Raw genomic sequence first — 57671 nt, 5'->3', positions numbered from 1 at the left:
CGCTGCACACGCGCTTTCACCACGCGCTGGGCGCTATGCACCTCATGTCGTTGGCGTTGCGCACACTTAAGGATAAAGGCGTAGCCATTACCGCCCGTGAGGGCGAAGCGGCGCAAGCGGCCATCCTCCTCCACGACATCGGCCACGGCCCCCTCTCCCACGCTTTGGAGCGCAGTATTTTCCACGGCGTCGACCACGAGCAAATCAGTTTGCACCTGATGCGGAAGCTGAACGCCGAGTTTGACGGGGCGCTGGATTTGGCCATCGAAATCTTCCAGGGCACCTACCACCGGCCGTTTTTCCACCAGCTCGTCAGCAGCCAGCTCGACATGGACCGGCTCGACTACCTCAACCGAGACTCGTTCTATACTGGCGTGCAGGAAGGCCGCCCCGGCGCCGACCGTCTCATCAAAATGCTGACCGTGGTAGATGAAAAGCTGGTGCTAGAAGAAAAAGCGGTATACAGCATCGAGAATTTCTTGGTGAGCCGGCGGCTGATGTACTGGCAGGTGTATCTGCACAAAACCGTAACCAGCGCCGAGCAGATGATTATCCGCATCATGCAACGCGCCCAAGAACTGACCCGCGCCGGCCATAAGGTACCGGCCTCCCCGGCCCTGCATTTCTTCCTGGCCAAAGCCGTAACCCAGGCTGAGTTTGAAGCCGACGACGCCATCCTGCGCCGTTTCGCCCGCCTCGACGACACCGACGTGTGGAGCGCCGTGAAGCTCTGGGCCGACCACCCCGACAAGGTGCTGAACTACCTCTCCCAAAGTATTCTGGACCGACACCTGTTCAAAATTAGCCTGCAAACCGAGCCTTTTGAGGAAGACTTCCAGATTGGCATTGTGGAGCTAATTGCCGAGCGGTTCGGCCTCACCCACGACGATGCCGCCCAACTCATGATTGCCGGCCGCATCAGCAACAACGCCTACGACGCCGATGGCCAAGACACCATCGACGTGCTAACCAAGCGCGGCCGGGTAGTGAACGTGGCCGAAGCCTCCGACCTGCCCAACATCAAAGCGCTGGGCCAGCGCGTTGAAAAGCACTACATCTGCTACCCCAAGGAAATTTTATGAGTTGTCGGTTATCAGTTGTGAGTTGCCAGAACAAACCAACAACTCACAACTGATAACCGACAACTGAATATTTCTCTACTTTTGCCCGATGGAATTTACGGTAGGTCAGATAGCCGAAGTGCTGCACGGCACAGTGGAAGGCGACGTAGCCCAGCCCATTAACCGGCTGGCAAAAATCGAAGAAGCCCAGGCTGGGGCCTTGTCTTTCCTGGCCAATCTTAAGTACGAAGCGCACCTCTACACGACGGGCGCTTCGGCCGTTATTGTGAGCCGTACGCTAGAGCTGCGGCACCCGGTAACTACGGCCCTTATCCGGGTTGACGACCCGTATTCCAGCTTTACCACCCTGCTTGAGTTCTACCAGCAGGCCACCCGCACCGGGCGCCGCGGCGTAGAGGAACCTAGCTTTTTAGGGCCCAACTCCACCATTGGTGGCAACCACTACCGCGGGGCGTTTTCCTACGTGGGCCAGAACTGTGAAATCGGTGACGACGTGGTGATATTCCCGCACGTTTTCATCGGTGACCGGTGCAAGATTGGCAGCGGCACTATTCTATATGCTGGCGCGAAAATCTACGCTGAAACCGTTATTGGCGAGCGGTGCACCGTGCACGCCGGAGCGGTAATTGGCTCCGACGGATTCGGCTTTGCGCCGCAGCCCGATGGCTCGTACCGCACCATTCCGCAGATTGGCAACGTGGTGCTGCAAGACAACGTCAGCATCGGGGCCAACGCCACCATCGACTGCGCCACCATGGGCTCGACCATCATCCGAGAAGGCGCCAAAATCGACAACCTCGTGCAGATTGCGCACAACGTGGAAATCGGGCGGCACACGGTAGTAGCTTCGCAGAGCGGCATTTCTGGCTCCACCAAAATCGGCGACTTCTGCGTGCTGGCAGGCCAGGTAGGCTTGGCTGGGCACCTTACGCTGGCCAACCGCACCACCGTTACGGCGCAGTCGGGCGTAGGCAAATCCATCAAGGAAGAGGGTATTCTGCTACAGGGCTCCCCCGCCTTCAACCTGCGCGACAGTTTGCGGGCCCAAGCTGTTTTCCGGCACCTGCCCGAGTTGGAGCGCCGCATCACCCAGCTGGAACGCCGCACAAACCCGCCGGAAAAGCCCTAGCTTTGCGACCCGGAAAACTGTTGGCTTGTAGCTTTTAGCTGTTAGCCTGTGGCGTTTTTCCGTATCCTTTCCGCTCGCATTTTCTACCAGTACGTCAGCTAATAGCCAACAGCTAGCAGCTAACAGCTAATAAATGAACGACAAGCAACACACCATCAAGGCCCCCGTTACGGTAAGCGGCATCGGGCTGCATACCGGCGTTCAAGCCACCATGACGTTCTGCCCGGCCCCCGTCGGCCACGGCTACCAGTTTCAGCGCATGGACCTGCCCGATCAGCCCATCGTTGTAGCCGACGTCGACAACGTAGTGGACCTTTCACGCGGCACGACCATCGAACAGAATGGCGCCCGCGTGAACACCGTGGAGCACACGCTGGCAGCTTTGGTAGGCTTGCAGATTGATAACGTGTTGATTAAGTTGGACGGCCCCGAGCCGCCCATCATGGATGGCTCCAGCTACCAGTTCATTCAGGCCTTGGAAGACGCCGGACTGGAAGAGCAGAACGCCCTGCGCAACTATTACGAGATTCCCTCGGAAATCCGCTTCGTTGACAACAGCCGCGCCGTAGAGCTAGCCGCCCTGCCCCTCAACGATTACCGCCTGACGGTAATGGTGGACTATAACTCGCCGGTCCTTGGTTCGCAGCACGCCTCACTCACCGATATCAGTCAGTTCAAGCACGATATTTCCAGCTCTCGCACCTTCTGCTTCCTGCACGAGTTGGAGGCGCTGTATAAGCAAAACCTCATCAAAGGTGGTGACTTGAGCAACGCCATTGTGGTAGTAGACCGAGTGGTGAGCGAAGACGAACTGGCCGAACTGGCTACCATGCTGGGCAAGCCCAAAGTGGCCGTGAAGAAGGAAGGCATCCTCAACAATGTAGACCTCCGCTACAAAAACGAGCCCGCCCGCCACAAGCTCCTCGACTTAGTAGGCGACCTAGCCCTAGTTGGTCGGCCGCTGAAAGGCCAGATTCTGGCGGCCCGCCCCGGCCACGCCGCCAACGTGGCGTTTGCCAAGAAGATCAAGAAGAAAATGATGGAGGCCAACTCCTCGCCCGTGCCGCACTACGACCCCACGCGGGAGCCGGTCATGGACATCAATCAAATCATGCAGGTGCTACCGCACCGCTACCCGTTCCTGCTGATCGACAAAGTGATACACCTTGACGACACGTCGGTGGCCAGCATCAAGAACGTAACTATCAACGAGCCTTTCTTCATGGGCCACTACCCCGGCAACCCTGTGTTTCCGGGCGTGTTGCAGGTGGAAGCCATGGCCCAGACGGGTGGTATTTTGGTGCTAAATACTGTACCGGATCCGGAGAATTATACGCCTTACTTTGTGGGCATCGAGAATTGCCGCTTCCGCCGCATGGTGAAGCCCGGCGACACGGTTATTTTCCGGTGCTGGCTGCTGGCTCCCGTTAAGCGTGGCATTGCCAAAATGCGCGGCCAGGCCTTTGTGAATGGCAAAGTGGTGATGGAAGCCGAAATGAGTGCCGCCATCGTACGTAAAGACGCCTAAAATCAATTAAAAATTAAAAATGAAGAATTAAAAATGCCCGTGACCGTTCAGACGGGGCCATCTGCTTCAATTTTTAATTTTTAGTTCTTCATTTTTAATTGATCCGAATGAACCAGCCGCTCGCCTATATTCACCCCGAAGCCAAGATTGCGCAAAACGTAGTAGTGGAACCTTTCACAACCATTGATAAGGATGTGGAAATAGGGGAAGGCACCTGGATTGGCCCGAACGTAACCATCATGGCGGGGGCCCGCATCGGCAAGAATTGTAAGATTTTCCCGGGCGCTGTTATTGCGGCCATGCCGCAGGATTTGAAGTTTGCCGGCGAGAAAACCACCGTTCACATCGGCGACTATACCGTAATCCGGGAGTGCGTGACGGTAAACCGCGGCACCGTTGACCGCATGAAAACCGTGGTGGGTGCCAACTGTCTGCTAATGGCCTACGTGCACGTCGCGCACGACTGCATCATCGGTAATCACTGCGTATTGGCTAACGGCGTGCAGCTGGCCGGTCACGTGGAAATTGGGGACCACGCCATTATTGGCGGTACTTCGGCGGTACACCAGTTTGTGAAGGTCGGGCAGCATGCTATGGTATCAGGGGGTTCGTTGGTGCGCAAGGATGTGCCGCCTTTCGTGAAGGCTGGGCGCGAGCCGCTGACCTATGCCGGCATCAACAGCATCGGACTGCGCCGCCGCGGCTACTCCGACCAGAAGATTTCCGAGATTCAGCAGCTGTACCGGTTGCTGTTCTTGGGCGGTATGAACAACAACGAAGCCCTCGACAAGATTGAGCTAGAGCTGGCCCCCTCGCCGGAGCGCGACGAAGTAGTGAATTTTGTGCGCAACTCGGGCCGGGGCGTTATCAAGGGCTATTCGCGCAACGGCAGCGGTGCAGATTGAGGTAGCTGAACTCGGCAAGCGGTATGCCCGCGAGTGGATTTTCCGAGGCCTGACGCATACCTTCCAGTCCGGTTCGGCTACGGCTATTTTGGGTCCTAACGGGGCGGGCAAAAGCACCTTGCTCAATACGCTTTCTGGGCAGCAACTGCCTACCAACGGCACCTTACGCTACCAGCACCAGGGCCGGGAAGTGCCGGTAGAAGAGGTGCCGCCATTGCTAGCTTACGCGGCGCCCTACCTAGAGCTGATTGAGGAACTGACGCTGACTGAACTACTGCACTTCCACTCCCGGTTCAAGCCGCTCCGGCCTGGCCTGACCTCGCAACGCCTCATCGAGCTAATGTACCTTGAAAAGTCCCGCCACAAGCTGGTGCGTGATTTTTCTTCGGGTATGAAGCAGCGCCTCAAGCTGGCCCTGGCTCTTTACGCTGACACGCCTTTACTTCTGCTCGACGAGCCGACCACCAACCTCGACCGCGCCGGTGTAGCCTGGTATCAGGAGCATGTGCAGGTTACACTAGCGGGCCGCACGGTATTAGTTTCCAGCAACGTACCTGAGGAATACGCCTTCTGCACTGCGCAGCTCAATATCACGGATTTTGGGGCGCAGGCAGCCCGATAACTGTGGTTCTGAACTGGTAATAGCTCTACCGTAAAGTGTTGCTGCCCGCCTGAAACGCACTTTTTGACAGCAAAACTTCGGGGTGTTCCTAACTTGAAACCTTCCGTCACGTATCTTCGCAACGGTAACCTTGCCCTTACGCGCCAAATCTTTTATCAACTTCCCTAGCCCCTGACAAGGCCATGAGACAATACGACGACCTCGACGACGACGACCTTCTCGGTGATGATGACGAGCTAGATAGCTTCGCCAAAACTGGCGGCAGCAAAACCCGCGGCTCTTCCGAAGACCAACTTTCCGCTAAGTACGCCGACTATCTAATGTGGCGCGATACCGGCTCTTCGCACGACGAAGCCTTGGATTTGGCGAGCATGACCGAAGAAGAATACACCACGGCCGAAGCCGCCGAAGACCCTGACGGCAGCCGCGGCTTCAGCAGCCTCGACGATGACGACGACTTTGATGATGACGACGATGACGACCTAGGCGGTTCGTCGCGCGGCGGCCGTCGGAGCAGCTTCGATGATGATGATTTTTAAAGTATTGATTATAGATGAGTTGAAGTGATGAGAAGACTTCGCGCTTAGCTCATTAAAAAGGCCCCGTTCTGAATTAGAACAGGGCCTTTTGTATTTCAATTTTTGTACCTGCAACCCATCAACAAACAGCAATCAGCAATCAGCTCTTGCGACCAAAAACACGCTTGAGCAAGTCGGTGGTGCGGGCCACGGGGTTTTCGCGGATGTTGGCTTCTTCTTGGGCAATAAGGGTGAATAAACCGTCGATGGCTTTGCCGGTAGCGTATTGGTTGAGGTCGGTTTGCACGGGCGTTACCAACGGAATCTTGTTGTAGCGCATGCTCAGATCGGTGTAGTAGCGGGTGGCGCCCACTTTGTCGAGGCTTTGCTGGATGATGGGCTTGAAGGCGGTGGTAAGCTGCGTGGTAGTGGTCCGCTGCAAGTACTGCGTGGCGGCATTTTTCTCGCCGGTCAAGATGTTCCACACGTCGGTGAAGGTGAGGCTCTTGATAGCCGACAGGAAGATAGGCTTGGCGCTTTTGGCGGCATCCTCCGCGCCCCGGTTCAACGACAGTTCAAACCGATCCACTTGGCCGCCTAGGCCTATGCTGCGCAGGGTGTTGGCTACGCGCTGGGCGTCGGGCGGAAACGGGATACGAATCAGCTTGTTGAGGTTGAAGCCGTCGGTTTGGGAAGCTTGGTCGGCACCTTTTCTGATGCCCTGGATTAGCGCTTCTTTGAGGCCGTTGGCGGCTTCGGTATTGGTCAGGCTGCCTTGGCTGGTGCTGGTGGTTTTGCCTTTGGTGGTCGGCAGCCTGATGTTGCCGATTTTGGGCAAACTGAACGTCTGGGCAGAAGCACTGAGCTGGAGCCCTAGCAGCGCGAGTGGCATGAATAAAAAACGGCGGTAGTTCATGGCAGAAAGAAACGAGGTACTTGGTTGTACGACCCTTTTGCAGAAACCGGACCAACTCCAAAGAACTGTAGCGCCCAGCCGAAGCCAGGCGCTACAATTCTTTGATTCAGAAACTCCCTTGTTGGGAAAGAATTACTTTCCAAATACCCGCTTCAGCAGCTCACTGCCACGGGCGGCGGGGTTGGCCCTAATTTTAGCCTCTTCGGCCGCTACCAGCGTGAACAGGCCATCCACGGTTTTTTGGGAAGCGTAGGGCGTCAGCTGGGGTTCCAGCTTGGTAACCAGCGGAATCTTGTTGTAGCGGCTCACCATTTCGGCGTAGAGCTTGGTGGCGCCAGTTTGCTCCAACGACTGCTGAATAATGGGCTGAAACGCCGTTTTGAGTTGGTCGGCGGTTTTACCGTACAGAAAGGTAGTGGCGGCGTCATCCTCTTTGCTGGTGGCTAAACCTAACGCATCCTGAAAGCTGATGTTCTGCACCGCGCCCAGAAAGATAGGGGCCGCCTCCTTGGCCGCCGACTCGGCGCTGCGGTTCAGTGCCACCTCAAAATTATCAACCAAAGCGCCCAGTCGCAGCTTGCGCATGGTGGCCGCTACCAGCTCAGCCTCGGGCGGAAACGGGATGCGGATATCGGTATTGGCATTGAACCCATCGGCGGCGGAGGCTTGCTCGATGCTGCGGTTAATGCTCTGCGTGAGGGCTTCCTTCAGGCCGTTGTTGGCTTCGTTGTCGGTGAGCGGGGTTTTAACTACGGCCGCAGCGGCAGCAGCTACAGCGGTTTTAGCCGTGGTGGTTTTGGTGGTCGTAGTGGTTTTAGCGGCTGGTTTCTTGGCCGTGGTGGTTGTTTTCTCGGTGGTGGCGGTGGTCTTTTTGGCCGTGGTTTTGGTTTGGGCCTGGGCAGCCAGCGGGGCGGCTACACCTAGAGTTAATGCTAAGGTCAGGATTCGGAAAGTAGGCATAAATAGAAAAGACGAAAACCAGACGGCCCTTGTGGCGGTCTTACGCGTCGGGGGGCCAAATTGCGTGAATTCCCTCTCCCATCCTAACCTACTCCCCTATGTCTCTGCTTCCCGACGTTGAAATCATGACCATTGGCGACGAGCTGCTTTACGGGCAGGTCATCGATACCAATTCCACCTTTATGGGCCAGGAATTAGCCAAAATCGGGCTGCGCGTGCGGCAGATTTCCAGCGTATCCGACCGAGCCGACGAAATTGTAGCCGCCCTCGACCAAGCCCGCCAACGCGCCCGGGTGATACTCATCACCGGCGGCCTCGGCCCCACCAAAGACGACCTCACCAAGCACGTACTAGCCCGCTACTTCCACAGTGAGTTGGTGATGCACGAGCCCACCCTGGAGCACGTAGAAGGCATATTTAAGCGCTACAACCGCCCAATGCTCGACGTAAACCGTCAGCAGGCGCTGGTTCCCGCCAATTGTGAGGTGCTGTTCAACGCGGTGGGTACGGCCCCCGGCATGTGGTTCGACGACCAGGGCACTGTGTTTGTGAGCATGCCTGGCGTGCCCCACGAAATGAAATACCTGATGAGCGAGCAGGTGCTGCCACGGCTGCAAACCCGCTTCCAGGTGCCCCCCATCGAGCACGTAGTGGTGCAGACTGTAGGCCTGGGCGAGTCGTTTCTGGCTGAGAAAATTGCGGATTGGGAAACGGCACTGCCCTCGAATGTGAAGCTGGCCTATCTGCCTTACCTCGGGGGCGTCCGGCTGCGCCTGACCGGCTATTCCGATGGCCAGCCCGACCTGAGGCCCCGCATGGAGGCCTTGCTGCCGGAACTGCACGCGGCTATTGGCGAGTACATTTTTGCTGAAGGTGAAGTGAAGCTGGAAGCCGCAATCGGTCCGCTGCTGCTGGCCCGCAACTTGACGCTGGGCACCGCCGAAAGCTGCACGGGTGGCTTGCTGGCCCATAAGATAACCAGCGTACCGGGCAGCTCCGCCTACTTCCGGGGCAGCATCGTGGCCTACCACAACGATATCAAAGTACAGGAGCTAGGCGTAAGCCCCGCCACGCTGGCCGACCACGGCGCCGTGAGTGAAGCCACCGTGCGCGAAATGGCCGAAGGTGCCCGCCGCCGCCTGGGCGTAGATGTGGCCTTAGCCACCAGCGGCATTGCTGGCCCCGGCGGCGGCACCGAAGCCAAACCCGTTGGTACTATTTGCATAGCCTACGCCGACGCCCACCAAACCGTCAGCCGCCAGTTTTCGTTTGACCGAGGCCGCCAGCTCAACGTGGAATACACCGTAACTATGGCCCTGAATATGCTTCGCCAGAACCTACCAGCGGGGGAAGTGGTGAAATTGTGAGATGGTGAAATTGTGAGTTTGACGTTTTACTTGCGCCATTTGCGCGGTTATAACGTCAAACTCACAATTTCACCATCTCACAATTTCACCACTTCACTATTCCCTACCTTTGAGCCTGAAATTTCCCCACCCCAATAACCCAACCCCTACCCCTATACCGCATGGCACGAGTGGAAATGGTGATGCCCAAAATGGGCGAGAGCATTATGGAAGGCACCGTTCTGAAATGGCTCAAGCAAGTCGGTGACACGATTGAGCAAGACGAATCGGTGCTGGAAGTGGCAACCGACAAAGTAGATACCGAGGTGCCCGCCATCCATGCCGGTGTGTTGCAGGAGATATTGGTGCAGGAAGGCCAAGTAGTGGCCGTGGGTGCCCCCATTGCCGTGGTGGAAACCGATGTAGCCGCCGCCCAGGCCGGCACGCCGCCACCGGCCGCGCCCGCAGCGGCACCGGCACCGGAAGCACCAACTGCCCCGCACGGCGGTACGGCCGAAGTACCTTACGTACCGGAAGCTGCCGCTACGGCACCCGCGCCAGCCGCAACCCAGCCCCAGCAGCCCGGCCGCTTCTACTCGCCGCTGGTGCTCAGCATTGCCCGCGAAGAAGGTATTTCCATGGCCGACCTGGAATACCTGCCCGGCACTGGCAGCGAAAACCGCGTCACCAAGAAAGACATTCTCGACTACGTAGCCGCCGGTAAAAAGGCCCTGACGCCACAAGCCCAGCCAGCTGCCGCTGCTCCGGTAGCATCAGCCCCGGTTGCACCAGCCGTTGAAGCCCCCGCTACTGCTCCGGCTTCAACTCCCGAGCCAACGCCAGCTGCCCAACCAGCGGCACCAGTTGCTCCAAGTACGGCAGCTACCGAAAGCCAAGCTCCCAAGTCCCCAAGTCCCCAAGCCCCCACCAAAGCCGTGCCTTCCATCAGCGGCGGGCAGGAGCTGATTGAGATGGACCGGATGCGCAAGATGATTGCCCAGCGTATGGTGGACTCCAAGCGCATTGCGCCGCACGTTACCTCGTTTGTGGAGGCCGACGTGACGGACCTCGTGAATTGGCGCAACAAGCACAAGGATGCCTACAAGAAGCGCGAAGGCGAAAACCTCACCTTCACGCCCATTTTCATTCAGGCCATTGCCCGCGCCATTCAGGACTTCCCCAATATCAACGTATCGGTAGATGGGGACTACATCATCAAGAAGCGCGACATCAACATCGGCGTAGCCGTGGCCCTGCCCAGCGGCAACCTGATTGTGCCGGTGATTCACAACGCCGACCAACTCAACCTCAACGGCCTCAGCAAGAAGGTAAACGACCTGGCCAACCGGGCGCGCATCAACAAGCTCACCCCGGCTGATTTAGAAGGCGGCACCTACACCGTGAGCAACGTCGGCTCGTTCGGCAACGTGATGGGCACGCCCATCATCATGCAGCCGCAGGTGGCCATTATGGCCGTGGGCGCTATCAAGAAGAAGCCTGCCGTTATTGAAACCCCGCAGGGCGACTTGATTGGCGTGCGCCACTTCATGTTCTTGAGCCACAGCTACGACCACCGCGTGGTCGACGGTTCGCTCGGCGGCATGTTCGTGCGCAAGGTGGCCGACTACCTGGAGCAGTTCGACCCGAATACGACTATTTAATAGTTGCTTGCTGGTTGGTGGCCTGCCCCCACTTGTACTAGAAAGGCCCGCCGGATAGTCCGGCGGGCCTTTTTTGATGGCGTAATAAGAATAGTATGCCTTTAGGCCGGCAGCGTAGCTTGGTGTTTGGTTACCTGCGTTTGGGCATCGGTGAGCACATCTACCTGGGCTTGCACCTGTTGGGCATCTACGGCCGCCAGAAAGCGGCTGGTAGCACTTCGGGCGCTGCCTGTGTCGGTGAGGTTGTCGCGCCGGTCGTTGGCGCGGCGCAGCTTGGTTTCGTTTTGCTTGCGCATAGCGGCCGTAATATCGGGCGAGGCCAGAATGGCGGAGTAAGCGGCTATTTCGGCTTCCACGCCCGCCAGCTGCCCGGCTGCGTCGGCCTGAGAGCGGCTGGTCCGGCGGTCGGCAAATTCGAGGTTGCTGGTGCGCTGTTGGTAGCCATCCAGCTCGGCGGCCAGATCATCGAGCACTTCGTCGCACTCGGCGCGGGTAGTTAATACAGTTACATCAAGAGCCATAGAGGTAGAGGGGTTAGAAGGTGAGATATACCCCAAGGTAGCCGCGCTTGCCGCGCACTGCCGCACGATTTATCCCCTGTTTTGAGACCCGCTGCCCCTATTTTGGGACGCCTTCCGGTAGCGTAGCCTGCAACAATTCCACTAAAGCCGCCGCTTCGGTTTCCAGGGCTTCGGCCCGCAGCCGGAGCAGGTGGTAGCGGGCGGCCCAGGCGCTGTCGTTAAGCAGCGCCGTGGTTTGCTGCTGGCGGTGGAGCAGCCACTGCCGGGCCCGGTGAGCTTCGGCGGCGGGCAGCAGAGTTTCCGGTAAAGCGGGGGCTGCCAGCAGGCCGGGCAATACCGCCTGCCAGCGCCGGACCTTGACCGCCGCCGCCGCTAGCTGCTGTAGCTCCCGGCGCAGCCGGCGGGCGTGGTGCTGGCAGTAATCGAGGCGGGCCTCCAGGAGGCCCGGCGCGGGCGGGATAGTAGGCACATCAGTGGGCTCTGGCGCAGAGGATGTAGTTGGCGTAGCGGCCGGCAGCAGCCGGGCCAGCGGGTTCAGGCGCAGCAATACCGCCGCGGTAAGGGTGCGCCGTCCAGCTTCGATGTCGGCCACGTAGGGCCGGCTAATACCCAGATACCCGGCCAGTTCTTGCTGTTCGAGCCCGAAGTAGCGGCGCACCTGCGCCACCAGGGTGGTAGATGGAATGGATTTGCGCGGCATGAACGGTGGTTTTTTGCAGCTTATTTTTAGAAAACTAAAAAATAAGCTGCAAAAAACCATGTAAGGAAATCTGTTTTGCTATGGGAAACAGGGTGCATGGCTAGGCGCGTACCTTTACAGTTCTTCACTGCCTTACATCCCGCATGAATAAAGTACTGCCTCTTGTTGCCCTGCTGATTGCGCTGGGTCTGATTATCTTTCTGTACCTACGCCTCACCAAAACGGAGGAAGCCCTCAAGCAAGCCAACCTGCGGTTCTCGGACTGCGAGCAGGTGAACTTTCAGCTGCAAAACCAGCTCACCCAGGCCACCCGTGGCGCCGCCGTGCCCGATAGCCTGAAAGTGAGATAAAGCGGATTTGCACCAAAAAAGAACGTCATACAGAGCATGTGGCGCATCAAGCCAGGGACGAAGCATCTCGTGTGCTGACACAGGATTACTCTCCTAGCGTCAGCACGCGAGATGCTTCGGCTACGCCTCTGCATGACGTTCTTCTTTTTTTATTATCTACCTAGCCCAGTGGCCTAATGAAAATGGTGAGGTTGCTGTTCCGTCGGCACTATTTGCGCGGATAGAACAGCAACCTCACCATTTCACAAGTTCACAAACTCACCTTACGGCCGGCCGCCGCTGCTGCCGCTTTGTGGCGTGCCGCCTGCTCCGTTGCCACCGTCGCCATCTTCTTTCTGGTCGTCGTTGGTGACGGATTTTTTGCGGCGCGAGGGGGCCGTGGTCAGCTTACCGATGCGGTAGCTCATATTCACCCGGAAGCCGGTGCGGTAGAGCACGTTCTCGCTCTGCTGGGCCAGAATGTATGAATCGACTTGGGAGCGAATCTTGTTGGTGGGCGTGAAGAAGTTGTCGGCGCCAAAGCCGATGCTGCCTTTCTTCTCGTTGAAATCCTTCTTCAAGCTCAGGCTATAGATGCCAAAGCCGCCCTGGTAGCCTTGGAGCTGCACCTGACGCCCACGATAAAACGTGAAGAATTGCAGGCCCCAGCCTTTGCTCAGCGCATAGCCCGCCTGTGCCCGGCCGCTAATTACCCAACCTTCGTTTTTGGCCCGCAGAATCACGTCGTTGGACTTATTGTCGAGCATGGCGTAATACGCATCGAGGCCACCGCCCAGCGTGAACTTGTTGTTGAGGTTAACGTTGGCAAACAAGCTCCCTCCGTAGGCATTTTCCACCCCGATGTTGGCAAAGCGGGTGATAATCGTGTCGAGGTTGGTAGTACGCAGCGGCTGGATGGAACCGGTGGTGTTACGGGCAAAAACCGAGAAGTTAAGCGAGGTTTTCTGGATGAACGTGTTGTATCCCAGCTCGTAGTTGTTGGTGTATTCGGGCTCCAGATTGGGGTTACCAATCGTGACGTTGAGCGGGTTCGACGCCTGCCGGTTGGGGTTGAGGAACTGTAAGGAAGGCCGCTGAATCCGGTAGTTGTACGCCGCTTTCAGCGTATTACCGCTAGCCAGCTTGCGCGACAGGTTCACGCTCGGCACCAGCACCCCATACGACGGAATCGAAACCTTGGTATCAGAGTTCTGAAACTTGGCGTCGATGGTCGTGTACTCGTAGCGCGCACCGGCCTTGAGCGTGTAATTTTTCAGGAAGCCCAGCGTGTACGAGGCATACGCCGCGGCTATGTTTTGGTCGTAGGTGAACGTATTCGACAGGTTGCCGCCCACCGTTTGCGCGCCATCAATAAAGGTGCTGTATTGGCTGTTTACGGTGCGCATGATGTCCTTGGCCCCTAGCTCCAGCAGCTGGTTTTTACCCACTGGCGTCTGGTAGTCGAGCTGCGCGGTAACCTCTTGGTTATAGCTGTCGTTTTCGTTGCGAATCTGGCTGGCCGAATTCGGGTCGAGGCTTTCGAGGATGCTGTTGGTGAAGTTGTTGGTGCGGTCGTTGCGGCTGTACAGGCCCAGCACACTCAGCTCGCGTTGCGGCGTTTCAAACGTGTGCGTGTAGTTCAGGTTCACGTCCACGTTGTTGGAGTTGTCCTTGGTCAACACGTCGCGCAGGTCCCGCCGGGTGAGCGGGAAAATACCGGTAGCAGGGTTGAGGCGGTACGATTCGCTGAGCAGGTCGTTCTGCTGAACTCTGGAGTTGCCGACCCCAAACTGCACCGAAGCCGACAGGAAGTTGAACTTGTTGATATCGTAGTCCCAGCCCAGCGAGTAGCGCCCGTTCAGGCGGTTGTTGGTGGTTTTGGCCGACTGCGTGGTTTGCGCCAGAAAGGTGCGGGCCGCGTCGTCGTCGAAGGTGTTCTGAATGTTGGAGAAGCGCCCCGGTGTGTTGTATTGCGCCCGGCCGCCGCCACCCAGCGAGAAGCCCATCTTGCCGGTGCGGTAGCTGCCGTTCAGCCCGAAGTCGGAGCTACGCAAGCCGAAGCTGCCGCGCCCATCCACCGTGAAGCCTTGCAGGTTGTTTTGCTTGGTGACGATGTTGATGATACCGCCCGAGCCTTCGGCGTCGTACTTGGCCGAGGGCGAGGTAATCACCTCCACGCTCTTAATCTGGTCGGCCGGAATCTGGCGCAGGGCGTCGGCAATGCTGCTGGCGGCAATGGTAGACGGGCGGTTGTTGATGAGCACCCGAATGTTGGAACTGCCGCGCAAACTCACGTTGCCATCCAGGTCTACGCTCAGGGAAGGCACCCGCCGGAGCACATCGGTAGCGTCGCCGCCGCGGGTGGTTTCGTCTTTTTCGGCGTTGTACACGGTGCGGTCCACCTTCTCCTCAATCAAAGCGCGCTGGCCTTCCACCACCACTTCCTTGAGTGCCTGCGCCGATGAGGCCAGCGCTACCGTGCCCAGCGCAACGGTGTTACCGGCCTCAGTGATGGTGATGCCGGGCTTATCGATGGACTTATAGCCCAGAAAGCTGATTTGTACCGTGTAGGTACCGGCTGCCACTCTAGTCATCGAAAACTTACCGCTTTCGTCAGCAGCGGTACCATCAGCGGGCTTACCGGTGGCGGGGTTGAGCAACACTATTGTGGCATAAGGAACCGGCTTCTTGGTAACAGCGTCGGTCACGGTGCCAGTAATACGCCCACTACCCTGCTGGGGCTGCGGTGCTCCGGTGGCTAGCTGGCGTGGTGCGCCACCGGCAGGCGGCCCACCGGCAGGGCGGCCACCGGCGGGCGGACCGCCCTGATTCTGTGCAACAACCAACTGGCCAGCGCTGGTAAAAGCCAGAGCAAGTAAAATCTTTTTCATCAATCCGCTAGAAGAAAACCACCCGACAAACCGGTGTGGCATAGGCATGTATTAAAATTTCCTTGAAACTACTCGCTCGGCAAGCAGCCGCATCTATCAAAACGACCAATCCCCGCTTGCAACCGCCCAGAACACGAGAACAGCAGACAGGCCAAGGCATTGGACTAGCCCTACAGACACCGGTTTAATGGTAAGGTGGCATCAAGGGTCATTAATAGTTGAGAAGCCACTTACCCACCTGATACTTAGTGCCTACCCGAAAGGTTGGCTAACGCAAAAAAGAACGGTCATGCCGCGGAAGCACAGCATGACCGTTTGAAATTTCTGATTGGGCTTGCAGGAGCTTTGCTGGCCCATGCAGCAAGCGCAACACCGCCGTTCCTCGCATCATTTGGACCAAAGGCACTGCTTTCGAATCCGAATCAACTCCTTACATCGGCGGCAGTTAGCAGGTTACCGCTCGCCCAGCAATAGCAACATAAACGCAAACTGCCGGGCCGCGTCGTGGATGGATTTGAAGCGGCCGGAGGCGCCGCCGTGGCCGGCTTCCATATCGGTGTGGAGCAGCAGCAGGTTGTCGTCGGTTTTGAGAGTACGCAGCTTGGCAACCCATTTGGCCGGCTCGAAATATTGCACTTGCGAATCATGCAGGCCGGTAGTGACCAGCAAGTTGGGATAGGCCTGAGCTTGTACGTTGTCGTAGGGTGAGTAGGACAGCATGTACTCGTAGTACGGCTGCTCGTTGGGGTTGCCCCACTCGTCGTACTCGCCGGTGGTCAGCGGAATGGTGTCATCGAGCATGGTCGTTACCACATCCACGAAGGGCACGGCCGCCACTATGCCTTTGTAGTATTCGGGGTGCTGATTGATGACGGCGCCCATCAGCAGCCCGCCCGCCGAGCCGCCCGCCGCAAACAGCTTGTCGGCGGCAGTGTACTGCTCCTGAATCAGGAACGCCGAGCAGTCGGTAAAGTCGGTGAAGGTGTTGCGCTTATAAAGCAACTTGCCGGCCTCGTACCACTGCCGACCCAGCTCCTGCCCACCCCGAATGTGGCAGATAACGTAGGCGAAGCCCCGGTCCAGCAAACTAAGCCGGGCCGAACTGAATGTGGGGTCGATGGAAATACCGTAAGAGCCGTAGGCATATTGCAGCAGCGGCGCGCTGCCGTCTTTCTTGAACCCCTGCTTGTACACAATCGACATGGGGATGCGCGTACCGTCCTGGGCCGTGGCATACAGCCGCTCGGTCACGTAGTTTTCCTTGCGGAAATCACCCAGCACCGCCTGCTCTTTCAGCAGGGTTTTGGTGCGAGCGGTCATATCGTAATCGTAGGTGCTGGTGGGCGTGGTGAGTGAGGAGTAGCCGTAGCGCAGCACAGTGGTATCAAACTCGGGGTTGATGCTGATGGCGGCGGTGTAGGTGGGCTCCCCGAAGTTGAGGTAGTGCTCCTCGTTATCCTGCCACCGAATTACGCGCAGCTGCAATAGGCCCTCCTGCCGCTCGCCTAGTACCAGATACTCCCGGAACAGCTCCATATTCTCCAGAAACACATCGTCCCGGTGGGCAATAATTTCCTGCCAGCGGGCTTTGCTGGTGTCGGAAACGGGCGTTTTCAACAGCCGGAAGTTAGGCGCCCCGTCGTTCGATAGCATGTAGAAGTAATCCTCGAAGTGCTCGACTTCATACAGATGGTCGTCCTCGCGGGGCAGAAATACCTGGAACGCCGCCGTAGGGTCGGTGGCCGCCACGTAGCGCGTTTCCGACGACATAGTGCTGCCCATCTGGATGAAAATGTAGTCGCGCGACTTCGAGCGGCCCACCCCGATGTGGAAGGTATTGTCGGCTTCCTCGTACACCAGCACATCCTGCGCGGGGTCGGTGCCTAGCTGGTGGCGATAAATTTGGTAGGTCAGAAGCGTGTTTACGTCCTGCTTGGAGTAGAACACCGTCTGGTTGTCGGCGGCCCACACGGCCTCACCACCCGTGTTTTCAATCTGCTCGGGGTACAGCTCGCCGGTAGTCAGGTTTTTGATGCGCAACGTGTACATGCGGCGCCCCACCGTGTCCACGCTGAAGGCCAGCAGGTTGTTATCGTCGCTGACCTGGAAGCCGCCAATTTGGAAATAGGCCTGCCCCTCCCCCATCTGGTTAGCGTCGAGCAACACCTCCTCGGGCGCGTCCAGACTTTCTTTCTTGCGGCAATAAATCGGGTATTCTGCGCCGGCCTCGTAGCGCACGTAGTAGAAGTAGCCATTGTCGCGGTACGGCACCGATTCGTCCTGCTCTTTGATGCGGCTCTTGATTTCTGTGAACAGTCGGTCCTGCAAGTCTTTCACCGGCGCCATTTCCTGCTCGAAGTAGGCATTTTCGGCGTTCAGGTAGTCGATTACCTCTTGGTTTTCACGCTCGTTGAGCCAGTAGTAATTATCGGTACGGGTGCCGTGGGGGGTGGTGAGTTGTTTGGGCTTAAGGGCGGCAACGGGTGGGGTGAGCATATATACGGTACAGTTGGGTTGAAAAACAAGCTCAAGAAGGAGCGTAAAACTGCGCTATTGGGCGCAGTGAAGCAGCAACAACATTACGCGTAACAACAATGTGCGCAATACTTCCTTGGCTATAGCTTTAGAGCGCTGGAAGCAAATGAGCGCAACTAGGGCATGAGGCAACAGAAGTTTCGCAATAAATCGAGGCATGTGGGCCGAAAGTAAACGGCTATGCTTCATTCTGCATAGTGCAGTTGGATGCTAGTCAAAAAAAAGCTCCACCTGATGAGGTGGAGCTTTTTATGGGTGACTTAGCATAAGCCGAAGCCTGCGTTATAAGTTGTTCAAACTCTGCTGCAACGTAGCAATTTTGGCTTCGGCGTCGGCCAGTTTCTGCCGCTCCCGCTCCAGCACGTCGGGCTTGGCGTTCTGCACGAACTTCTCATTGGAGAGTTTTTTCAGCACCGAGTCGCGGAAGCCGATGGCGTATTCCAGCTCCTTTTCCAGGCGGGCCTTTTCCGCGACCAGATCAATCTGCCCTTCCAGCGGCACAAAGAACTCGGATCCACCCGTCACGAAGCTAACCGAAGCCGCCGGCGCGGCCTCCACCACGCTGATTTCGGTGAGAGCGGCCAGCTTCCGGATTACGCCGTCGTAGTCGTGGAGCAGGGCGGCATCGTCGGTTTTGGTGGCCAGCGTGAGGGGCTTGTTAGGGCCGAGGCCTTTCTGATTGCGGATGTTGCGCACACCGGCTACAATTTCCAGCGCCTTGTCCATCCGGGCCAGCAAATCAGCACCGCCGGTTACGGGGGCGGGCTTGGGCCAGGCGGCCACGCACACGTAGTCCTTGGGGCCACGCTCAGCCAGCTCGTGCCAGATTTCTTCGGTGATGAACGGCATGAACGGGTGCATCAGCTTCAACAGCGTTTCGAGGAAGCTAGTGGTGTGGCGCAGCGTTTCGGGGTCGATGGGAGCCTGGTAAGCGGGCTTCACCATCTCCAGGTAGAACGAGCAGAAGTCGTCCCACACCAGCTTGTACACGGTCATCAGCGCATCCGACATCCGGAACTTCTCGAAGTGCTCATCCAACTCCAACTGCGCGACGTGCAGCTTGGCCGAAAACCACTCCACGGCTTTGGCATTCACGAACGGCAAGGTGGCATCCACCTCCCAGCCCTGTGTGAGGCGGAAGGCGTTCCAGAGCTTGTTGGTGAAGTTGCGGCCCTGCTCCACCAGCTTCACATCGTACAGCAAATCGTTGCCAGCCGGCGACGAAAACAACATGCCCGTCCGTACGCCGTCGGCGCCGTAGGTGGCAATCAGGTCAAGTGGATCAGGCGAGTTGCCGAGGCTCTTGCTCATCTTGCGGCCCTGCGCGTCGCGCACAATGCCGGTGAGGTACACGTTGCGGAATGGCACCTGCTTGCGGAATTCCAGCCCGGCCATAATCATGCGCGCCACCCAGAAAAACAGAATTTCCGGAGCCGTTACCAGGTCGTTGGTTGGGTAGAAGTAGTTAACGTCGGCGTTGTCGGGGTCCTTGAAGCCGTCGAACACCGAAATCGGCCATAGCCACGACGAAAACCAGGTATCGAGCACATCTTCGTCCTGGCGCAGATCAGTAGCCTGCAAGTTGGCGTTACCGCTTTTCTCGCGAGCCAGCTTTAGAGCTTCCTCTTCGTTGAGGGCCACTACAAACGAGCCATCGGGTAGATAGTAGGCCGGAATGCGCTGGCCCCACCACAGCTGGCGCGAAATGCACCAGTCGTGCACGTTCTCCATCCACGCCCGGTACATGTTCTTGAATTTGGGCGGGTGCAGCTTGATTTCGTCGTTTTCCACCACTTCCAGCGCCGGCTTGGCTAGGTGCTCCATTTTCAGGAACCACTGCAAGCTCAGGCGCGGCTCGATAACGGCCCCGGTGCGCTCCGAGGTTTGCAACACGCTGGCGTACTCCTCCACCTTATCGAGCAAGCCGGCAGCTTCTAGGTCCTTTACGATGTTGCGGCGCGCCGCAAACCGGTCCTGGCCCACGTACAGCTCGGCCTTCTCATTGAGCGAGCCGTCGTTGTTGAGGATGTCGATAACCGGCAGGTTATGCTTGAGGCCCAGCTCGTAGTCGTTCAAGTCGTGCGCGGGCGTCACTTTCAGCGCGCCCGTCCCGAAGTCAATGCTCACGTACTCGTCCAGAATCACCGGAATTTCGCGGCCCAGCAGCGGAATCCGCACTTTCGCGCCGTGCAGGTGCGTGTAACGCGGGTCGTTGGGGTTCAGCGCCACGGCTACGTCAGCCATAATGGTTTCGGGCCGCGAGGTAGCTACCGTTAAGAACTGCCCAGCCTGGCCAACTACTTCGTACCGCAAATGGTACATCTTGGCCATGGTGTCCTTGGCAATTACTTCCTCATCGGACACAGCGGTGCCGCCTTGGGGGTCCCAGTTTACCATGCGGATGCCGCGGTAAATCAGGCCTTTCTGGTGCAGGTCTACAAACACGCGCAACACGGCTTCCGTCAGTTCGGGCTCCATCGTGAAGCGGGTCCGGTCCCAGTCGCAGGAGGCGCCCAGCTTCTTGAGCTGCTCCAGAATGATACCGCCGTATTTTTCCTTCCACTCCCAGGCGTGCTTCAGAAATTCTTCCCGGGTGAGGTCTTTCTTATCAATGCCTTTCTCCTTGAGCAGCGCTACTACCTTGGCTTCGGTGGCAATGGACGCGTGGTCGGTGCCGGGCACCCAGCAGGCCTCTTTGCCCTGCATCCGGGCCCGGCGTACCAGCACATCCTGAATGGTATTGTTGAGCATATGGCCCATGTGCAGCACGCCCGTTACATTGGGCGGCGGAATTACCACCGAGTACGGCTGCTTACGCGGGTTGGCTTTGGCCTTGAAAAAGCCCTGCTCTTGCCACCGCTGATACCATTTGGCTTCAACGTCGGCGGGGGTATAGGTTTTGGCGATGGACATCGACAATTGGGAAGTCAGTGAATACGTATTGGCCGCAAAAGTAAGAATTTCATAACGGGCCTTTGTATAAGCAGTATAAGCTCGACTATTTGAGATTATATTTATCATCTATTTTCTTCCCAAAAAAAGAGAGCAAATCCCAGATATAACTTAAATTTGGCTTGCCTTTCTGACAATTAACTGACTATATGCTACATGCTTTCATCTTTATATAGATAGTTGAAATTCTCAGTTTTGGCCTTTCTCTCCTTCTGCCTCATGGCTTCCTTGTTTAAGTTCCGCAGAGCCGCGCCCTCTCCGCCTGCCCCTATGCAGGCACCTGTTGTTTCCCAACCAGCCACTCCAGCGGCTTCTTTTACCACCGATATTCTGCGGGTTGGCATGGGCCAGCTGCTAGTGGAAGGCGGCGAACCGGAACGCAACATGGTGCGGGCCGCCCAGATGATTGCCGAAGCCGCCGGCCGGGGCTGCAACGTAGTGCTACTACCCGAAACCCTCGACTTCGCCTGGACGCACCCCAGCGCCCTCACCGAAGCCCAGCCCATCCCCGGTATCTACTCCGACCAACTTTGCCAGGAAGCTATCCGGCACCAAATTTACATTTGCGCCGGCCTCACCGAGCGAGGCGCCGACGGCCGCGTGTACAACGCCGCGCTGCTTATCAATCCGCAAGGCGAAATCATCACCAAGTACCACAAAATCAACCTACTCACGGTAGAACAACCCTACTATGCCGTAGGGCAAACCCTAAACGTGGTGGATACGCCGCTCGGCAAAATCGGCGTTAATATCTGCGCCGACAACTTCATCGATGGCCTGAGCATTGGGCATACGCTGGCTCGTATGGGGGCCGAGTTCATTTTGTCGCCTTCCTCCTGGACCGTGGACTACTCCATTACCGAGGAGCACGACCCGTACCGCGAAAAGTGGGTGAAGCCGTATTCCATTCTGGCCCGGCTCTACAACGTAGCCGTGGTAGGCACTACGTCGGTAGGCTACATTGTAGGAGGCCCGTATGAGGGCAAAAAAAGCATTGGCTGCTCCCTGGCCGTAGATGCCTCGGGCATTCGGGCGCAGGGCAAATTCAACGAATTTGCCGGCGACTTAGTGGTAGTGGACATTCCCCGGCCCAACCGCGTTGAGAAGGGCACGCAAATTGGTGAGATGCTCGTCCGTAAGGGCTTCAAGTTCGACTCCTTGCCTTCCTAAAGAGGAAACCTCTTTCTTTTTCCATTCTCGTTTACTTACAGGGCTCGTGCTCTTGCCGATACCCTGTTGCGTTTCTGCATGACTAAAGCTTACCAACGCTGCACCCGTTGCATCATGGACACCACTGTTCCTGGCATTACGTTCGATACCAAGGGAGAGTGCAATTTTTGTGAAGTACACAACCACATGGATGATGCCTTCCCGCTGGGAGAGGCAGGTCGTCTGAAAGTTCAAGAAATTGCAGCCGATATCAAACGAATGGGCCGCGGCAAAAAGTACGACTGCGTGCTGGGCGTCAGCGGCGGCCGGGACTCGTCGTTTACGCTGTGGTACTGCGTGGTGAAACTGGGGCTGCGGCCCTTGGCGGTGCACTTCAACGACGGTTTTGGCAATCCCGTGGCCGGCGAGAACATGGTGAAAGCCTGCCAGAAACTGGGCGTGGAAATGCGCACCATTACCTCGGACTGGCGCGAATCCAAAGATCTGAAAATTGCCTTCCTGAAAGCCTCAACCCCAGATATGGAGGAAGGCACCGACGTGGGTATTGCCACGGCGCTGTATGGCGTAGCGGCTAAGGAAGGTATTCAGCGCATCATCATCGGGCAGTCGTTCCGGACGGAGGGCATTGCACCGCTCACTTGGAACTACCTGGATGGCAAGTATTTGAAGGCAGTGCACAAACGTTTTGGCACAGTACCGCTGCGCCCTTGGAAAGCCGACGACCCTGGCTTCCACCTCGACATCCCGCAGATGTTCTACTACGCTTTCGTGCGCCGCATCAAAACCGTTACGCTGCTCTACCACGTGGATTACGTGAGGGCCGATGTCGACCAGTTGCTGGAGCGGGAACTGGCCTGGGTGAACCCCGGCGCGCACTATTTCGACGACCTGTACCAGAGCGTTATTTACTACCTCAACCGCACCAAGTTCAACATCGACCGGCGGCTGTTCAACTACTCGGCCCTGGTGCGCTCCGGCCAAATGCCCCGCGAAGCGGCGCTGGAAAAGGTGAAGCACATCAATGGCATCGAAGACGAGAAAGTCATCAACCTGTGCATCAAGCGCCTAGGATTGACGCGCGAAGAGTTCGAGCAGATTGTGAAAGCCCCACCGAAAACCTTCCGCGACTACCCTAACAATTACGCTCTGATCCGGAAGCTGCGCTGGCCCATCAAAGTACTTAGCCAGCTCAATCTAATTCCGGAGTCGGCCTACGACAAGTACTTCAACTGCGGCACCTGATTCGGAATCACGGATTATGCAGATTAGTCGGATTACATGGATTTTGTAGACTATTAAAAACAGAAAGAGGCTTGCAAGTAGCAAGCCTCTTTCTGTTTTATGTGGTAACGCGGCCTAAGAACGGATAATGGGCTACAAAATCCGTGTAATCTGCATATTCTGTGATTCAGAACTAGACTCTTAAGCGTGGAGCCACTCTTTTTTCTCGGTCAGTTTCTCCTGCGACTCGCGGTAGTCGGGGTCGTCTACGCAGCAGTCAACGGGGCACACGGCGGCGCACTGTGGCTCTTCGTGGAAACCAACGCACTCGGTGCACTTATCTGATACAATGTAGTAGTACTCGTCGGAAATGGGGGTTTGGGGAGCTACACCGGGTACAGTCTTACCGCCGTCGATGGTTACTTCTTTCAGCGTAGTACCGTCGGCCCAGCGCCAGGCAGCGCCGCCTTCATAGATGGCCGTATTGGGGCATTCTGGTTCACAGGCACCACAGTTGATGCACTCGTCGGTTATCATGATGGCCATAGCCGTAGAATCAGGTAATGTGAGTAATAGAGAGGGTTGTACGCGAAATTTTTCCGCTTGGCGGATTCTTCGCTGTGCAAAAGTAGAAACTAACTTTAGGATGTGTGACTTATTACCAGATGATAAGTTGATTTTTGGCTAATTGTTGAGCGAGTATCGTGCTACTGACGGAAACCACAAAATCTTGCTGGCAGTACCCTAGCCGTTTTTTGCTTGACATGCTCGCTAGCAGCCCCCTCGTCTTCGTAATCATCCTCCCGTTGTCACCCCGCTAACCCGTTTTTGATGCTTCACTCCGACCGCCTGGCTGCTTTTGTAGCGTTGGGCAACCACTTGCGCCACCTTGTCCCTGATACTTTCACTGAGCTAACTTCCCACGCCCGCAACCGCAACGCTTGGTTCGACCTGCTTAACGTAACGACGGCCATCAAAAGCGTGGCCGATATGCTCACCGAGGACACCTTGACCCGCTGGGCCGCCCACTACCCTGCTGAACCAAGCGCCCCCAAACAGGTAGGGGTGGTAATGGCCGGCAACATTCCGCTGGTGGGCTTTCATGATGCGTTGTGCGTGCTAATCAGCGGCCACACCTTACTAGCCAAGCTCAGCAAAGACGATTCCATCCTCATGACATGGGTACTGAACGAGCTAACGAAAATTGAGCCCCGCTTTCAGGAGCGGATTCAAATTCAGGAGCGCCTCAATGCCGCCGATGCCTTCATTGCCACTGGTTCCGATAACACGGCCCGCTACTTCGACTACTACTTCGGCAAACGGCCCCACATCATCCGGCGCAACCGCACCAGCTTGGGCGTGCTCACTGGCCACGAAACCGACCATGAGCTGAGCTTATTGGGCGAGGATATTTTCCGGTACTATGGCCTGGGTTGCCGCAACGTGAGCAAGCTGTTTGTGCCCCAGAATTACAACTTTTCACCCCTACTCGACTCACTCCGCCCCTGGCACCACGTAGTCGACCACCACAAGTACAACAACAACTACGACTACAACAAGAGCATTCTGCTGGTCAACGGGGTGCCGCACCTCGATACTGGCTACCTGCTGCTCCTTGAAAGTCCGCTGCTCGTCTCCCCTATTTCGGTGCTGCATTATGGCACTTACGCCCACGAGGTAGATTTGGTAGATCAGCTGACCGACGTAGCCGCTCAAACCCAGTGCATTGTGTCGGGCAGCGGGCGGTGGGCCGGCAGCACCGCCTTCGGGCAGGCGCAGTATCCCAGCGTATCCGATTATGCCGATGGCGTGGATACGATGGCCTTTTTGGCGGAACTGGCGTAAAACTTGATTACGCAATGCCAACTGCTGGCCGTATTTTGGACTGGTCAGGTATTGCGCTTTGGCTTGCACTAGGTGCCAGCCTTATGTTTCTCTTCCGACTTTTAGTTTTCTATCATGGCTTTTGAATTGCCCACTGACACCGCCGAAGTAATTGAGAAAGATGCCATTGCCGCGTTGCAGTTTTCACCGCAAGACGTGCTGACCGACCCAGCCGACATTCAGCAGCGCCGCCATGATGCCGAGCGCGCCACCAGCCTCGGCAACAACTACCAGGGTAAGCTGGATATCTACTTCAAAACGGCCGACGGCGCCATCAAACGGGTATACACCACCGTTTGGGCTACCCACCACGAGTATCTGACGCTTAAATCCGGCATTTCGCTTCCCATCCGCGCCATTTTAGGCTTCGACTTTTACTAAGCCATTAGCTTAAGCCGCTAAAAAAACTCGGCCCTTGCCTTCCAATTGGAGAGCAAGGGCCGAGTTTTTTTAGCAGATGCAGGATTACACCCGATCCAGCGTCTTAGCAATCAGGTCGTTCATTACAGCGTCGGTGTTGGTGGCAAACTCGCCGGTGGCGCGGTTGGCCACAATGGCGTTCAACGATACCACTTCGTGGCCTAGCATCCGGCCCAGGGCGTAGTAGCCGGCCGTTTCCATCTCGAAATTGGTAAGGCGGAACTCGCCTTCGGCGCTTTGGTGGCGGAAGTTCTGGAATTGCTCAATCAGGTCGGGGCGGCGCAAATCCAAGCGTAGCACGCGGCCTTGCGGGCCATAGAAGCCGGGGCAGGTAAGCGTATTGCCTACTACCATGCCCTTGCCCAGCTGCTCACGCAGCAAATCGGTACCCCGCACGCAGTATGGGCGGTAGTCGAGGGCTAGGGCCTGCTGCACGCCGGTGCCTACTTCAATTTCCAGTCCGGTTTCCACGAGCGGGTAGAACTGCATCAAGGAATCGAGGCCGACGGCGTGCTCGGTAACCAGGTGCGAGCCTACCGGAATGTCAGCCTGTAGGGCGCCGCTGGTACCCACCCGCACAATACGCAAGGCAATGTGCTCCTCGTGCGGACGTGCTTCCCGGCTTACAAAGTCGATGTTGACCAGCGCATCTAGCTCATTGAGCAGAATATCAATGTTATCAGTACCCATGCCCGTACTGATGACCGTGAGCCGCTTGCCCTTGTAGTAGCCCACGTGGGTCACAAATTCGCGCTTATGAATCCGGGTTTCGATGGAATCAAAATGCTGACTCACGAGCGGTACCCGCTCCGGGTCTCCAACAGTGATGATGGTGTCAGAAATGTGGTCGGGCTGCAAGTTGAGATGGTAAATGCTGCCGTCTTTATTGAAAATCAGCTCGGAATCGGGAATGGCCATTTTTCGTTGTTCGTTTTTTATTGTTCGTTCTTCGGCGCCTAGCAGGCAGAAAACTGCCCCGTTTAACGATAAAAACCGAAAAACGAACGACGAAATTAATAACTACCGCGTCGGAGCCCGGTAAGAAATCAGGCCTTGCTCGGGGCGGTAGTGGTTGCTGATTTTGGGGTACGTGCCAGTGCCGTCGTAAGGGCGCTTGTCGGGGTGCTCCTGGCAGGCGGGCGAACAGGCACCTTGCAGTTGCTCGCCGCAGGTTTCGCAGAGCGGCACGTGGGCGTTGCAGTGCGGATTAGCGCAGTTCACCATCCTGTCGGAAAGCGTGTGGCAGTGATGGCACTCACTGATGATGGTGGGGTTGACGTGGTTAACGTCTACCGCCACCCGGCCATCAAACACGTAGCACTTGCCTTCGAAGTCCTCACCGCCGGCTTCCAGCCCATATTTAATGATGCCGCCGTGCAGTTGATACACGTTCTCGAAGCCCTGCTCCAGCAGGAACGCGCTGGCTTTTTCGCACTTGATGCCACCGGTGCAGTAGGTCAGAATTTTCTTGTCTTTGTACTGCTCCAGCCGCTCTACCCGGTCGGGGAATTCGCGGAAGTTTTCGATATCCAGCGTTACGGCGTTTTTGAAGCGGCCCAGGTCATACTCGTAGTCGGAGCGCACGTCCACAATCACTACGTCGTCCTGGTCTTTCATGGCGCGAAACTCCTCGGGCGAGAGGTGTACGCCGGTCCGCTCGTAGGGCTTGATATGCGGCAAACCTACGTGCACAATTTCCGGCTTCACGCGTACGTGCAGCTTCTGGAAGGTATGCGCTTCAGCTTCTTCCACCTTGAATTCCAAGGCCGCAAAGCGCGGGTCGGCCTTCACCAGCCGCATATATTCAGCACAGTTGGCCTCTAGGCCCGAAACAGTGCCATTCAGGCCCTCGGGCGCCACAATAATGCGCCCCCGCAGGTTGAGTTGCAGGCATAGCCGGTGATGCTCTTCCCGAAACAGCTCCACATCTTCGATGGGCGTGTAGCAGTAGTACAGTAAAACGCGGTAATCCATTTTTTTAACTGGAAACGAGAAATCAGAACTCAGAGCTTAGACAAACCAACGACCGCGCTAAGTTCTAAGCTCACAACTCTAAACTCTCAAACATTAAACCTTTACGGCAGGGTTGCCGAACACCGTTTGGTTGGCAGGCACGTCGGCCACGACCACCGAACCAGCGCCAATACGGGCTTTGTTGCCAATTTTCACGCCAGCTACTACTACCGCGCCAGCTCCAATAAACACTTGCTCGCCTACCACTACACCAGCGTTGAGGATTGCGCCAGCGCTGAGCTGCGAATAGTCGCCCATTTCGGCTTTGGCATCTACTACAGCGTTGGCCCCAATCAGGCAGCCGTTCCCAATTTTGGCAGTACCGGCTACCACAGCGTTGGCGCTCAGCAAGTTGCCGTGGCCCAGCCAAGCATGCGGCGACACGCTAGCCCGCTGGTGGATAGCGTTGACGGGGGCTACCTCGTATTCGTCGTGGAGCATGGCCGTGAGGCTGCGGCGGCTGGCCACGTCTTCGGTGGCCACGAATACTTCGCACTTTTTGCCCAGCAGCTTGAGCAGCTCTTTATCGTCGGTGTTACCCATTACGGGCACGTCGAAGAGCTCAGTGTTTTGCAGCTTGGTATCGTCGTCGAGAAGGCAATACACCACTACCTCGTTGGAAAGGAAAGAATCAAGGGCAGTAATACCCACGGTTTGAGCACCAAGAATTATAACGGGGTTTTCCATGCGTAGCGAAGAGAGACTGTAAAGTACAGCGCGAGTTAGACCGCAAAGATACGCCACGTTTGGGTTCGTTTTTCGGGGGTGGTTTTTCGCTTAGCTGACCTTTCACTTAACTCAAAAAACCATCCCCGAAAAACAACTTACATCCCTAGCCGCCGAAGCACCTGGGCCGCGTAGTCGTTTTGCAGGGCCAGCCACAGCACAAACGGAAGCAGCGCCGCCCGGTATCGGTTGAGGGTACCCAGGTTGGGCGTGCTCAGCCCCAGTAGCACGGCTAGTGCTACGCAGTAGAATAGCAAGGCCACCACCACCGCAAACGGTAATCGGCCGGGCCGGCCGCGCAACGTGGCCACTACCGCCACGGCCAGTACTGCCAGCAGGACCAGATTTTCGAGGCCCGCCACTTTATATAGTGCTCCGCCTTCCCAGAACCACGGGCGACTCAGAGCTTCCCAGGCCGCCTGCGGGGCGTTGCGCAACGCGCTTTCGGTAGTCGGCCGAAACTCGGCAAATACAATGCGCGGCTTTCCCTCTGATTCACGGGTCAGCTGGTTGTAGTTACGAAGCAGTTGTAGCGTAATCCGGTTGGTGCGGAATACCAACGATACCTCCCCCCCAATCCAGGCGCCTGCCCCGATGGTAGCTGCCAGCGCGCCCACCAGCACCCAGCGCCGCGTGACGCCCAATAGCTCCAGCAGCCGCATTAATACCAGCCCACCCAGTGCCGCAAACAGCAGGGCCGCGAAAAAATAGCGCATCTTGAATTGCAGCGCGGCCAGCAGCAACACCATCACTATGCCGAACACGGAAACCGGTTTGCTGCCGTAAAGCCACCGCAGCAGCATAGCCACCAAACCGGCCGCGCTGGCTACCACCAGGCTTTCTTTGGTGATACCCGCCGTCCAGTACACCACCATCGGCCAGGCCAGAAACCCAATCAGCGCGGCGCCGGGCGGGGTCTGCGGAAACACCTGCGCCACCGTCCGGACTAGCAGCCAGCCCGCCACAAAGCAGAATAGCGACAGGTATAAACCGTTGCCCCAGTTATTGCTGTAGCTAGCCAAGTTCAGCACCGACAGAATTTTGGCGGTGAAAAACGTATTGGAATAGCCGTGGTAAATGAGGTAGAGCTTCTTGCTGTAATGAAACTCGTTGCCTAACATAGCCTGTAGCCAAGCCCCCGGCCTCTCCCAGAGCTGGCGCGTCATGGTGGAGGAGAATTGCTGCATGTGGATAGCGTCGGAGCTGGGTTTCCAGCAGGCCGCCACCCAGGCCAGCAACTTGAGGCCCAACGCAGGCAGCACCCAGCGGCCCAGCCGGGGCACCCGCAGTTGCACCCGCAACCAACGCCAGAACAGAACCGCTAGCGCGGCATTGAGCAGAATGGCTAGCGCTACCTTCACCAGCCAACTGGGTTACGTTGCAAAATCCGGCTGCCTACGGCGCAATGCAGGCAGCGGCGCGGCTCACAATATGCGCGGTGCAAGGCCAGCAAACCCTGCGAGTCGGCGGAGTTGCGGTGCTGAAACCCCAAGGCGGCGTAATCGTCGGTGAAGTGGTTGTGCTCAGGAGGCAGCATGCTTAGCAACGCTACGGCGCTTTCTACTTGCTCTTGCTGGCCGGTGTGGTGGGCGTAAGCAACGCGCAGCGGCACTACCACGTTGGTAATCAGCAGATAGATACTGCTTTTACCCAGAGCTGGCACCTTCCCCGCCACGCCCGGCCTATAATGCTCGCGCCAGTAAGCCGAGGTGGGCACCTGGAAAAACCGCAGCAACGTAGGCAAATCGGTGGCCGTCAGCAGGGCATCGAACAGGGCCGGGCGGGCATGCAACACGGCCGCCAGCTGCGCCAACCGCACCGGCGGGAAATTGGCGGGCCGCAGCCGTAAGAAGTTCCACTCATGCACCGCCAGCCCAGTGCCATGCAGGCTGTACTTGTGGCGCAGAAACTCGAACTCATGCCGCAGCTTGCTCACGTATTCATCAGTGGCGGTAGCTTCATTTTCCGCCAAGAAGCCCGCCTGCCCAAATAATAAGGCCTCCACTTGCATAGCATCGTGACGGTGGCGCCTAATCACTGAAAGCGGTAGGGCTTTGGCTAGCCGCGCTAATGGCTCACTATTTTTCTGGAAGCCGAAGCCCGCCGCCAGCGTGTGATAAGCCGTAGCTTCCCAATCGTCGCCGAGGCGTTGATGCAAAGCGGATACTACAGCGGCTTTCTGCTCCACACGTTCCAGCAAAGCCCGTTCTACCATGCTGGTGCGGGTGATTTCGGGCACTTCCGGCAGGTGAGGTGCACACGGCAACAAGGAGGTAGGTTGCTCCAACAAGCGGTGGTAGGCCTGCAACAAATGGGGTGCAATCCGGGCAGCCAGCGCCAGCGCCGGTACGGTGCTACCATCCAGGCGCTGCACCGGCTGGTCGGCTTCGTACACTACGTGTAGCACAACCTGGTCATATTTAGGGTCAGTCTGGTGGTTGTGGCGGTGCCAATCGGAGGCTTTCAGGTGGATTTCCACGGCCCCGTTCCATTCCACGTCGTCGAGTTGCAAGCGGGCCGTCAGGAAGTCGGGACCGGCATCGGCGTTGCGGTAGCCGGGTTTGAGCACGGTTATCAGTTGGCCATCGGTGGTGCGCAAATCAGTCCGGTCGAAGTATTGGTGCTGCCAGACATAGTGAAGGAAATCTTCTTGCATAACGGATACATGAACAGGAAATATAGGGCATTGCCTGCATCCTTTCAGAAGTCACTACGCAGGATGCAACTCTTTCCTGCTCAAACCAAACCGGCCCGCCTCCGCGCGAGGCGGAAGCGGGCCGGATAAATCGGCAAATCAGATAGTTTAGCGTAGGTCGATGACCCGGACGCCTTTGTATTTGGTTTTATCGAAGTTGAACGTGGTAGCGTCTACGGGTACGTTCGGAGTGAACTTGTTGATTTTGACAGTGTAGCGGTTGCCGTTCTTCTTGAACATCTGCCAGCTTTTCACCGACTTATCGGCCTTGCTTACTTTCATACGCACCTTGAAAATCTGGTTGGTACGATCTTCCGGCGACAATTCAATAACGTCAACCAGTTCGCCATTTTCCTTGGCTTCCTGCACGTACGAGTATTTATACCCCTTTTTGTAGAGGGTGTAAATCTGCGAGGGGGATATTTCTTGCTCGTCAGGCTCGTTGTCGGAAACGGTTACTTCGTTTTCCGATTTGGCGTAGGCCCACACGGTTTTGCCGTCGTTGATAACCTCCTGACCACTCATTTTCAGCCGGAACTTCTGGCCGCTCACGGTGATGTCGCCGCTCAGGTTTTCCTTCACTTTGGCGGCGTCGTTTTCCAGGGTTTGCGTGAACGAGGCCTTGAATGCTTTCATGGCCTGATACTTGGCGCTCATCTGGTCGAGAATCTTGCCAGCTTTGGGGTCCTGCTGCGCCGAAGCGGCCGACACGAGCGACACGGAAAGGGCAAGCAAGGAGAGAAATTTTTTCATTACGAAAAGGTGATGCAGTAGAAGTCAGTACAGAGACGTACGAAGGCAAGCTTTGTTTAAGATTCAACAAAAAGAAGTTTGAAATAATGCTTCATTTCACTGAAAATCTTGCCTTACGTACTATTTAGGCAGGGTATTCAACAACTGTTCCAAACTGTATTCGTCGGGAATTAAAACCTCTCGGGCCTTGCTGCCCTCAAACGGCCCCACTACGCCTGCTTGCTCTAGTTGGTCGATGAGGCGGCCGGCGCGGTTGTAGCCGAGCTTGAGGCGACGCTGCAACAGGGAGGTACTGCCCTGCTGATGCGTGACAATCACGCGGGCCGCTTCCTCAAACATCGAGTCGCGTTGGGCGGGGTCCATGTCCTCCAGGTCGCCGTTGCCACCGCCCGATTCTCCTACTACTTCGGGTAGCATGTAGGCATCGGGGTAGCCCTGCTGCTCGCCTACAAAGTCGCAGAGGCGGTCCACTTCGGGCGTATCGATGAAGGCGCACTGCACCCGGATAATATCGGAGCCCTGCGAAATCAGCATGTCGCCTTGGCCCACCAGCTGGTCGGCGCCACCGGCATCGAGGATGGTGCGGGAGTCAATCTTGGAAGTCACCTTGAAGGAAATCCGGCACGGGAAGTTGGCCTTGATGATACCGGTAATAACGTTCACCGAGGGCCGCTGGGTGGCCACAATCAAGTGAATACCGATGGCACGGGCGAGCTGTGCGAGGCGTGCAATCGGGGTTTCCACTTCCTTGCCCGCCGTCATCATCAAGTCGGCCAACTCGTCGATTACCAGCACGATAAACGGCAGGTAGCGGTGACCTTTTTTGGGGTTCAAGCGCCGCTCGATGAACTTGCGGTTGTACTCCTTGAGGTTACGGCAGCCGGCGTCCTTTAGCAAATCATAGCGCCGGTCCATTTCCATGCACAGCGAGTTGAGCGTGTTCACCACCTTCTTGGTATCGGTGATGATGGCTTCCTCGGTGTCGGGCAGCTTGGCCAAGAAGTGGCGCTCAATCTTATTGAAGATACTGAGTTCCACCTTTTTGGGGTCAACTAGCACGAATTTCAGTTGGGCCGGATGGCGCTTGTAGAGCAACGAGGCCAAGATTACGTTTAGGCCCACCGATTTACCTTGGCCGGTGGCCCCCGCCATCAGCAAGTGCGGCATCTTCGCCAAATCCACTACAAACACTTCGTTGGTGATGGTGCGGCCGAAGGCAATCGGCAAATCCATTTCGGTGTTGGCGAATTTCTCAGTGGCAAATACCGACCGGATGCTCACCATTTCCTTCTTGGTGTTCGGCACCTCGATACCGATGGTGCCTTTGCCGGGAATTGGGGCGATGATCCGGATACCCAACGCCGCGAGACTCAGGGCAATATCATCTTCCAGGCTCTTGATTTTCGAGATGCGTACCCCGGCATCAGGCACGATTTCGTAGAGCGTGACGGTGGGGCCGATGGTGGCTTTGATGCTGGCAATGTTGATGCCGTAGTGGCCGAGCGTTTCGACAATCCGGTCCTTGTTGGCTTCCAGCTCTTCCTTGGATACCTGGGCTTTGGCCTGGCCGTAGTCGTTGAGCAGCTCCAGCGTGGGATACTGGTAGCGCGAAAGGTCCAGCGTGGGGTCGTAGTTGACGGCCGGCATGGCGTCGGCGTCCTCATCTTCGTCGGCAATAACAGCCATATCGGCACCAGCGGCGGGGTCCAACTCGTTGGGCTTCGTGATTTGCAGGGCTGGAGTTTCGTTGCTCGTTGCTGGTTTCTCGTTTTTCGCAACTGGCAGCGGCGCGTCGTTGTCGGCTAAGTCGGCCAGGGAAAGCGGCGTGGGCACCCGGCTGGGCAGCACGGCCACCGGCTCGGGATCAACGGCCGACTCGATAGAAAAGCTGGGGCCTTTGCTTGGCGCAGCAGCTCCGGCGGCTACCACCGTGGCCGCTGCACCGGCAGCGCTAACAACTGCCGCGGCCGGTGCTACGGTGAGCGGCAGCGCGGCACTTGCTACGGCCGCACCGGCTGCCATACCAGCGCCAGTACCTAGCGGCACAACAGTGGCCGGCGAAGCCACCGAGCCCGACATAACCACTGGGGCATCAGCATCCTCCTCGTCCTCGTAATCTTGGGCAGCAACGGGTGATGTAGTAGGAGCAGCTGCGGAGGTTGGCCGCAACGAGCGAACTGTCATGCCGAAGTCCTTTTCCTCTTCTTCCAAAGCAGCCGGCGCCGCGTAATTGCCCCGGACATTAGGCTGACCGAACTGACTGTGAGGTGCCGGAGCAGCTTCATCAGCTTCTTCCTGGTCCGTCCCGAAACGGGGCAGATTGAGGGTAGTAACGTTGAAGAAGAACACCACGAAGGAAATCAGCAGGAAGGCCAGCAGCAGCACAGTGCCCCAGCCAATCAGACTATCGAGCCAGAGGGCCGCTTCGTAGCCGATACCGCCGCTCAGAAAGTCGAGGCGGTGGCTCAGGGCGGGGTCGGCGTCGGGAGCCTGCATGGAGTGAACTACGTAGCCTAGCAGCACACTCAGCCAGCCCATGATGAAGATGCACAGCGCCAGCACGTAGCTCACCGACACGCCGGCCCGCCGGAACACAATCTTGTAGCCCAGGAAAAACACAATGGGAATGAGGGCAAACGCAGCCACACCAAAGCCCTTGTAGATGAAGGCTTGTGCTAACAGAGCGCCCACTAGCCCCAGCCAGTTGCCCGACTCCTGCCCAGCCTCTTTCACCGGGGTCCGGTCCAGGCCAGCCACCACGCTTTGGTCGGCGTGGCCCGTGAAAAGGAACGATAGGAAGGCAATGGTCAGGTACAAAGAGCCGAGCAGGAAGAAAAAGCCTAGGAACAGCTGAAACCGCCGGTCGCGCACAAACGCGAACATGCCACCCAGCTCGAAAGTCGGGAGCTTGAAAGGAGACCGGGCGGCTTTGGGAGCCGCCTTGGGCTCGGAGGCCCGGCGGTTTTCGCGGGGCGCGGCCGGTTCGGCCGGCGCGGGCCGGGCTGCCGTAGCACGCGGGGGCCGCGGCTCATTGCCCCGGCTTACCGGCGTGGGTTGATCTTGCTTGTAAGTATTCTTAGCCATTCTAAACGCACCAAAGAGCCAAATTTAGGCATTTCCGGCGGCGCAACGGTGAAACCCTAAAATAGTGAAACAAGGAGTTTGGGTTGCACATTACTTAGCGGCAACTCATTAGCATGAAAACTCTTTGTTTAATTATTGCAGAAATTCATTGTTGCAACGCTTCATATAAGTAAATCTGCCAGTACGCGTCGGGCCGCGTGAACACGCCAACCAAACGCAATCCGGTACGGCCCGGTTGGGCCAGATGAGCCGCTGACAGCACATAGCGCCCGCCTAACTTGCGGAAGTTAGGGGTATCGAACGTGAAATCCTGCACTACGCGGCGTTGAAACGCACCCACCCGAAAATCCTTGCCCAACTCGGCAGAAAACGCGTAGCATCGGTTGCCCCAGGCATCGAAGTACGTTTGCAGGGTGGGGCTTTTGGCCAGCTCTCCGGCAATGAGCGGCCGGAACTGGTACTTATACGGCAGCGGGTAGTTGTTCTGGTAGGAGTCCAGGGTGTAGAAGTTGTTGAGTTGAGCCACGGCCGGCGGAAACCCCAGACACACCACCCGGTACTGCGCGGGTTGCAGGCCGGTTTGGCGCTGCACGGCCTGTTGCACGGCTTGGAACAACGGTTCACTCACATATTCGGCGTACGTCGGCTCGTTGGGTTTGGGGTAGCCGGCTAGCTCGCGCAGGTTATTAAGCCACTCTGGGTTCATCCCCAGCCCAACCAGCAGCTGCAACCCCACCAGCCCCACCTGCCAGCGGCCCGACACTTCGCGCAGTGCCAACGCCAGTACCGCAAACCACAGCAGCGGCGTGAGGTAGTGAAACCGCCCAAAGTTGAACACCCCAACAGCAGGCAAGCGCGTTTGCGCCGCCGCTACCAGCTGCGGATAGAAGCCACTAAACAGTGCTAGCCCGCCCAAGGCCAGCAGCAATACCGCTAACCGCCGGCCCAGCACCGGCCGCCGCTCAGTTGGAGCAAGCACCACCGCCACTCCTACGGCCAGCAGCGCCGCCAACCGCAGAAAACGGCTGGCGTGGTATTGCCCAAACAAAAAGAACTGCGCGGAGCTACGCAGCCCGGCCACTAGCCCCATAGGAGTCAGGCGCCGCATGTCGAACTCCAGCCGGTGCGGCACGAACTGCTTGAACAGCAGCGAGTAGAACAAGGGCCACTCGACCACCACGTACATAACCAACAGCAAACCCAGCCCTACTACCAAGCGCCAGTTCAGGCGGCTGGTGGTTCGCCAGTCGCAGAGCGTTAGCAAGCCCAGCGCCGTGAGCACAAACGGACCCACAAACACAAATGTGCTCCACAGCGGAAACCCGGCAATAATAACCCAGTGCCACCACCGCGCCACACCGCGCCGCACTGCTAGAAAGGCCAGCAACAACCCCGCCTGCCCCAGCAACGATAGGCCATACATGGAATAGATGGGCAACAACGCCCAGCCCAGCGCTAGCGCCGCCGCCAAAGCCTGTTGCTGTGGCTGGCGCAGTCCTATTTGCCGTAGCAGCGCGTACATGCCCAGCAGCCCTAGCAGCCGAACCAGCGTCTGCTGTACTAGGTACACCGCCCAAGGCGGCAGCACCTCAAACAGCAGCATCGTCACGCTCAGGCCGGAGCGAACGGCATTGCGCGGCAGCCCGTTCATGATGGCCGGCAGTGTGGTGGTGGCTTGATAGTCGAATACTATGTCTTGCTGGACAAGCAGATACGGAATGGAAAATTCGGCGTCCAGATTATCATCAATCGTGATGTAACTGTGCTGCCGCAAAACCACGTATGGCAGTAGAAACAGCAATAAACCCACTAGTGCCAACAGCAAGGGCGAAAGCCGAGGAATTTTCAAAATCCTGGATGATAGCACAGTGAAATGATTAGATTTGTTGCAAAAGTACCACTGCGCTCCTACCACTCACACCTATTGCAATGCTTAATTAGGACCTCTCCTCCTTCCTCTGCATTGCTCCATGCCACAACTGTCTTTGACTTCAGCCGGGCAGCCGTACTGCCACGTTGATTATGACCCTTGCAACCATTGGGTACGCGCTACATGGCGTGGCTTCATCAACCCACAACACGCCCTGCAAAGCATCGTGTCGTCGTTGAACACCCTGAGTGCTCCGGCAGCCACCCTGTTTCTCAACGACAACAGCCAGGTGCTAAACCCGTGGTTTGACTCCCTGACGTGGCTGCGTTACGCCTGGGACAGCACCAATACCCCCCCGCCCGCCTGCGTTGCGCACGTTATGCAGCCCGGCGGCGACGCCAACGTCGGCGACCTGGACACCACCTGGACCCGTAGCGCCGGCACCGAACTGCAACTCTTCGAATCGGTGGATGAAGCAGAAGACTGGTTGCGAGGCTGCCACGGGGCTGCCACCGAAAAACCCACTCCTAAAGCACCTCCCACCGATAAGCCCGTTGGACTTACGTAAGTGCGCTAAGCCAGCAACAACTGCTTTTCAGCTGCGCGGGTGGAAGGCGGTGATGACCTGGCGCAGGTAGTCTCGGTCGAGGTGGGTATAGATTTCGGTTGTAGTGATGCTCTCGTGGCCCAACATTTCCTGCACCGCGCGTAAGTCGGCGCCGCCCTCGATGAGGTGGGTGGCGAAGGAGTGGCGGAAGGTATGCGGACTGATCGTTTTGCGCACCCCCGCCGTTTTCGCGGCGTCTTTGATGATGTTGAAAATCATGATGCGCGAGAGTTTGGCCCCGCGCCGGTTCAGGAATACAAAGTCCTCATTGCCGGGCTTGATATCAAGGTGGCAGCGGATGCCTTGCAGGTACAAACCCATATGTTTCAGTGCGTCACGCCCGATGGGCACGAGGCGCTCCTTGTTGCCTTTGCCAGTTACGCGCACGAAGCCTTGGTCCACATATACATTGGAAAGGCGCAGCTCAGTTAGCTCACTCACCCGCAACCCCGAGCTGTAGAGCACTTCTAGAATGGCGCGGTTACGGGTACCTTCGGCGGTACTTAGGTCCACGGCTTCGAGCAACTGCACAATGTCTTGGTAGCTGAGCGTATCGGGGAGTTTGCGGCCGGTTTTGGGGGCTTCCAGCGTGTCGGTGGGGTCCAAGGTGAGCAGGTCCTCCATAATCATGAAGCTGAAAAACGCCTTGATACCTGACAACGTGCGGGCTTGCGAGGTAGCCGTCATGCCCAGCTCGCCCAGCCAGTCCAGAAACTCGCGCAGCAGCACCGTAGTCACCTCCTTGGGGTTGTTGGGTAGGTGCCGGATTTCCAGGAAATACCGCAGCTTGCCCACGTCGCGCACGTAGGCCTCCACCGAATTAGCCGAGAGCGACTTTTCCAGCTGCAAGTACCCCTCGAACTGACGTAGCGTGATTGACCAAGTAGACATAGAGCCCAAAGGTAAGTACAGCTCCCAACCGGTCCCAGCCAGCTGCGCGCTTTCCTTCACCGCTTACTGAGAGGGCGACAAATCGAAGCGTCCGTCCGTAACGGTGATGGTTTTGCCGCTTGGACTACGGGCCGTGAACTGAAACGTTCCTGCCACAATGGTGCTGCGGGTGGTGATTCCGTTTACGGTTTTTGTGCGAGGCTCAACCTTAGTGATAGTCACGGCGCCGGTGCCGTTCACTGTGTCGTATAGTTCAAGCCCCCCCGATGCTGTAGTGCTGTTGTTGTTGTTGGCGGAAGCGCTAAAGCCTTGGCTCAGTGTATACACGCCCGGCGCAATGGCACTGGCCGAGCGTAAGGAAAGGCTCATACGGCCAATTCCCGCATTGTCGCCGTTGGCTCCGTGGTTTTGGATATCCACTGTCAACCCAGACGCTCCCACTGGAAAAGTATAGGTTTTAAGCGTGTAGTCGGCCGGCAACATGCTGGCTGAATTGGGGTTATAAGGCAGCCAGAGCTTGCCGTCCACCAGGCAGCCGAATGTGCCTTTACCCTCCTGTGTGGCATCGGGCATTTTCTCCTTGGCGCTATCTTCTGCTTTATCGCAGGCAGTACTACCCACTACTAATAAGCACGCCAGGAGCAAACTCTCCATCCGGCGGCGGCAATGCGCTAATGTTTTCATAGTGTTGCAAGCTACTTGTTTTCCTGTAGCCTATCCGCCTGCCATTTACTTACTCATTCCCTAAGTCCTGAACATGCAGCTTCTTATCCTCAACGGCCCCAACCTCAACCTGCTGGGTCGGCGCGAGCCGGGCATCTACGGCACCCGCTCCTTCGACGATTATTTGCCGGAGCTGCGTGCCGCTTTCCCCCACCTCACCATCGAGTATTTCCAAAGCAACCACGAAGGCGAACTGCTCGATAAGCTGCACGAAGTGGGCTACACGTACCACGGCATCGTGCTCAATGCCGGCGGTTACACCCATACCAGCGTAGCCCTTGGGGATGCAATAGCGGCCATCAACGCCCCAGTGGTGGAGGTGCACCTCAGCAACCTGCACGCCCGCGAAGATTTCCGCCAGAAAAGCTTCATCGGCAAGCATTGCGTGGGCAGCATCACGGGCTTCAAGCTGGAAAGCTACCGGCTGGCCGTGCAGTATTTCGACAGCCTCCGGCCTAAGCGCCTGGGGTTTAAGGTATAGATAAGCGTGAAAGTGTGAAGTGGTGAAATGAGGAGTTGATGGGTTTGCACAATCCGTGCAAGTGGCAGCGTTGTAACAACCACTTCACAATTTCACACTTCACAATTTCACCTCCCCTACCTTTACGCTTCCGTTTCCTCTAGCCTTTCCAACTCATGTATACATTCAATCCTGGCCCGTCGCAGGTGTACCCACAGGTACGCCAGTATCTGCAAGATGCGTTTGACGAGGGCTGGCTGTCGGCTCCGCACCGGGGCGAACGGTTCACGGGGCTCATGCGCCAGACCATAACCGAGCTGAAAAACAAGCTCAACGTTCCACAGGACTACACCGTGTTCTTTATGAATTCGGCCACCGAGTGCTGGGAAGTTCTCACTCAGAGCCTGACGCCCAACAAGAGCCTACACCTGTATAGCGGCGCGTTTGGCGAGAAGTGGTACGAGTACGCCAAGGCCCTGCGGCCTGCTACCATCGGCCTCCCGTTCGGTCCCAACGAGGTGCCCGACGTAGCCACCTTGCCCCTCCCCGACCCGGAAATCGACTTGGTGTGCATCACCCAAAACGAAACCAGCAACGCCACCCAGCTGCGCGACAGTTTCATCCTGAACTTGTACAACCGCATCGGCAATTCGCTGCTGGCTGTGGATGCCACGTCGTCGTTGGCGGGCATCCAGATGAAGTATATCAAGGCCGATATCTGGTACGCCTCGGTGCAGAAGTGCTTTGGGTTGCCGGCCGGCTTGTCGTTGATGATTCTCTCGCCGCGGGCCGTGGACCGGTTCCGCCAGATCAACGAGCGGAGCCACTACAACTCGCTCACGGCGCAATACGAGAAAATGCTCAACTTCCAGACCACGCACACCCCCAACGTGCTTGGCATCTATCTTCTGAGCCGCGTGTTGCAAGACCGGGAGCCCATCAAAACAGTGCACCAGCACCTAGTAGAGCGCGCTACCAAGCTCTACGACTACTTCGAGCAGGCCACCCAGCTCACGCCGCTCATCACCAACCCGGAAACCCGCTCGACCACCGTAATCGGCCTGCAAGCCGCCCCCGCCCTCATCGACGAGGTGAAGCGTAGCGCCTTGGCGCAGGGCCTACAGCTCGGCAACGGCTACGGCAACTGGAAAGCCGGCAGCCTACGCATTGCCAATTTCCCCGCCATTCCCGACGAAGCCTTCGAGCAGCTGGTCCAATTCTTCGCCAAGGAATTCGCGTAAAGGCGAAATGGTGAGATGGTGAAATGGTGAGTTTGATGTTTGAACTGCGCCACTTACACAAATGACGCAAGCCGAACGTCAAACTCACCATTTCACCACCTCACTATCTCACTGTATGTTCAGTCTCAAGGAAATATTCTCCGTCACGCTCACGTTGTTCGCCGTGATTGATGTGCTGGGTTCCATCCCCATCATCATCCAGATTCGGCAGCGGGAAGGCCGGATTCAGTCCGAGAAGGCCACGCTGGTAGCCGGCGTGCTCATGGTGGTATTTCTGTTTTTGGGGCAGAGCATTCTGAGCTTGTTTGGCGTTGATTATCAGTCGTTCGCGCTGGCCGGTGCTATTATCATCTTCCTCATTGGCATGGAGATGATTCTGGGTATCGAACTGTTCCGGCACAATCCGTTGGCCACTACGGGTTCTATCGTGCCGCTGGCGTTTCCCATCATTGTGGGGGCCGGCACCATGACCACGCTGCTCTCGTTGCGCGCCGCCTATTCACTCCCTAACGTATTGGTGGGCATAGCGTTAAACCTGGTATTCGTGTACGGCGTGCTCAAAAGCAGCGCCTGGATTGAGCGCAAGCTGGGCAAAGCCGGCGAAGACATTCTGCGTCGCGTGTTCGGCGTGATTCTGCTGGCTATTGCCATTAAGCTCTTTAAATCGAATTTCTGATTCTCTAGCCCGTCATGCAGAGCGCAGCGCAGCATCTCGCGGGGCGTCATTGGGTCACCGTCTGCAACGTCAGCACGCGAGATGCTGCGCTGCGCTCTGCATGACGTTCTTTTCACTTCCTCATACCTATCTCTCTTGATTTACCTCTTCACCGACGGCTCCTCGCGCGGTAACCCTGGCCCTGGCGGCTACGGCGCCATTCTGCGCTTCGGGCAGCATGAAAAAGAGCTAACTGAAGGCTTCCGCCTGACCACCAACAACCGTATGGAGTTGCTGGCCATCATTGTCGGCCTGGAAGCCATCAACCGCCCCGAGTTGCCCATTACCGTCGTGACGGACTCAAAGTATGTGGTAGATTCAGTGGAAAAGAAGTGGGTGTTCGGCTGGGAGAAAAAAGCCGATTTCGGCAAGAAAGCCAACGAAGACCTTTGGCGCCGCTTCCTGAAAGTATATGCCCAGCGCAAAGTGTCGTTCAAATGGGTGCGCGGCCACAACGGCCACCCCGAAAACGAGCGGTGCGACCAGCTCGCCGTGCGCAGCGCCACCGGCACCCGCTTGCTCATCGACGAAGGTTACGAGCTAATTGAGGCCCGACGGGCATAATCCACTACCTTTGCCCGCGTGACAAGTCGCTCCACCGCGGCGCCGCAAGGCGACGAGGAAAGTCCGGGCAACGCAGAGCACCCTGCTTCCTAACGGGAAGGATGTGCCGCAAGGTGCAGACAGCCAGTGCCACAGAAAACTACCGCCTACGTTGCCTTCGGGCAGCCGGTAAGGGTGAAAAGGTGCGGTAAGAGCGCACCAGCGGGCGGGCAACTGTTCCGGCTGGGTAAACCTCAGGGGTTGAAAGACCAAATAAGCGGGCATGCTAGTCTTCGGGCTGGCACCGGGCGGCTCGTCCGGCGTCCGTGGGTAGGTTGATGGAGCCTTTCCGCGAGGACTGGCCTAGATAAATGGTGGAGACGCCGCCTTTCGGGGTAGCGGACAAAACCCGGCTTACAGACTTGTCACCCCCAACAAAAAGGTGGCCGCAACACACGTTGCGGCCACCTTTTTTGCTATGATGCGGCTTGTCAGGCCGTCATGCTGAGCTTGCCGAAGCATCTCTACCGCTTCGCCTGAACCGTTACGACGAAGCGGTAGAGATGCTTCGGCAAGCTCAGCATGACGTTCTTTATTAACCTGTTACTTCTTATTAGCGGCACGAATGGCTTTCACTTCTGCAGCGCTAATTGAGGTGGCTTTGTTACCGAAGCTGTTGCGCACATAGGTTAGCACAGCGGCTATTTGTTGATCGGTCAGGAAGTCGTAAGATGGCATGGCGTTGTTGTATTCCTCGCCGTCAATGTCAACGCCCTGCAAACCGTTGAGTACCACTTTCACGATGCGCGTTTTGTCGCCAAGTACGTAGCTGGTTTTGATGAGCGGCGGATTCAGGCCGTCCACTCCGCCCCCATCGGCTTGGTGGCAGCTCAGGCAAGTTTCAGTGTACACGGTTTTGCCTTGCGCAATAAGGGCGGCAGCCGGAGCAGCTGCTTTGGCCTTAGGGGCTGGTTTCTTTTGGGCCGAAGCAGACGCACCACAGAGCAGCAGGCCGGCAAGAGCAACTAGTAGCTTCTTCATTAAAACGCTTATTTTTTGGCGTATACGATACGGTAAACGGTGCCCGCTTTGTCGTCGGAAACGTAGAGCGAGCCATCCGGACCCTGGGCCAAGCCGCAGGGCTTGTGGTCGGCGCGGCCGGTGGCGGCCTTCTCTGGTGAGCCAGCGAAGTTATCGGCAAATACCTCCGATTCGCCGCTGGGTTTGCCATTCTTGAAGGGTTGGAATACCACGTAGTAGCCTGCTTGCGGCTCAGGAGCGCGGTTCCAGGAACCGTGGAAGGCAATGAACGCGCCGTTGCGGTACCGCTCCGGGAACATAGTGCCGGTGTAAAACAGCAGCGCGTTCGGGGCCATGTGGGCCGGGAAAGCCGCGGCCGGCTCGATGAAGTTGCCGGTGGCTTCCTTTTTGCCATCGCCACCGTACTCCGGGGCCATCATTTTCTTGTGCTGCTGGCCATCATAGTACATGTAGGGCCAGCCGGCGTTGTCGCCTTTTTTGAGGGCGTACAAGCATTCAGCTGGCACCTGCGCCGACTGCTTGGTATCGTAGAGTTCGGGGAAGATGTCGTGGAGCTGGTCGCGGCCGTGCTGCATCACGAAGAGCTGGTTGGCCTGCTGGTTCCAGTCGAGGCCCACCACGTTGCGCAGGCCGGTGGCATAGCGGGTACCGTCGCCGTAGGTCTGGTTGAGCTTGTCGGCGCGGAACTGCCAGATACCACCAGCGGAATCCAAAATCGGGCAATTGGGCTGGCCGAGCGAGCCTTTCTGCCGGTCTTTCACCTGGCACGAGTTGGAGTAGGCCCCCACGTTCACGTAGATGTTGCCGCTGTTGTCGAGCACCACCGATTTGCTTTCGTGCTGGCGGCGGTTTATCAGGCCAGTGATGATTTTTTCGGGCTTCTCTGGGTTGGTCACTTCGCCCTTGGCATCGAGCTTGTAGCGGAACACTTCTTCGTCGGAAGAGGCGTACAGGTAGCCGTCTTTGGCGTAGAGGCCGGTGCCGCCGTAGCTACCGAAACCAGTGGTTGTCTGCGTTTTGCCGTCAGCGCCGGGGCGAATCATCAGAATACCCTTGCCCGACTTATCAGGCCGGTTCAGCTTTGCGTAGATAACGCCCTGGGGCGTCACGACTACGTGACGGGTGCGGGCACCCGTTTCCACCACTTTCAGCGCCCCAAAACCGGCTGGCAGCTTTAGACCAGCGTTGTCGGCATCGGGGGCGGGCGGCCCTACCTTGCTAGTGAGGGCGTAGAGCGACAGGCTGCCGACCAGGGCCGTGGGCACCAGCAGCAAGCGGAGTAGGTTGTTTTTCATAGGTAGGATTTGGATTCAGTTGTCGGAAGAAAGGTAACCTGTCAGTCTTACAAAGAGGCTGGTTTCCGGTTTGAGTTGCTTAACTGCATTCCGAGGAAGGAAGTTGTCGGCACTCGCTCCAGAGATACCACCGAAAACGGAAGCTATAGGCGTTTCGTACGCTTCACTATTTCCCAAGAACGGCTTTTCGCTACCTTCGCTGCTCTTCGCACCCATCTGTTTTTCTGAAATTGGTATGCCCCGCATTCTTATCATCGACGACGAAAAGGCCATCCGCAATACGCTGAAGGAGATTCTGGAATATGAAAGCTACCAGGTAGACCAGGCCGAAGACGGCCCGACTGGCCTCGACATGCTGATCCGCGACAAGTACGACGTGGTGCTCTGCGACATCAAGATGCCCAAGATGGATGGCATTGAGGTACTGGAGCGCGCCCGCATTGTGGCGCCTGATGCGGCCTTCATCATGGTATCAGCCCACGGCAACGTGGAAATGGCCGTGGATGCCACTAAAAAAGGCGCCTACGATTTCCTCCAGAAGCCACCAGACCTGAACCGCCTGCTGGTAACCGTCCGCAACGCCCTGGACCGCACCAAGCTGGTAGCTGAAACCAAAACGCTGAAGAAGAAAGTCGCCAAAAGCTCGGAAATGGTGGGCTCGTCGGAGGCGCTGGGCGCGGTGCGCAAAGCCATTGAGAAAGTTGCCCCCACTGATGCCCGCGTACTAATTACCGGCCCTAACGGCGCTGGCAAGGAAATGGTAGCCCGCCAGTTGCACGAGTTAAGCAACCGCGCCAACGGCCCGATGGTGGAAGTGAACTGCGCCGCTATTCCCTCCGAACTGATTGAAAGCGAGTTGTTCGGCCACGAAAAAGGCTCGTTTACGTCGGCCGTGAAGCAGCGCATCGGCAAGTTCGAGCAGGCTGATGGCGGCACACTGTTCCTCGACGAAATCGGCGACATGAGCCTTTCGGCCCAAGCCAAAGTGCTGCGGGCGTTGCAGGAAAGCAAAATCACCCGCGTCGGCGGCGAAAAGGAAATTTCGGTGAACGTACGGGTGCTAGCCGCCACCAACAAAAACCTGCTCCAGGAAATAGCCGACCGTAACTTCCGCGAAGACCTGTACCACCGCCTCTCGGTTATCCTGATTCAGGTGCCCGCCCTCAACGACCGGCGCGACGACATTCCAGAGCTTATTGAGAAGTTCCTCAAGGACATTGCCAACGACTACGGCAACAAGCCCAAGAAAATTGACGCCGATGCCCTCACTTACCTAAAGGGCCTCGACTGGCGCGGCAACATCCGGGAGTTGCGCAACGTGGTAGAGCGCCTCGTTATCATGAGCGACGACACCATCTCGGAAGCCGACGCCAAAGCATTTGCGGGGAAATAACCTCAGCAGCCATTAGCTGTTTGTTGTAGAAAGGAAACGTGCGGGCCGAAAGTAGCTGTAGCAGCTGCTTTCGGCCCGCACGGCTATTTAACTCCCACGATTTTCAGGTGATTATGGAAATGTTCTTTAGTGAGTTGTTCGGGTTGGAGGCAACCGCAAAAACCATGACGCCGGGGCAAATGTGTGCCCGCACGTTGGTGGTATTTGTGCTGGCGCTGGTGCTGCTGCGCTTATCGGGTCGGCGCACGTTTGCCAGCAACAACTCCCTCGACATGATTGTGAAGTTCATGATGGGGGCCATCCTGAGCCGCACTATCACCGGCGACGCCTCGTTTCCGGGCACCTTGGCCGCCGCTATTACGCTAGTAGCCGTGCACCGGGCGCTGGCCTACGCCGTGTTTGCGTTTCCGTGGCTGCACCGTTTGGTGAAGGGCGAAGCATCGGTGCTGGTCGAGGGAGGACAGATCAACCAGAAGGAATTACGGAGTGCCAACATCAGCGAAGATGACATGCGAGCCGACGTCCGAAGCACTGCCAATGTGGACGATCTAGCCGAAACGAAAACGGTGCGACTGGAACACGACGGCTCCATCAGTGTGATAAAGAAAAAGTAGCAGTTGCCATTCCGTGCTCGGCATCACACCATCTGGTTACAGCCGCGCACATCGGAGTTGTCGAGGCGGCCTAGCACCTCAAATGAGCCATCAGGGTACATGCGGGCTAGGTCCTTGGTTTCGATGAAGGCACAAGAATCCACATTGGCTAGGTCGATGACGTTGAGGGCACCGTCGGGGCGAGACTCGCTGACGGAAAACGGGTCGGCGGGGTCCCGGAGCAATACGCGCAACTGGGGCGGGGCATGGAAGCGGCCGTCGCCGAGGCTGTAGGCTTGGCTGAGCAGTTCGGTCATGCCATACTCGGAGTGGATGCCAGCCGGGCCAAAGGCCTGTCGTAGCTCGTGGTGCAGCTCTTCCCGAATCATTTCGCGGCGTCGGCCTTTCATGCCGCCGGTTTCCAGCACCGTTAGGTTTTGCAGCTCGGGCGCGGCCCCCACTTCGGCAGCCAAGTCCAGCAGAGCATAGCTCACCCCAAACAGCATCACGCGCCGGCTGGCATCCTGCTTCGCCTCGCGCAAGGCCTGCAACAGCGCGGCGTGGTCGTGCAGGAAAAACGCGGGCTGCGTCTGGCCCGACTGTTTGGCGAAGTAATCGACCATAGCCACCAACGACGAGTGCCCCTGCTCCAGATACGAGGGCAGTAGCGCCAAAAACGTCCAGCTGGTTAGTGCCCCATAATACTGCTCGAAGATGCGGGCCGCATTCTGCCGGTATAGCTGCGGTTCGCGGACTTGGTGCTGGCTGCGTTGCTGCAACGTGGTGCCGCTACTCAGGAACAGTTCCTGCGGCTCCCACACTTCGGGTTCGGTACGCACATCCTGAGTTTTGAAAAACTCGATGGGCAGAAACGGGATGTCGGTAAGCTGCTGAACGGCGGCGGGCGTACAACCTAATGCCGCTAGGTAGGCTCTATAGGGTGGACAGTGTACCGCCTGATGCTGGAACAGGCGCAGGGCGGCAGCGGGTACCTCGGCGGTATTCAGGTGTGGTAGCTGCCTTATGTGGTCTTCACGGAAACTCATTGCCAGGGAACTGGGTTAGCAAAACATATAACAATTGCGGTACAACTTCGTTGAGAAACTGTACCTTTTGCCTGCCGCCACGGTGGCTTCACTGGTCTGATTCTTCTTTATGGACATGTTGCGTACACTTCGTTTTGGGTTGCTTTTCGCGTTTAGCGGCATGGTAGCTGCCTCCTGCATCAACCCACCCGACTTTCCCGATACTCCCAGCATCGAGTTTAAGTCGCTGCAAGTACAGCGCCTGCCCTCCGCTCCTGGTTTGCAGCCCATTGACAGCATTACAGTCACCATTGAGTTCAAAGACGGTGATGGTGATTTAGGCCTCAATAGTGAGGAATACAGCAATCCGCCTTACAACCGGTTGAATAGTGATAACACTATCAACCTGAACCACTGGAATTACTTCTTTAAGATATTCGTCAAAGACAGAAACAATCAGTTTGTGCAGCGTACTACGTTGATCAATGGTAGTCCGCTAGACCCCACTCAGTATTACGGGCAGTTTCCCCACTTAGAGCCTAATGCGGACAAGAAAGCTCCACTGAAAGGAGAGCTGTACTTCGGCCAGACATTTGGTCTGGGCGACGTTTTTGTACCGGGTGAGGAAGTACGTTTCGAAATCACCATCAAAGACCGCGCCCTCAATACCAGCAATACAGTAACAACCAACAGCTTTACAGTGGTACGTTAGCCTTGCTGATTGCCAAAACAAAACGCTCCCCCGGCACGCTTCACGCAACGCCGGGGGAGCGTTTATTTTAATACGAAAGCCTAATAAATAGCCGGGAATTGTTTTGGGTCGGCTTCGCGCATCATCTCATACACCGTATCGAACACATCTTCGGCGTTGGGCTTCGAGAAATAGTCGCCGTCGGAGCCGTAGGGTGGGCGGTGGGCATGGGCCGCCAAGCAGCGCGGAGCCGAGTCGAGGTAGCGGTAGGCATCCTGGTCATCAAGGACTTGCTGCATCATGAAGGCAGTAGCGCCGCCGGGCACATCTTCGTCGGCGAAGAGCACGCGGCTAGTTTTCTGGATGCTGTCCACAATAACGTGCTCCAGGTCGAAGGGCAGCAGGGTTTGCACGTCCAGCACTTCCACCGAAATGCCGACCTCCGCCAGTTGGGTGGCGGCGTCCAGCACAATGCGGCACATCGAGCCGTAGGTGACGATGGTCAGGTCGGTGCCTTCGCGTAGGGTTTCGGGCACGCCCAGCGGCAAGGTAAACTCGCCCACGTTGCTTGGAATCCGCTCTTTGAGGCGGTAGCCGTTCAGGGGCTCAATTACAATAGCGGGCTCATCGGAACGTAGCAGCGTATTGTAGAATCCGGCGGCTTGGGTCATGTTGCGCGGCACGCACAAATGAATGCCTCGGATGGCACCTAATATCATCTGGATGGGTGAGCCGGAGTGCCAGATGCCTTCAAGACGGTGCCCCCGGGTGCGCACGATGAGCGGCGCTTTCTGCCCGCCTTTGGTACGGTATTGCAGGTTAGCCAGGTCGTCGCTCAGGATCTGGATGGCGTAGAGCAGGTAGTCGAGGTACTGAATTTCAGTTATCGGGCGCAGGCCGCGCAAGGCCGCCCCTATGCCCTGCCCTACAATGGTGCACTCCCGAATGCCGGTATCCGTCACGCGTAGCTCGCCGAATTTGTCCTGCAAGCCTGCAAAAGCCTGGTTCACGTCGCCGATGCGGCCTACGTCTTCGCCGATGGCGAAAATGCGCGGGTCGCGCTGGAAGTTGGCGTCGAAGCAGGCTTGTAGCACCTCCCGGCCATCTACCTGGGCGGTATCGGCGGCAAACTTGGCAGGCACTACCTCAATGTTGCCAATGGCTTCTTCGCTTTGGCTGAACAGGTAAGAGTTGTAGCGGTCAGCGTTTTCGGCCAAAGATTGGTCGAGCCAATTGAGCAGTTCGCGGCGGGCGACACTGCGCTTACCCCGCACCTGGCGCAACACCCGGCGCACTGTACGCACCAAATCGGCCCGGATGGGGGTTTGGTTTTGGGCGAGGTGCGCCACCAGTTCGTGTAGCTCGTTTTCAGTGCCGCTTTCCGCTACCAGTTGGTTGAGGAGCGCTACCACTTCGTCGCGCTCCTCTTTAATAGGGTTGAAGAAAGCGGCCCAAGCGGCTGTGCGGGCTACTTTCACCGCCTCGCGCGACTCATTTTCAATATGGGTTAGCTCGTCTTCGGTGGCGTGGCCTTCAGTAAGTAGCCACTCCTTCATTTTCAGCAGGCAGTCGTGCTCCTGCTCCCACACCAGCCGGTCTTTGGACTTGTACCGCTCGTGTGAGCCGCTGGTGCTATGGCCTTGGGGCTGGGTTACTTCGGTTACGTGAATGAGTACGGGTACGTGCTGGGTGCGACACAGCTCGGCAGCACGCTGGTAAGTGTCCACTAGGGTGGTGTAGTCCCAGCCTTTCACCACGAAAATCTCGAAGCCCGGCTCACCTTCCCCGTCGCGCTGCAAGCCCATCAGAATGGCTGATATGCTCTGCTTGGTGGTCTGGTACTCAGCGGGTACTGAAATACCGTAGTGGTCGTCCCAGACGCTCATCAGCATCGGAATCTGGAGGACACCGGCGGCATTCAGGGCCTCGAAGAACATGCCTTCGGAGGTGCTGGCGTTGCCGATGGTACCAAATGCCACCTCGTTGCCATTCACCGAAAACTGCTCGTACTGGTGCAACTCAGAGTTCTGGCGGAACAGCTTGGAAGCATAGGCCAATCCCACCAGGCGGGGCATCTGGCCGGCCGTAGGCGAAATATCGGCCGACGAGTTCTTGCTGGTTGCCAAGTTCTTGAAGTTGCCGTCTTCATCCAGAATACGGGTGGCGAAGTGGCCGTTCATGGCCCGGCCGGCCGTGGCAGGCTCGGCTTCCGCGTCGGTGTGGGCGTAGAGCTGGGCGAAATACTGCTGCAAGGTCAGCTCACCGATGGCCAGCATAAACGTCTGGTCGCGGTAGTAGCCCGCGCGCCAGTCGCCGGCCCGGAAGGCGCGGGCCATGGCCAGCTGGGGCAATTCCTTGCCGTCGCCGAAGATGCCGAACTTGGCTTTGCCCATAAATACCTCCTTACGGCCCGCCAGCGAGGCGTACCGGCTTTCCCACCCGAGGCGGTAGTCGCGCAGAAGTTCGTCTTTACTGAGAGTGGCCGTGATGGCCAGCAGGTCGGTAGCTTCGGTAGTGGGCATAAAGGGATGGGGCGGATGTAGATACTGCAGCCGGCTGGAAGGCCGGTTGCGGAAGTAGGAGCCACAAAAGTACGGATTTGGCCGGGAGGTTTCGTTGAGACCCAACGAGGGGTGTTTTTGTTTATCTTTGGGAGGTTGGTTGCCAGTTATGAGTTACCAGTTGCCAGATTCCTTCTTGGAAGGGGAAACAAACAACTCATGCATAGCGACCGGCAACTCATAAGTGACAACAACTCATACCCTCTATGAAACACTTTGCCTCACTTTTCCTGGCCGTACTGGTTTGCCTCGGCGCCCGCGCCCAGGGGGTTATCACCTTCGAGAAAGACATGCACGACTTTGGCAGCGTGCCCGAAGGCACCATGGCCACGCATGAGTTCAAGTTCAAGAACACTGGCAACCAGCCCGTGGTTATTGCCAACGTGCAAGCCAGCTGCGGCTGCACCACTCCCGACTGGACCAAAACGCCAGTAATGCCCGGCAAATCGGGTATCGTGAAGGCCATGTACAGCAGCGCCGGCCGGCCGGGTGTGTTCAACAAAACCGTAACCGTTACCAGCAACGCCAGCGTACCGAGCGTGGTGCTCAGCATCAAGGGCGACGTGGTGAACAAGGAGCAGGCCAAAGCCAGCATGACGCCCGCCCAACTGGCGCAGTCGCCACGCATGGTGCTGGACCGCACCGCCCACGACTTCGGTAAGATTGAATCGGGGCAGCAGCCGGTGGCTAAGTTCACAGTAAAGAACCCCGGCAAGCAGCCCCTGGAGCTCGGCATGATTACTTCGGCTTGCAACTGCGTGGGCTACAAGTCGGTGCCGCCAGTTATCAAGTCCGGCCAGAGTGCCGTGGTGGAGTTGCTGTACGCCCAGCGCCAGACCGGCCAGATGTCGGACGTGGCCACGCTCAGCTCCAACGACCTGAACGGCGACGTGAAGATTACACTGAAAGCCAACATCGTGCGCGACCTGAACGGTAGCAGCATGGTGAAGGAAAGCAGCGCCACGGTGCCCTTCAAGTAAGACATATAAAGTAGCTGCCTGCTGCTGATACCACATAATAAAAGCGGCCGCGCAAGAACATCTTGCGCGGCCGCTTTGTGTTTAAAGGAATACTGTATGCGTTACCGGATTACAACCTGCTAGTACCCCACTCACCCGCGCTTACCCCGCACCCGAATCACCGTTAGGGAGTAAGGGGCCGCAGTGTAGGTGAAGTTACGGCCTGCTTTATAGGCCTTGGTTTGGGGCAGGACTGCCTGTGGGGTGGCGAAGGTATTTTGAGCGGCTTTTGGGCCAGCGAAGGTGGTGAGGGTAGCAACTGAATTCATCCCCTTGAAGCGCGACAAGTCCACCGTAAACGGCTGGGCGCTACCTCCCGCATTCACTAGCTTCACAATGATGTCGCCGCTTTGGGCATCCCGCACACAGGAAGCGGCCACGGTATCGGCAGCTACAGTTGTAGGCAGGCTTACCACGTTGGCGCAGTATTCGGTGCCGGCGTTCTGGCCGAATAAAGCTTGCACGTAGTAGTTGGCGGTGGGCACTACCGTGCTGTTGTTGAAGTAAATGAGGTCGGGGTTCCACTGGGTGTGGTTTTCCTTGGCTAACAGCGGGGCGTAAGAGGCTAGCCGCACCACGTCGCCGTTGCGCTCCAAAGAGGTCATGTACGCGGCCTCGGCCAAGGCATTGAACAGCGTGTTGCCCCGCGAAGCGTACTCGCCCAGATACACCTTGGATTTGCTTCGGTCGTAACTGTCGTAGCGGCGGTTGTTGGCCAGAAACCACTCTGGGTTTTCGTAGTAGTGCTCGTCAACCAACGGCACGTTCAGCTGGTTGGCAAACGCCCAACCCTGCTCGAAATCGTCGCCTTTTGGAGACGGCCCTACCGTACCAATTACTTCAATAGCGGGGTATTTGGCTTGTACGGCGTCATAAATGAGCTTGAACCGCTCCCGAAACTCGAGGGTCTGCTTGTCCTCGTTGCCGATGCCGATGTAGTGGAGGTTGAACGGGGCTGGGTGGCCGGCCGCGGCCCGCTTTGCGCCCCAGGTGGAAGTAACCGGGCCATTAGCGTACTCAATCAGGTCTAGCACATCTTGGGTGTAGGCAGCCATATCGGCCAGCGGCACGCACTGCTGGCCGGTGCCCCCAATGCGCCACGACCCGCCCGAATTCTGGCAACTCACGCCGGCGGCCACCACTGGCAGCGCTCGGGCCCCCAGGTCTTCGCACAGCTGAAAATATTCGAAGTAGCCCAATCCGGCCGTTTGATGGTAGCCCCAGATGTTGCGCTGAGCCACACGCTGCTCTACCGGCCCAATAGTTTTCTTCCAATCATACAGATTGTCGAGGCCGTCGCCGTGGGCTAGGCAGCCACCGGGAAAGCGCACGAAGCGGGGCTTGAGGTCAGCTAGCGCCTGGGTCAGGTCGGCGCGCAGACCATTGGGGTGGTTACGAAACGTCTTCTGCGGAAACAACGAAATCATGTCCAGGTCCACCACGCCCTTGCCGGTGACCAGCACTACCAGGCTAGCATCGGGAACACTGGCGTTGGGCGCGAGCATGGCGCGGTACTGCTGCCACTCCCCTGCTTTCGCCGACAGCGTAGTTTCGGCCAGTATCGTGCCTTTCGCATCGCGCAGTTGCACTAGTAGCGGCACAGCTCCTGCTTTCACCCGCGCCCACATCGAGAAATCGTACTTCTCGCCGGCTTTCAGCGCAATGCCATCGAAGCCGGAATTCTTAATGCCCAGGCCTTTCTGAAACGGATTCTCCACCCGCAGTTGCACGTAGTGCGGGTTGTTGGCGTGCAGCGGCGCGGCGCTTTCCACCGACAAGCTACCCATGGCGTATCCCTCGTGCAGGTAGTCCCAACTGGTAAGCGGGTGCCAACCGCCCTGGTCACTGGGGCTGTACTCGAAGGAGCGGTTCTGCACCAGTTCGGCATAGAGGCCACCGTCGGCGGTGTAGTTGATGTCCTCGATGAAGATGCCAAATAAATCGGGGCTGATGGGCTTGCTAGCGGCAACCTTCTGGGCCGCAGCGGGCAGGCCGGCAAGCAGCACCAATGCTGCTGTACCTATTTTTAACAGGTTCATAGCTACTTATTTTAGTTTCACCGGCTGGATGCCGGCGTGGGTGGGTTTCACGGGCTTGATGCTGCCGTCGGCGTTGAATTCCAGCTTGTCAATGCACACCTCGCGGTGGTAGCCAGGGCCATTCATGGTAATGCCCTTCGGGTAGGTGAAGCGGTGGTACACGATATACCATTCGTCGCGCCCCGGCACCTGAATGACCGAGTTATGGCCGGTGCCATAGATGCCCAACGCCGGGTTTTTGGCGATAACCGAGTTGTTGGCGGGCACCGTAATCTTGCCCAGCGGCGTGTCGGAGGTGCCGTAGCGCACCTGGTAGTTGGGGCTGCCGGTGTCGTCCTCGCTCCACATGAAGTAGTACTTGCCATTGCGGTAGAATGCGTAAGCACCCTCGCGGAAGGTGTTATCGGGCGTCATCACCTGCGTGGTGCCGGGTTTCAGGCTCGTCAGGTCGTCATTCAGCTCCGCGCCGGCCATGTAGCCATTGCCCCAATACAGGTAAAATTTGCCGGTTTTGGGGTCGCGGAAGGCCGCGGGGTCAATCTGCTGGCCGCCTTTCACGCCCTCGGGCAGCTTGTCGAGCAAGGGCTGGCCCGAGTCTTTGAACGGGCCGGTGGGGCTGTCGGCCAGCGCCACGCCAATCTTGGCACCCGCGCAGAAATAGTAGGCGTACTTGTAGCCAGTGGCCGTTTTTTGCTCGATAATGGTCGGCGCCCAAGCGCTTTTCTTCGACCAGCTCACATCCTTCGGCAGGTCCAGAATCACGCCCTCATCCTTCCAGTTCACCAAATCGGGCGAGGAAAACGTCTTGAAATACGTGCCCGACCAGCCATCAAACCCATCGCTCGTGGGATAGAGGTAGAACTTGCCGTTTTTCTGCGAATACAGAATATCCGGGTCGGCGTAGTAGCCGGTTAGCGCGGGGTTATGGGTTTCGGTCACGCTCACCTGGTAGGCGCGCTTGGTGGCTCCCTGCCCTACCGTGTACGTCACGGGGCCTTTGATGAAATTCTGCGGACTGCTGGGCGTGACGGGCAACGCGGGGTTGCGGAGTTGCAAGTCAAACGATTTCAGGTTATTACCTGCCGGCACAATAAACGCCACTTTGCCAGCGGTACTGTCTACCACGGTGTTGTTTTTGCGGATAGAGGGGTTAGTAGCCGCCAGCAGCACATCAGAGGGCACCATCCAGCGGGCGGCTAGGCGGGTAGCTTCGGCAGCCGTAATGGGCATGACGGTGCCGTGCCGCGGGTGGAAGTTCATGCTGATATCCTGATCTACTACCGTAAAGGTTTGCAGGTCGCGGGTGCGGGTGAACTGGTACTTGCCGCTGGTGTACATATCGTACATCAGGATGTAGTCGGGCGAGTTGTTGAGCTTGAAGGTGCCTGCGCCTTCCACTGGGCTAGTGGTTTGCTGCACGTATTTGTCGCCGAGCACGTAGCCCTCGGTCAGCTTGTCGGACACAGCTATTTTGATGCCGTTGCCCTGGCCTTCGGTTTTGAAGAACAAGTAAAACTTGCCATCCTTGGCTACAATGTCGCCATCAATGCACGAGCCGTTGGTGGGACTGAAAAACAACTGCTTCGGCTCGCCTTCCAGGTCGGTGAAATCCTTGTTAGCGTAGGCGTAGTAGATTTTATCGGGCTCGGCGCCGTACTGCAACGAGAAGTACACCATGTACTTGCCGGCCTTGGTGTCGTAGATGGTTTGCGGAGCCCACACCCGCTTCAGGTCATCTTGCTTGGCGTAGCGCTTCTGAAAGTTGATGACACTGGATTTCCAATTAATCAGGTCCGTGGACTTGAGCAGCACCATGCCGCGGTTGGAACTCCAGCCCTTGGCCGATACCATATCGGTAGCCACCATGTAGAAGGTTTTGCCATCGGCTCCGCGCAAGATGTGCGGGTCGCGCACCCCGCCGGTTTCGCTGATGGCGGCCGAGCTAACCACGGGTCGGTTGCCATTCAGGGCGGTGTAATGGTAGCCATCGGGACTGAGGGCAAAGCGGATGGCTTCTTCCTGTTTCTTGTTGTCGTTGCCGGTGAAGTAGGCGAACAGGTAGGCACTGTAGGGTGCGGCAGCGGCAGTTTTCGCGGCTTTGGCGGACTGGGCACTGGCCGGATTAGTCAGCGCTAGGGCGCTCAGCAGTAGGGTCAGAGAAAAGGGGCGTTTCATTAAAACGGGTTGAGAAAAGAAAAGCTGTAGAGCTTACTATTTGAAGCAGGAGGTACCAAGGAAAACATTGGTCATGCAGAGCGCAGCGAAGCATCTCGCGTGCCGATGTCTGGCTACTAATCCAACGATTGGAACGAGATGCTGCGCTCTGCATGACGAACGGCTTTTCTGGCATTATTTATTTAAAGCTTCACACTGGTTTTGCGGCCGGCGTACTGTACTTCCTTGGCCGGCGCGTTATCCTCGCCTAGCCCAGTACCGTGCTGTTCATCCACCAGCACCACCCGAAATGTGCGGCTGGCCTGCATGCCCGGGAAATTACCGGCGCGGTCCTCGAAGGTTAATTGCCGGGCTTTGTCGTTCCAGCGCATCCGAATGGTGGCGTAAGCACCCTTCTCGTAGTTGTAATTGTCGTTTTCGTCTTCGTATAGCGTGAATTCACCATCAGCGCCGGGGTACACCCGGATTTCCAGCGGCGCCCCGTCTTTCTCCCCGGTGTACTGCTGGCGCGGCCCCAGCGGCAGCACCGAGCCGGCCCGCACGTAGAGCGGCAGAAGGTCGATGGGCGTTTCGCGCTGCACGGTTTGGCCGCCAGTCTGGCGCTTGCCCGTCCAGAAATCAACCCAAGCGGTGCCAGCCGGCAGGTACACATCTACACTCTTCGTCTGCGCGAAATCCGCAGGTACGGGCACGTTCTTGTCGGGCCGGTTCACGTACTGCGCCTCCGTAACGGGACGCACTAGGAACGCGGGGCCGAACATATACTCATTGCCCAGGTCCGTTGCTTTCGGGTCGCGGGGGAAGTCCATGGGTAGGGCGCGCAGCAGCGTGCCGGCGTTGTGCGTCACGTTCCACATGTTGGAGTACAGGTAGGGCAGCAGCCGGTAACGCAGGTGGATGTACTTCTCCTGCGCGTCAAACGACCACGTGCCCCGCTCGCCAAACTGGTAAATCTCGCGGGGCGTGAACTCGCCGTGGCTGCGCATCATGGGCGTGAACGCCGCAAACTGCTGCCAGCGCGTGTATAGCTCCTGAAACGCCGGGTCCTTCACCCCTTTTGGGTAATTGCCCGACGGGAAAAAGCCGCCAATGTCGCTGTTCCAGTACGGGAATCCCGCCAAGCTCAAGTTGAGGGCAGCGGGCACCTGCTTGGCTAGCACGTCCCAGCGCGAATTTACATCCCCCGACCACACCATAGTGCCGTAACGCTGCTGCCCGGCAAAGGCCGAGCGCGTCAAAATGAATACGCGCTTGGCTTCGCTGGTTTGGCGCTGGTGTTCATACACGCCTTTGGTGCTCATGAGCGGATAAGCATTGCGCACTTTGCGGAAGCTACCCAGGGCGGTTTCGTTGTCGTCGTCGGTGTCGAAGGGCGTGAGTTGGTCGGGTTCGGTGGCATCCAACCACCAGCCATCCATGCCCAGCTTAAAGATGCCACTGTTCAGGTACTTCCAGTAAATATCGCGCGCCGCGGGGTCGAAGGCGTCGTACACTTTCACGTGGGGTGTGCGGGGCCAGGTGATGAAATCGAAGAGCATATCCTTGGCGGCAAACTCTTGGTAGGGCTTAGTTTTCTTGCCGAAGGAAGGCCACACCGAAATCATCTGGTGGGCGTGCAGTTGATGCACCTCGTCCACCATGCCCTGCGGGTTCGGGAAGCGCGGGTTGCCGAACTCCATGGAGTTCCAGAAGTCGTTGTTTTCGCCCCAGTACTGCCAGTCCTGCACAATGCCATCAAGCGGTATACCCAAACTGCGGTATTTTTTAACTACATCTACCGTTTCATCCTGGCTACGGTAGCGCTCCTTGCTTTGCCAGTAGCCCAGCGTCCAGCGCGGAAACATGGGAGCCGGACCGGTGAGTTGGCGGTAGCGGGCCACCACGCCATCAGCCGTGCCGCCGCCATTGAGCACATAGTAGTCCGCGCAGTCCCCTATTTCCGAGTCGAAGGTTGTGGCTTGGGCGTTGTCCTCGAATTTGGTGGTCGAGTAGTTGTCCCAGAACACGCCGTAGCCCTTGCTGGAATGCAGCACCGGCACGGCAATGACCATATTGTTCTGCTTGAGCGTCAGCTGCTTACCGCGGTAGTTGAAGGTCCCCTCTTGGTGCTGGCCTAGGCCGTACACTGCCTCGCCGGGCGCCAGCTGAAACTGCTGGCGCACCCGGTAGGTGGGCTGGTCGATATCAGTTTTGGCACTGAAGCGCGCCCCGTATGCCTTTTCGCTCAG

At 57.5% G+C, this 57671-nt stretch carries 47 protein-coding genes and 1 other RNA gene (2 of these 48 only partly in view); 23 read left to right on the top strand and 25 right to left on the bottom strand.

Annotated elements, in window-relative coordinates; genetic code table 11:
* The 6 genes from G536_RS0110345 to G536_RS0110320 all read left to right on the top strand — a co-directional run.
* A protein-coding gene (locus tag G536_RS0110345; protein ID WP_022823524.1) for an HD domain-containing protein crosses the window boundary here: on the top strand, positions 1–1082 show its 3' portion. It extends 148 nt beyond the left edge of the window; 1082 of the gene's 1230 nt are visible here — the last part of the coding sequence; its start codon lies beyond the left edge, outside the window; it ends in the stop codon at positions 1080–1082.
* Positions 1083–1170: 88 nt separating this feature from the next.
* Complete coding sequence (gene lpxD, locus G536_RS0110340; protein WP_022823523.1) at positions 1171–2211, top strand: UDP-3-O-(3-hydroxymyristoyl)glucosamine N-acyltransferase; 1041 nt, start codon at positions 1171–1173, stop codon at positions 2209–2211.
* A gap of 133 nt (positions 2212–2344) precedes the next feature.
* Positions 2345–3739 (top strand): bifunctional UDP-3-O-[3-hydroxymyristoyl] N-acetylglucosamine deacetylase/3-hydroxyacyl-ACP dehydratase, encoded by a 1395-nt coding sequence (locus tag G536_RS0110335; protein ID WP_022823522.1) that lies wholly within the window; start codon positions 2345–2347, stop codon positions 3737–3739.
* 107 nt (positions 3740–3846) lie between these two features.
* Positions 3847–4644 carry an acyl-ACP--UDP-N-acetylglucosamine O-acyltransferase gene (lpxA, locus tag G536_RS0110330; protein WP_026880040.1) on the top strand — a complete coding sequence of 266 codons (798 nt, stop codon included), beginning with the start codon at positions 3847–3849 and terminating at the stop codon, positions 4642–4644.
* Positions 4634–5266 (top strand): ABC transporter ATP-binding protein, encoded by a 633-nt coding sequence (locus G536_RS0110325; protein ID WP_022823520.1) that lies wholly within the window; start codon positions 4634–4636, stop codon positions 5264–5266. The genes lpxA and G536_RS0110325 overlap by 11 nt, the downstream gene beginning before the upstream one ends.
* Before the next feature lie 182 nt (positions 5267–5448).
* Entirely contained in the window at positions 5449–5805 is a 357-nt protein-coding gene (locus G536_RS0110320; protein ID WP_022823519.1) for a hypothetical protein, read from the top strand.
* A gap of 139 nt (positions 5806–5944) precedes the next feature.
* On the opposite strand, the gene G536_RS0110315 is transcribed toward G536_RS0110320, so the two are convergent.
* Both G536_RS0110315 and G536_RS27320 read right to left on the bottom strand, forming a co-directional pair.
* The gene (locus G536_RS0110315) at positions 5945–6700 is read right to left on the bottom strand and encodes a DUF4197 domain-containing protein (protein WP_022823518.1); all 756 of its coding nucleotides are present in this window, start codon (positions 6698–6700) and stop codon (positions 5945–5947) included.
* 132 nt (positions 6701–6832) lie between these two features.
* On the bottom strand, positions 6833–7660 hold the full coding sequence (locus tag G536_RS27320; RefSeq protein WP_022823517.1) for a DUF4197 domain-containing protein: 828 nt from the start codon (positions 7658–7660) through the stop codon (positions 6833–6835).
* 98 nt (positions 7661–7758) lie between these two features.
* Between G536_RS27320 and G536_RS0110305 the strand changes: the two genes are divergently transcribed.
* Positions 7759–9027, top strand: coding sequence for a competence/damage-inducible protein A (locus G536_RS0110305; protein WP_022823516.1), 1269 nt, complete (start codon positions 7759–7761; stop codon positions 9025–9027).
* A gap of 161 nt (positions 9028–9188) precedes the next feature.
* Positions 9189–10667 (top strand): dihydrolipoamide acetyltransferase family protein, encoded by a 1479-nt coding sequence (locus tag G536_RS0110300; protein ID WP_022823515.1) that lies wholly within the window; start codon positions 9189–9191, stop codon positions 10665–10667.
* A 101-nt stretch (positions 10668–10768) separates the two neighbouring features.
* Here G536_RS0110300 and G536_RS0110295 read toward each other — a convergent pair whose 3' ends face one another.
* The gene (locus G536_RS0110295; RefSeq protein WP_022823514.1) at positions 10769–11188 is read right to left on the bottom strand and encodes a hypothetical protein; all 420 of its coding nucleotides are present in this window, start codon (positions 11186–11188) and stop codon (positions 10769–10771) included.
* A 97-nt stretch (positions 11189–11285) separates the two neighbouring features.
* Positions 11286–11888, bottom strand: coding sequence for a helix-turn-helix domain-containing protein (locus tag G536_RS0110290; RefSeq protein ID WP_022823513.1), 603 nt, complete (start codon positions 11886–11888; stop codon positions 11286–11288).
* A gap of 143 nt (positions 11889–12031) precedes the next feature.
* Here G536_RS0110290 and G536_RS0110285 point away from each other — a divergent pair, with 143 nt between their 5' ends.
* The gene (locus G536_RS0110285) at positions 12032–12238 is read left to right on the top strand and encodes a hypothetical protein (protein WP_022823512.1); all 207 of its coding nucleotides are present in this window, start codon (positions 12032–12034) and stop codon (positions 12236–12238) included.
* Between the two features lie 263 nt (positions 12239–12501).
* Here G536_RS0110285 and G536_RS27315 read toward each other — a convergent pair whose 3' ends face one another.
* The 3 genes from G536_RS27315 to G536_RS0110270 all read right to left on the bottom strand — a co-directional run bounded on the left by G536_RS27315 (position 12502) and on the right by G536_RS0110270 (position 20556).
* Positions 12502–15108: a TonB-dependent receptor gene (locus G536_RS27315; RefSeq protein WP_022823511.1), complete on the bottom strand. Its 2607-nt coding sequence runs from the start codon at positions 15106–15108 to the stop codon at positions 12502–12504.
* Positions 15109–15561: 453 nt separating this feature from the next.
* A complete protein-coding gene (locus G536_RS0110275) occupies positions 15562–17604 on the bottom strand; it encodes a S9 family peptidase (protein ID WP_022823510.1) in 2043 nt (680 codons plus the stop codon).
* Positions 17605–17925: 321 nt separating this feature from the next.
* Positions 17926–20556: a valine--tRNA ligase gene (locus G536_RS0110270; RefSeq protein ID WP_022823509.1), complete on the bottom strand. Its 2631-nt coding sequence runs from the start codon at positions 20554–20556 to the stop codon at positions 17926–17928.
* A 258-nt stretch (positions 20557–20814) separates the two neighbouring features.
* Between G536_RS0110270 and G536_RS27310 the strand changes: the two genes are divergently transcribed.
* Both G536_RS27310 and G536_RS0110260 read left to right on the top strand, forming a co-directional pair.
* A complete protein-coding gene (locus tag G536_RS27310; protein WP_211223323.1) occupies positions 20815–21765 on the top strand; it encodes a carbon-nitrogen hydrolase family protein in 951 nt (316 codons plus the stop codon).
* Positions 21766–21843: 78 nt separating this feature from the next.
* The gene (locus G536_RS0110260) at positions 21844–23007 is read left to right on the top strand and encodes an N-acetyl sugar amidotransferase (protein WP_022823506.1); all 1164 of its coding nucleotides are present in this window, start codon (positions 21844–21846) and stop codon (positions 23005–23007) included.
* A 180-nt stretch (positions 23008–23187) separates the two neighbouring features.
* On the opposite strand, the gene G536_RS0110255 is transcribed toward G536_RS0110260, so the two are convergent.
* Positions 23188–23532 carry a 4Fe-4S binding protein gene (locus tag G536_RS0110255; RefSeq protein ID WP_022823505.1) on the bottom strand — a complete coding sequence of 115 codons (345 nt, stop codon included), beginning with the start codon at positions 23530–23532 and terminating at the stop codon, positions 23188–23190.
* 285 nt (positions 23533–23817) lie between these two features.
* On the opposite strand from G536_RS0110255, the gene G536_RS0110250 reads away from it, so the two are divergent.
* Positions 23818–24831, top strand: coding sequence for an aldehyde dehydrogenase family protein (locus tag G536_RS0110250; RefSeq protein WP_022823504.1), 1014 nt, complete (start codon positions 23818–23820; stop codon positions 24829–24831).
* A 114-nt stretch (positions 24832–24945) separates the two neighbouring features.
* Positions 24946–25251, top strand: coding sequence for a hypothetical protein (locus G536_RS0110245; RefSeq protein WP_022823503.1), 306 nt, complete (start codon positions 24946–24948; stop codon positions 25249–25251).
* An 84-nt stretch (positions 25252–25335) separates the two neighbouring features.
* Here G536_RS0110245 and G536_RS0110240 read toward each other — a convergent pair whose 3' ends face one another.
* From G536_RS0110240 to G536_RS0110205, 8 genes are all read right to left on the bottom strand, one after another.
* On the bottom strand, positions 25336–26208 hold the full coding sequence (locus tag G536_RS0110240; RefSeq protein WP_022823502.1) for a nucleoside phosphorylase: 873 nt from the start codon (positions 26206–26208) through the stop codon (positions 25336–25338).
* A 102-nt stretch (positions 26209–26310) separates the two neighbouring features.
* On the bottom strand, positions 26311–27264 hold the full coding sequence (gene trhO / locus G536_RS0110235) for an oxygen-dependent tRNA uridine(34) hydroxylase TrhO (protein WP_022823501.1): 954 nt from the start codon (positions 27262–27264) through the stop codon (positions 26311–26313).
* A gap of 93 nt (positions 27265–27357) precedes the next feature.
* Positions 27358–27990, bottom strand: coding sequence for a NeuD/PglB/VioB family sugar acetyltransferase (locus G536_RS0110230; protein ID WP_022823500.1), 633 nt, complete (start codon positions 27988–27990; stop codon positions 27358–27360).
* 137 nt (positions 27991–28127) lie between these two features.
* Positions 28128–29390 carry a hypothetical protein gene (locus G536_RS0110225; RefSeq protein ID WP_022823499.1) on the bottom strand — a complete coding sequence of 421 codons (1263 nt, stop codon included), beginning with the start codon at positions 29388–29390 and terminating at the stop codon, positions 28128–28130.
* Positions 29387–30685: a DUF2851 family protein gene (locus G536_RS0110220; protein WP_022823498.1), complete on the bottom strand. Its 1299-nt coding sequence runs from the start codon at positions 30683–30685 to the stop codon at positions 29387–29389. The genes G536_RS0110225 and G536_RS0110220 overlap by 4 nt, the downstream gene beginning before the upstream one ends.
* 147 nt (positions 30686–30832) lie before the next feature.
* Entirely contained in the window at positions 30833–31477 is a 645-nt protein-coding gene (lolA1, locus tag G536_RS0110215; RefSeq protein WP_022823497.1) for an outer membrane lipoprotein periplasmic chaperone LolA1, read from the bottom strand.
* 120 nt (positions 31478–31597) lie between these two features.
* Positions 31598–34561 carry an FtsK/SpoIIIE family DNA translocase gene (locus G536_RS31790; RefSeq protein WP_022823496.1) on the bottom strand — a complete coding sequence of 988 codons (2964 nt, stop codon included), beginning with the start codon at positions 34559–34561 and terminating at the stop codon, positions 31598–31600.
* Positions 34562–34706: 145 nt separating this feature from the next.
* On the bottom strand, positions 34707–36410 hold the full coding sequence (locus G536_RS0110205; RefSeq protein ID WP_022823495.1) for a DUF6044 family protein: 1704 nt from the start codon (positions 36408–36410) through the stop codon (positions 34707–34709).
* A gap of 121 nt (positions 36411–36531) precedes the next feature.
* On the opposite strand from G536_RS0110205, the gene G536_RS0110200 reads away from it, so the two are divergent.
* Positions 36532–36999, top strand: coding sequence for a hypothetical protein (locus tag G536_RS0110200; RefSeq protein WP_157530541.1), 468 nt, complete (start codon positions 36532–36534; stop codon positions 36997–36999).
* Positions 37000–37026: 27 nt separating this feature from the next.
* Here G536_RS0110200 and xerD read toward each other — a convergent pair whose 3' ends face one another.
* Positions 37027–37929, bottom strand: a complete 903-nt coding sequence (xerD, locus tag G536_RS0110195; RefSeq protein WP_022823493.1) for a site-specific tyrosine recombinase XerD — start codon at positions 37927–37929, stop codon at positions 37027–37029.
* A gap of 63 nt (positions 37930–37992) precedes the next feature.
* Positions 37993–38613, bottom strand: a complete 621-nt coding sequence (locus G536_RS0110190; protein ID WP_157530539.1) for a Riean_0653 family protein — start codon at positions 38611–38613, stop codon at positions 37993–37995.
* Between the two features lie 73 nt (positions 38614–38686).
* Between G536_RS0110190 and aroQ the strand changes: the two genes are divergently transcribed.
* The 5 genes from aroQ (at position 38687) to rnpB (ending at position 42044) form a co-directional block, all read left to right on the top strand.
* Positions 38687–39133 carry a type II 3-dehydroquinate dehydratase gene (aroQ, locus tag G536_RS0110185; RefSeq protein ID WP_022823491.1) on the top strand — a complete coding sequence of 149 codons (447 nt, stop codon included), beginning with the start codon at positions 38687–38689 and terminating at the stop codon, positions 39131–39133.
* A gap of 155 nt (positions 39134–39288) precedes the next feature.
* Entirely contained in the window at positions 39289–40353 is a 1065-nt protein-coding gene (locus tag G536_RS0110180; RefSeq protein ID WP_022823490.1) for an aminotransferase class V-fold PLP-dependent enzyme, read from the top strand.
* Between the two features lie 115 nt (positions 40354–40468).
* The gene (locus tag G536_RS0110175; RefSeq protein WP_022823489.1) at positions 40469–41029 is read left to right on the top strand and encodes a MarC family protein; all 561 of its coding nucleotides are present in this window, start codon (positions 40469–40471) and stop codon (positions 41027–41029) included.
* A gap of 135 nt (positions 41030–41164) precedes the next feature.
* Positions 41165–41632: a ribonuclease HI gene (gene rnhA / locus G536_RS0110170; protein ID WP_022823488.1), complete on the top strand. Its 468-nt coding sequence runs from the start codon at positions 41165–41167 to the stop codon at positions 41630–41632.
* Positions 41633–41650: 18 nt separating this feature from the next.
* Positions 41651–42044: RNase P RNA component class A (gene rnpB / locus G536_RS30590), an RNA gene on the top strand.
* A 170-nt stretch (positions 42045–42214) separates the two neighbouring features.
* Here the strand turns inward: rnpB and G536_RS0110165 are convergent.
* Both G536_RS0110165 and G536_RS0110160 read right to left on the bottom strand, forming a co-directional pair.
* A complete protein-coding gene (locus tag G536_RS0110165; RefSeq protein ID WP_022823487.1) occupies positions 42215–42652 on the bottom strand; it encodes a c-type cytochrome in 438 nt (145 codons plus the stop codon).
* An 8-nt stretch (positions 42653–42660) separates the two neighbouring features.
* The gene (locus tag G536_RS0110160) at positions 42661–43947 is read right to left on the bottom strand and encodes a PQQ-dependent sugar dehydrogenase (RefSeq protein WP_022823486.1); all 1287 of its coding nucleotides are present in this window, start codon (positions 43945–43947) and stop codon (positions 42661–42663) included.
* Between the two features lie 235 nt (positions 43948–44182).
* Here G536_RS0110160 and G536_RS0110155 point away from each other — a divergent pair, with 235 nt between their 5' ends.
* A complete protein-coding gene (locus tag G536_RS0110155; protein ID WP_022823485.1) occupies positions 44183–45340 on the top strand; it encodes a sigma-54-dependent transcriptional regulator in 1158 nt (385 codons plus the stop codon).
* 113 nt (positions 45341–45453) lie between these two features.
* Positions 45454–45954 carry a DUF421 domain-containing protein gene (locus tag G536_RS0110150; protein ID WP_022823484.1) on the top strand — a complete coding sequence of 167 codons (501 nt, stop codon included), beginning with the start codon at positions 45454–45456 and terminating at the stop codon, positions 45952–45954.
* A gap of 23 nt (positions 45955–45977) precedes the next feature.
* Here the strand turns inward: G536_RS0110150 and G536_RS0110145 are convergent, their stop codons facing one another.
* Complete coding sequence (locus G536_RS0110145; RefSeq protein ID WP_022823483.1) at positions 45978–46979, bottom strand: long-chain-fatty-acid--protein ligase; 1002 nt, start codon at positions 46977–46979, stop codon at positions 45978–45980.
* Positions 46980–47094: 115 nt separating this feature from the next.
* Between G536_RS0110145 and G536_RS0110140 the strand changes: the two genes are divergently transcribed.
* Positions 47095–47670, top strand: coding sequence for a hypothetical protein (locus G536_RS0110140; protein WP_157530537.1), 576 nt, complete (start codon positions 47095–47097; stop codon positions 47668–47670).
* An 80-nt stretch (positions 47671–47750) separates the two neighbouring features.
* Here G536_RS0110140 and G536_RS0110135 read toward each other — a convergent pair whose 3' ends face one another.
* Complete coding sequence (locus G536_RS0110135) at positions 47751–50171, bottom strand: alpha-ketoacid dehydrogenase subunit alpha/beta (RefSeq protein ID WP_022823481.1); 2421 nt, start codon at positions 50169–50171, stop codon at positions 47751–47753.
* Positions 50172–50416: 245 nt separating this feature from the next.
* Between G536_RS0110135 and G536_RS0110130 the strand changes: the two genes are divergently transcribed.
* Positions 50417–51190 (top strand): DUF1573 domain-containing protein, encoded by a 774-nt coding sequence (locus G536_RS0110130; protein ID WP_022823480.1) that lies wholly within the window; start codon positions 50417–50419, stop codon positions 51188–51190.
* A 131-nt stretch (positions 51191–51321) separates the two neighbouring features.
* Here G536_RS0110130 and G536_RS30005 read toward each other — a convergent pair whose 3' ends face one another.
* The 3 genes from G536_RS30005 to G536_RS0110115 form a co-directional block, all read right to left on the bottom strand.
* Positions 51322–53268: an alpha-L-arabinofuranosidase C-terminal domain-containing protein gene (locus G536_RS30005; protein WP_022823479.1), complete on the bottom strand. Its 1947-nt coding sequence runs from the start codon at positions 53266–53268 to the stop codon at positions 51322–51324.
* Positions 53269–53274: 6 nt separating this feature from the next.
* The gene (locus G536_RS0110120) at positions 53275–55443 is read right to left on the bottom strand and encodes a glycoside hydrolase family 43 protein (protein ID WP_022823478.1); all 2169 of its coding nucleotides are present in this window, start codon (positions 55441–55443) and stop codon (positions 53275–53277) included.
* A 182-nt stretch (positions 55444–55625) separates the two neighbouring features.
* A protein-coding gene (locus G536_RS0110115; RefSeq protein WP_022823477.1) for a glycoside hydrolase family 31 protein crosses the window boundary here: on the bottom strand, positions 55626–57671 show its 3' portion. Its footprint extends 351 nt past the window's final position; only the last 2046 of its 2397 coding nucleotides appear in the window; the start codon falls outside the window, past its right edge; the stop codon is at positions 55626–55628.

It is taken from the genome of Hymenobacter norwichensis DSM 15439 (assembly GCF_000420705.1).
Taxonomy (GTDB): Bacteria; Bacteroidota; Bacteroidia; order Cytophagales; family Hymenobacteraceae; genus Hymenobacter; species Hymenobacter norwichensis.
The sequence above is the reverse complement of the archived record's forward strand: the minus strand, read 5'-3'. Positions and strand labels throughout refer to the sequence as shown.

Excerpts from the sequence above, each read along its gene's own strand:
- lpxD (WP_022823523.1), top strand. The coding sequence starts at position 1,171 with ATGGAATTTACGGTAGGTCAGATAGCCGAAGTGCTGCACGGCACAGTG.
- G536_RS0110335 (WP_022823522.1), top strand. The coding sequence starts at position 2,345 with ATGAACGACAAGCAACACACCATCAAGGCCCCCGTTACGGTAAGCGGC.
- lpxA (WP_026880040.1), top strand. The coding sequence starts at position 3,847 with ATGAACCAGCCGCTCGCCTATATTCACCCCGAAGCCAAGATTGCGCAA.
- G536_RS0110320 (WP_022823519.1), top strand. The coding sequence starts at position 5,449 with ATGAGACAATACGACGACCTCGACGACGACGACCTTCTCGGTGATGAT.
- G536_RS0110315 (WP_022823518.1), bottom strand. The coding sequence starts at position 6,700 with ATGAACTACCGCCGTTTTTTATTCATGCCACTCGCGCTGCTAGGGCTC.
- G536_RS27320 (WP_022823517.1), bottom strand. The coding sequence starts at position 7,660 with ATGCCTACTTTCCGAATCCTGACCTTAGCATTAACTCTAGGTGTAGCC.
- G536_RS0110305 (WP_022823516.1), top strand. The coding sequence starts at position 7,759 with ATGTCTCTGCTTCCCGACGTTGAAATCATGACCATTGGCGACGAGCTG.
- G536_RS0110300 (WP_022823515.1), top strand. The coding sequence starts at position 9,189 with ATGGCACGAGTGGAAATGGTGATGCCCAAAATGGGCGAGAGCATTATG.
- G536_RS0110295 (WP_022823514.1), bottom strand. The coding sequence starts at position 11,188 with ATGGCTCTTGATGTAACTGTATTAACTACCCGCGCCGAGTGCGACGAA.
- G536_RS0110290 (WP_022823513.1), bottom strand. The coding sequence starts at position 11,888 with ATGCCGCGCAAATCCATTCCATCTACCACCCTGGTGGCGCAGGTGCGC.
- G536_RS0110285 (WP_022823512.1), top strand. The coding sequence starts at position 12,032 with ATGAATAAAGTACTGCCTCTTGTTGCCCTGCTGATTGCGCTGGGTCTG.
- G536_RS27315 (WP_022823511.1), bottom strand. The coding sequence starts at position 15,108 with ATGAAAAAGATTTTACTTGCTCTGGCTTTTACCAGCGCTGGCCAGTTG.
- G536_RS0110275 (WP_022823510.1), bottom strand. The coding sequence starts at position 17,604 with ATGCTCACCCCACCCGTTGCCGCCCTTAAGCCCAAACAACTCACCACC.
- G536_RS0110270 (WP_022823509.1), bottom strand. The coding sequence starts at position 20,556 with ATGTCCATCGCCAAAACCTATACCCCCGCCGACGTTGAAGCCAAATGG.
- G536_RS27310 (WP_211223323.1), top strand. The coding sequence starts at position 20,815 with ATGGCTTCCTTGTTTAAGTTCCGCAGAGCCGCGCCCTCTCCGCCTGCC.
- G536_RS0110260 (WP_022823506.1), top strand. The coding sequence starts at position 21,844 with ATGACTAAAGCTTACCAACGCTGCACCCGTTGCATCATGGACACCACT.
- G536_RS0110255 (WP_022823505.1), bottom strand. The coding sequence starts at position 23,532 with ATGGCCATCATGATAACCGACGAGTGCATCAACTGTGGTGCCTGTGAA.
- G536_RS0110250 (WP_022823504.1), top strand. The coding sequence starts at position 23,818 with ATGCTTCACTCCGACCGCCTGGCTGCTTTTGTAGCGTTGGGCAACCAC.
- G536_RS0110245 (WP_022823503.1), top strand. The coding sequence starts at position 24,946 with ATGGCTTTTGAATTGCCCACTGACACCGCCGAAGTAATTGAGAAAGAT.
- G536_RS0110240 (WP_022823502.1), bottom strand. The coding sequence starts at position 26,208 with ATGGCCATTCCCGATTCCGAGCTGATTTTCAATAAAGACGGCAGCATT.
- trhO (WP_022823501.1), bottom strand. The coding sequence starts at position 27,264 with ATGGATTACCGCGTTTTACTGTACTACTGCTACACGCCCATCGAAGAT.
- G536_RS0110230 (WP_022823500.1), bottom strand. The coding sequence starts at position 27,990 with ATGGAAAACCCCGTTATAATTCTTGGTGCTCAAACCGTGGGTATTACT.
- G536_RS0110220 (WP_022823498.1), bottom strand. The coding sequence starts at position 30,685 with ATGCAAGAAGATTTCCTTCACTATGTCTGGCAGCACCAATACTTCGAC.
- lolA1 (WP_022823497.1), bottom strand. The coding sequence starts at position 31,477 with ATGAAAAAATTTCTCTCCTTGCTTGCCCTTTCCGTGTCGCTCGTGTCG.
- G536_RS31790 (WP_022823496.1), bottom strand. The coding sequence starts at position 34,561 with ATGGCTAAGAATACTTACAAGCAAGATCAACCCACGCCGGTAAGCCGG.
- G536_RS0110200 (WP_157530541.1), top strand. The coding sequence starts at position 36,532 with ATGCCACAACTGTCTTTGACTTCAGCCGGGCAGCCGTACTGCCACGTT.
- xerD (WP_022823493.1), bottom strand. The coding sequence starts at position 37,929 with ATGTCTACTTGGTCAATCACGCTACGTCAGTTCGAGGGGTACTTGCAG.
- G536_RS0110190 (WP_157530539.1), bottom strand. The coding sequence starts at position 38,613 with ATGAAAACATTAGCGCATTGCCGCCGCCGGATGGAGAGTTTGCTCCTG.
- aroQ (WP_022823491.1), top strand. The coding sequence starts at position 38,687 with ATGCAGCTTCTTATCCTCAACGGCCCCAACCTCAACCTGCTGGGTCGG.
- G536_RS0110180 (WP_022823490.1), top strand. The coding sequence starts at position 39,289 with ATGTATACATTCAATCCTGGCCCGTCGCAGGTGTACCCACAGGTACGC.
- G536_RS0110175 (WP_022823489.1), top strand. The coding sequence starts at position 40,469 with ATGTTCAGTCTCAAGGAAATATTCTCCGTCACGCTCACGTTGTTCGCC.
- G536_RS0110165 (WP_022823487.1), bottom strand. The coding sequence starts at position 42,652 with ATGAAGAAGCTACTAGTTGCTCTTGCCGGCCTGCTGCTCTGTGGTGCG.
- G536_RS0110160 (WP_022823486.1), bottom strand. The coding sequence starts at position 43,947 with ATGAAAAACAACCTACTCCGCTTGCTGCTGGTGCCCACGGCCCTGGTC.
- G536_RS0110155 (WP_022823485.1), top strand. The coding sequence starts at position 44,183 with ATGCCCCGCATTCTTATCATCGACGACGAAAAGGCCATCCGCAATACG.
- G536_RS0110150 (WP_022823484.1), top strand. The coding sequence starts at position 45,454 with ATGGAAATGTTCTTTAGTGAGTTGTTCGGGTTGGAGGCAACCGCAAAA.
- G536_RS0110145 (WP_022823483.1), bottom strand. The coding sequence starts at position 46,979 with ATGAGTTTCCGTGAAGACCACATAAGGCAGCTACCACACCTGAATACC.
- G536_RS0110140 (WP_157530537.1), top strand. The coding sequence starts at position 47,095 with ATGTTGCGTACACTTCGTTTTGGGTTGCTTTTCGCGTTTAGCGGCATG.
- G536_RS0110135 (WP_022823481.1), bottom strand. The coding sequence starts at position 50,171 with ATGCCCACTACCGAAGCTACCGACCTGCTGGCCATCACGGCCACTCTC.
- G536_RS0110130 (WP_022823480.1), top strand. The coding sequence starts at position 50,417 with ATGAAACACTTTGCCTCACTTTTCCTGGCCGTACTGGTTTGCCTCGGC.
- G536_RS30005 (WP_022823479.1), bottom strand. The coding sequence starts at position 53,268 with ATGAACCTGTTAAAAATAGGTACAGCAGCATTGGTGCTGCTTGCCGGC.
- G536_RS0110120 (WP_022823478.1), bottom strand. The coding sequence starts at position 55,443 with ATGAAACGCCCCTTTTCTCTGACCCTACTGCTGAGCGCCCTAGCGCTG.